Raw genomic sequence first — 57671 nt, 5'->3', positions numbered from 1 at the left:
TGAATTGAACAAAAATTAAAAATTTGTTTTCTCGCAAAAAGGCTCGATTGCTTGAGACGCAGGAAGTTTCATCGAACGGCTGATAGGGACCAGTCTTATAGCGTCGAATTTAGGGCGTTGCCGACGCCCCTGTTTCTCCCAAAGAGAAACCACCAAAAAGTAAAAGGCCGAAACATACTTCGATCAAGCCGCCTGTAAGCGTAGTGACCAACGAGTGCGTGTTGGAGGCAAATAAGCTATAAGCCGACACGCCTAACAGACCCCCTAATACCCAGAATAGCTTGTTGCCATACAGGGTGCGAAACGTTAAGTAGCGGCCGCCGATAATCAATAACATGCCTTGAAAAAACCATTCTGGTCGTAGTAAAGACAGGCCATACGCCAGCGGGATACTCATCAGCATAAAAACGGTTCCCTCCATGGCCAGGCCAGTCAACGGGTTGTCTTGATTGGTCGCCGCTTTCAGGCCCATCAGTTTATTGATTAGGGTGCTGACAGGGTGGATGAGGGCACCCCCAATGAGGAGCGCCCAGATCGCCTGTTTAGTTGAAAAGTTGTAGAGGACACCGGCAGTTATGAGCCACACGACTCCTGAGATGAATACGCCTGTGGCACCATTTCGGTAATTGGTTCTTAAGTCGGTTTGCGCGGCTGCTAACGAATCAATTGGGGTGTTGTTTTGCATGGCCAAAAGTAGATTCAAGAGTACGGGAGGCTAAAGCAATTCAAGTGTTACCCATTGTACAACCGAAACAGGCTTAGCGGTAGAGAGGGGTTATGAGAGGTGATTTATTGGATTAACTAGGTGATGCTAGTGGCGGATACTATAGAACGGTCGGTACCCGTTTTACATAAATTCTCTCAAAACGCTCCCCAACATAAGGCGATAGAATCTTCATCTATCTGCTGCTCAAATGGAGTGTTTTTTTAAGATATGTCCGGCAATAAACTATACGCTTAGGTCTGTAGCTGTAGTTTCCCCGCTAGACATTGATGCTGCCTATCAATTTGTTCAGCAAACTGTGTAACTGCTGAGCATCCTCTTTGGTAAGACCAATATTGTCGGCTAGGCGCTTGACGACGCGGGGCGCTTCGGATTGGATTTGTTTCCCTTTCGACGTTAGTGAAATGATGACACTGCGTTCGTCTTGCTGAGAGCGTACCCGATTAATCAAACCCGTCTCCTGCATTCTTTTGAGCAACGGAGTCAGCGTGTTCGACTCTAAGTGAAGCTTTTCAGAAAGTAGCTTGACATTGACCGAGTCGGTCTCCCACAAGATGAGCAGAACCAGGTACTGAGGATACGTTAGTCCCAACTCAGCCAAAGCAGGCTGGTAACATTGAGTTACCAGCCGGGAGGCTGCATACAAAGGGAAACACAATTGATTCTCTAATTTGATCAATTCAGGGGTAGTCATAGCCATACCTTCAAACTTATCTTAACTAGCTACTGGCAAGTTAATCTGATTTTTAGTAAAAGCACCTCTACTTCACAGAGGTGCTTGCCATCAGTTAGACAACTTGTAACTGGACATCGACATTGCCACGGGTGGCATTCGAATACGGACAAACCGTGTGTGTCTTTTCGACTAATTGTTGAGCTTGTTCCTGGCTAACACCCGGAATGGTAACGGCCAGAGCCACCTCTAATCCATACCCTCCCTGACCATTTTGCTTTAAGCCAACGGTCGCTTTAACTATCGAAGGTGCTGAAGGCTTTACTTTAACCTGGCTCATCACCAGATTCAGGGCACTATCAAAGCAGGCTGCATAACCAGCCGCAAATAACTGTTCGGGATTAGTATGACCGCCTACTCCCCCTAGTTCTTTTGGGGTACGGACTTCCAGTTCCAGGATGCCATCTTCGCTTTTTATTTTTCCATTCCGTCCACCACTCACTTCCACGGTTGTTTCATACAGGGTGCTCATATTTGTATCGTTTAAGATTGTATCGTTTACGATACAAATGTAGGCTTGGTTTGATGAGAATCCAAATCAGTTGAAAAAATTATAGAGATTGGCAGCTGTTGGTCATCTTATAACAACGCTCCTAACTGAGACAAAGGATTCTTTCCTATGTCTGCTAGACAAAGGTGAGGTTCGGCTAGAAGGACAATTGACTTCTATAAAGTAATTCGGTAAGCATAAATAAAAAAGAGAAGCCTGATTTTGCCAGACAAATCAGGCTTTCTCATGCCGGTTAGACCATCCTTAACCTCCCGTAGATTCTTCTACCTCCTTCAGGCATTAATCAGGATAGGTGACGTTTTTGAAGTTGTAGCCTGATGGCTTTTCGTTTCTTGCTGTAGTCGGCGAAAGCAGGGATTAGTGCCCAACTACTAGCGGCCACCAAATACGAGCTGAGGACAAATGCCATCCCGACAGATAAGACGAGTAACAGGGCCATGAAGTACCCTATTCGTTGGATGCTAGCTTGTTTGGCCAACACCTCATGGTCAGCTAGCTGATCTAAACTATGTTGATCAACGAAGCAGGCGGAGAAAAAAGAAGTCATCGTAAAATTGATTAATTGATGGCTAAAAATACCGTTCCGTTTCGTCTGAAATTGTTTAAAAGGAGAAAGGGAATAAAGATCGGATAATCGGCGACAACTTCCTGCTGTTTAGGCTGAGCCGCTATGGCTGTTATTAAAGGACGAAAAGTGTAGGCTCACCTAGTTTTCAAAAAATCTGTATCTCACTAATACGCTCGTGGCTGTTTCACAACTAATACAACACTTCTTACGCTGGTTCCGGCTCGAATCAGCTCATTCCAAATTTTCTTTTTTAATTTTTTTTAGGTTTTGCCCCAGTCCGGGTAATGTCCTTCGAAAATGCGTTAAAACGACCCTCTGGTCTACAGCACCTTGGTTTCTCTACGGTTAATCCACTTTGGCAATTTCAGCACATGTCCGCTTTCACCTTCACCCTACTTTTGAACGAACTATCAACGCATTCAAGTAATGAAATCCATCTCGCCAACCATCTTCGTTAATGACTTACAAGTAACCATCACCTTTTACACCAAACTCGGCTTCATAATAACTGATGAAGTGACTACTCCCGAAGGCGAAAAGGTATTTGCCCTGATGACGAACGGAAGTGTATCCTTCATGTTTCAGAGCTTTGCCAGCATTGAAGGCAAGTATCCGATGGTGAGTCGCGCCGATGGAGGATCGCTTTTGTTGTACATCAGTGTGGATAACATCCGTCAGTATTATGCCTATATCAACGAACGCGTAACCGTGCTCACCGGCCTGGAGAAAACGTTTTATGGGGCTACCGAATTTTCGCTCTGCGACAACAATAATTACCTGCTAACTTTTGCAGAACATGACTAAGGAGCAATTCAATCCACTGGCAGTAACCCCTGCAGAAGTAAAAAAGCTGCGCGCGCTGAAAATCAAAAAGAGTGAACTGCACCTGCACAAAATAGAGGTATTGCAGAAGTTGCTTGATACGTCAAGGATCAGGGCGATGGAGCTGTTTGCGCTATCTGAGTTTCAATGTCTTCCCTCAGTCGGCATACGCTTTGCGCATGACCTGATCTGGATGGGATATTATTCCCTAGACGAGTTGAAAGGACCCCGCACAGCTCACTGATCAATACGAATTGGAAAAAGGGGTATGGACAGATTCCTGTGTTGAAGATCAGTTTCGGCTTGTTATACATTTTGCCAACCACCCAAATAGTAAACTCAATTGGTGGGACTTCACGCCGGAGCGCAAAGCCTTCCGCGAAAAAAACGGCTATCCTTCCACGCGGCCAAAGAAGCCTTGGTTTGAGTTAGCTCAGTATCAAACGGACAAACGAATACCGGCCACGCATGAGGCCACCCAAAAAGACCTGCATAAAAAACTGAAACTCGCCTTGGCCTACATGACCAACCATCCAGCAGAAAAAATCACCATCGCTCAACTGGCTGATTTAGCCCACCTCTCCCCCTATCATTTCATTCGCCTTTTCCGCAGCGCCTATGAATTGACACCCCTACAATACCTCATCCGACTACGACTAAAGAAAGCATCTTTATTATTAAAAAAATCAGATGCCACCCTAGGCAACATCGTTCCCCAATGTGGCTTTGAGAACGAGAGCGCTTTTATTCGCTTATTCAGAAAAGAATTCAGAATGACACCAATAGCTTACCGTAAGCAGTTTGGGCAGAAGAAGTAATCCTGCATTCAAGTCTGGGCACCTTCATTCTCCTTACTGTGAAGATTCTTTTTGATCAAATTGCATTCAATATCGCAAAAAAGACTTTTTTCAAGATTGGGGCTAAGACAATTCATTTCTTAAAAAAACGCTCCTCAGTGAGACGAAGGGAATTGCTGTCACCTTGGCTACTTCGACCACAGGCGGGGATCAATTACCAGAGGCTTCTCGTCAATTACTCGTACAGAGCCATAGCCACTATGGGCCGGATGCAGTAAGTAATTGATCCCGGATGGCATCACCGAGGAGGGCACACCCAAGGCTAACACATCCGGCTTGGCTAGCCATTCGGCGAGAAGATGCTGACTCCGGTTGTAGGCGTTCTCCTGCCAGTAAGGCGGTAGGTCAGTCGCGTCCACTACCCGCTGGCTGTTCTGAGGTAACTCCAAACTGAATAATCGGTAGGCGGGTAACTCATCGAAGGGTACTTGCGGCATGTGTACTAGGATCTCTACTAAAGCCAAAGCGGGATGCTCAGCGGTGGTATAGAGGATGCCAACACCCGGTGGATTCCAACGGCCTCCATTGAGCCACGTACCGGTAACATCTAGGGGACGGTCAGCATACTTCTGCCGCACTACGCGATAAACGATGGCCATAGCTTATCCAAAGATGCCATAATCAATGCGGCCCAGCACCCGGTCAACTAATGTAAAGCCTGTGACAGTGTCCAGGGCCTGTAAGGGAGTTTGGTAATCCAACTCCCGTAAGGGGGAGTGTAGCCAGCCTAAGACGGTTTTGCTTCGTTCCTCGAAGGTATCCAAAGCGTGCAGAAGGAGATTCTCCAGCAGTAGCAGCCGCTCGGAGGCATCTTGACTAATGCGCTGATCAATCTTCAGCCGGTGCAGGTAAGAAGCAGATAAGCCCAGGGCAGCTGCCAATTCCTTGTCGGTTAAGCCGACCAAACCGGCCACGCGGTCGGCCTCGGCGCGTAGCACCCCTTGTCGACTACGGGTGATGATTTCCTGCTCGGTCAAGAGTCGCGGCTGCAAGGATGGGTTGGAGGCAATGAGCGGCAATGCTAGGGCCATGTCGATGAAGTTTTAGACTAAGGTAACTACAAAAGTTCACTCCATCAAGTTCCTCATTCTTGTTTAAGTGGTCTATTGGTTTAGCCTACTACGGAAAGCTAACTGAGTGCAGTGGAATATGTCTTTATTAGAATGATATAAGCATGTGGATCTGTGCCACAAAAAGGGCGTTGAAAGAGACGGTAAAACAGTATGAATTTAGCGTGGAAATTGCTAACTGCATTTCTGTAACTGGTGTGATCCTCCCAAATTGAAAAAGGCCCCATGCTTTGCTTCCTGTCACCAACTGTCCAAATTTGGACAGTTGACAGTCCGAAAACGGACGAGAATAGCGATGACGAAAGCTTAAAATAACCTTTTTGAGGGTATGGAGCGAATTAGTCCTATTGGCCCTTTATTTGCTATGCAAAAGGGAAAGATACTTTTTATTCGTTTCTGTAACCCATTACTATATGAAAGGGACTCAACTGGGTGAGTTCGAAGAGATCGTTCTGCTAACGGTCGCGCTACTTTACGATGACGCCTATGGGGTAGCGGTCCTGGAGGAACTAAGCAGCCGTTTGGAGCGGCCCATGAGCTTAGGCGTTGTTCATCGGACGCTGCAACGATTAGAGGAAAAAGGATTGGTTCATTCCCGGTTTAGTGAGCCAATGGCCGAACGAGGAGGTCGAAGCAAACGCCTGTTTACCATTACCCTGGCCGGTGAAAAAGCCCTACAGGAAGCACGACGCATCCGGAACGAATTATGGAATGGTATTCCCAAAACCGCTTTTGATCACTTAACATGAATCGGAGAAATAAAAACCAGCTACAAAGCCATTCGAAGCAGTCAGGGATCCAGCCACCACGCTGGGCTGAGCAGCTACTTATTCGTATTACGGCTCCTTATATACGGGACGAAATACTGGGCGATTTGCATGAATTGTTTCAAAAGCGAGTCCATCGGTACGGGGTTACGAAAGCCCAACTGCTGTACATGCTGGAAATGCTATTGCTGCTGCATCCCCGGCTTTGGCGTAAGCCGGGTCAATCCATCCACATAGACACAAAACAAACTGATTATTCCGATCCAAACCCAATGACTATGGTAAGCAATTATGCTAAAATCGCGTTCAGAAAACTGAATCGGCACAAATCCTATACGCTGATCAACGTATTGAGTCTGAGTCTGGGCATTGCCGGGGCCATTCTGACCTTTACGTTGGTCAAATACCATCTCAGTTTTGATACCTTCCATGCAGATTATAATCGGATCTATCGCATTACGACAGAGCTTCGTACCGAAAAGGTGACTTATAGTACGGGCGTTCCCAATCCGATGGGCGAAGCCTTCAAAAGTGACTACGATGTTGCCGAAAAAGTGGGGCGAATTGGTTTTTTGAAAGAGCGCGTGGTGTCTGTTTCGCCCCAGAAAAAATTTAAGGAAGACGTGGCCTTCGCTGATGCAGATCTGCTACACATTTTCAATTTTCCACTGTTGGAAGGTGATCCGCAAACAGCCTTGCAGGAGCGTAATACCGCGCTCATCACGGAGCGAATTGCCAAAAAATACTTTGGGGATATTGACCCTATCGGTCAGCTGTTGCGCATTGATAGTTCCCTGGTCGTAACCATTACGGGTGTTCTTGAGAACCTGCCGGCTACGACCGATTTTCATACGGAAATCTATCTTCCTTACAGCAATTTGCAGGACCATAGTCCCTGGCTGGTTGAAAAAGACTGGTGGGTAGGTTTTAATAAGGAGATGCAGTGCTTCATCAAGCTCAAATCAGGGGTGTCGGCAGCGATGGTCGATTCCAATATTCTTCCGGCCATTAGTGCTAAATACTATGACAAAGAGAATGCCAGGATCTTTCAGTTTAAGTTACAGCCACTTTCCGGTGTTCACTTTAACCCCAAGCTGCGGGGATATATGGAGAAAAAAAATCTCTGGACGTTTGCCCTGATCGGCTTTTTCCTGGTGGTTACGGCCTGCGTCAATTTTATTAACTTGGCAACAGCGCAGGCACTGGATCGCTCCAGGGAAATCGGTGTTCGGAAAGCATTGGGCAGCCAACGAGGAGCGCTTTTCTGGCAATTTATCACTGAAACGGCGCTCATCGCTGGCGTAGCCCTGATTATCGCTTTAGGACTGGCGTATCTGGTCGTACCGACTGTCAATCAATGGTTTGATATTGAGTTAGTCATCAATCCCTTGACGGATACATACCTATTTACGTTTTTGGTCGGTCTGCTATTGATCGTGACGTTCTGTTCAGGCGCTTATCCCGGTTTGATTCTGGCTCGTTTTCAGCCCGTGCTGGCACTGAAAGGGAAGCTCTCTCAACAATCGGCAGGGGGCTTCTCCCTACGAAGAGGGCTGGTTGTCACGCAGTTTGCCATCTCGCAACTGCTCATTATCGGCACGCTGATCATTACCAACCAGGTACGCTATTCAGAGCAGGCCAACATGGGTTTTCAGAAAGATGCCATTGTCATTCTACCCATACCTGATCATCAAAAGTCAAAAATAACTACTTTAGGTACCCAGCTTTCGGCAATGGCTGGCGTGCAAAACGTGACGTTTTTTGATAGTCCTCCTGCAACCGAATTTCTGGCCAGCACCGGCATTCGCTATGCCTCGCGCTTGAAAGCTGAAAGCTTCAACATAGCCTATAAAACCGGGGACGATCAGTTCGTGCCCACGTTTAAAATACCCATTCTGGCCGGTCGCAATCTGGCTTCGTCCGATACAGTCCGGGAGTACTTACTAAACGAAGCCGCCGTGAAAGCCCTTGGGTTAGCCTTCATACAGGATGTAATCGGCAAAACGGCAACGATCAATGGTCAATCGGGGACCATCGTAGGGGTGATGAAAAACTTCCATTTTAAGTCGTTTCGTACCGCGATTGAGCCGCTTTGCCTGACAACCCGTCGTGAGATGTATACTAGTTGTGGGATAAAAGTGAACCCGACGAATCTGAAGGCTACACTAGCCGGATTTGAAAAAGTCTGGACGGCCCTGTATCCGTCATCGGTTTACATGTACCGTTTTCTGGATGAAGACATTGACCGGCTCTATAAGCTCGATCGTATGCTGCTCAGACTCATTGAAGGGTTTGCGGGTATCGCCATTTTTGTTGGTTGCCTGGGCCTGTACGGGTTGGTGTCATTCATGGCGGATCAAAAAAAGAAGGAAATTGGCGTGCGCAAGGTATTAGGAGCGAGCACGTCTGGTATTCTTTGGCTGTTTGGGAAAGAGTTTTCTCGTCTGCTGCTGCTGTCATTTGTACTGGCGGCCCCGCTGGGATGGTGGTCAATGAATAAGTGGCTGGCCAGTTTTGTGTATCGTATTGAAATTGGGCCAGGTATTTTTATGCTGGCCATTCTGATCACGTTCCTGGTTGCTTTATTGAGCGTTAGTCTACGAAGCGTGAAAGCCGCTCTGGTGAACCCAATAAAGACTTTACGAGCGGAATAGATTTTTAAAGAGATGGCTTGTTCAATCATCGTTCGCATACAATAATTGGATGAGCCATCTGCTTTCATTTATCAGTTATAAAACCAAATGTCATTTATTGTAAGTAAACACTCCTTTTAGCATTTTGGGGCATTACCCTATTTCGCTTGTCCCCTCATTAAACCACTGGTGGAATAAACCAGCGCACATTTGACCGGTTGGCTACTTTTGGTAAATCCCGGCTAGACCTAACCCAAAGCCGACCAACGATGCCCCCCTTTTCAAGACGCACATTTATGGCCCAAATGGGACGGGCAGTGGGAGCCTCCCTGACTTTACCCCCCCTATCGGCCATGGCTCAGCAACGGGCCAACAACGTTGATAAGCGAAAAGTAAACATTGCGCTCTGCGGATTAGGCCGCTATGCCAACGTACTCAAAGCAGGTATTGCGGCCTCAAACTATTGCCACCTGGCGGGTATCATTACGGGAACACCCGCTAAAGCGACTCAATGGATGACCGAGTTTAATATTCCCCACAAGAATAGCTATACCTACCAGACGTTCGATCAGATCATCCATAATCCGGCGATTGACCTGGTGTATATCACCCTGCCCAATGGCTTGCACAAAGAATTCACCCTGCGAGCCGCCAAAGCGGGCAAGCATGTTATCGTCGAAAAACCGATGGCCTTTACCCCCCAAGACTGTCAGCAAATGATTGATGCTTGCCAGCAGGCAGGTGTCCAGCTGGCGGTGGGGTACCGATTGCACTACGACCCGCATCACATCGAACTAAAACGATTGGGTCAACACAAAGTCTTCGGTCAGGTACGGCTGATTGAGGCTTCGCTAGGCTATCGGTTAGCGGGGATACCTCCCGATGATTGGCATTTAAAGAAAGCGCTGGCGGGCGGAGGTCCCCTGATGAATCTGGGTGTTTACTGCGTTCAGAGTGCCCGGTATGTATTGGGAGAAGAACCCCTGGCCGTTACGGCTCAATTTGGCCCGGTAACCATGCCTGATCTGTTCCGGGAGGTCGAAGAAAACATAACCTGGCAACTCTATTTCCCCAGTGGGGCCATTTGCACCTCATCCTGCACCTCAAACTGCAGTATCGATCGCTTCTATGCCTCGGCCGATGAAGGCTACTTTGAACTGGAACCCGCTCTGAGCTATGGCCCCTTTAAAGGTCGCAGCAGTCAAGGCGCCTTTGATTTTCCGGTGGTCAATCAGCAAGCGGCTCAACTGGATGACATCGCCCAACACATCCTATCGAAGAAAGCCTTACCCAGCCATATAGCCGGCGAAGAAGGTCGTCGGGATATGCGGGTTATTGAAGGGATTTACCGGGCAGCAACAACTGGGCAAAAAGTAAACCTGGTGTAATGTCCGAATCCAGAGCTCCAACAATGTGGATTTGCCAGACTGGACACTACTTCTGTTTACTAGCCGGTACAGCTATTATTGGAGGGGGTTAGCTGAAGCGACAAACGTTAAGGCGTGAGCCGCTTTAGGAGCTGACCAACCGTTTCTCTCCATTGATGAGTTTAAATGGGTATGTAATGCTGTTGTACAATCATCAACCTATAGGGTAGCCAATTGATCATATTGATGAATTCTCAGAATACCCTGGTCTGGGTGACCGATCTAAAACAACTGACCCCTTATCTAAGTCAATCGAGTAAGGAATAGAATTTAGAAGGTAGCTATGTATGTAGGAATAGATGGATGCCGGGCGGGCGGGCTGGTTGCCAGTATCGACCAAGAAGCTAGGCTGCAGCATGGCATTATACAAAGCTTAGATGAGCTACCAGCTATCCCCGCCAAGCTAGCCTTAATCGACATACCGCTCCACTTTGCTGATACCAGCTATCGTAGTTGTGAAGTCGAGGCTCAAGCATTGCTTGGCCCAAAAAAGAGAGCCTCCATTTTTTTTACCCCACACCGGGCAGCCGTATACGCAGCCACCTACGCAGAGGCAAACCGGCTTAATCGGCTCCACACGGGCAAAGGCGTGTCCAAACAAACCTGGAATATAGGCGGAAAAATAAAGGAAGCGAATCGGTTTCTGGGGGATCATCCAGGCTATCCCTTGCGGGAAGCCCATCCAGAGCTTAGCTTTTACTATCTCAACCAGCGGCAAGCCTTGCTGTCGAACAAATCAACGCCTGAAGGGGCAACAGAGAGGCTGGCAATGATTGCCAGGCATGCCCAGAGCTACCTGCAGGTGATTGCCAACACCCTAAAGATGACGAAACGGAAAGATGTGCAACCAGATGATGTCATCGACGCGACGATTCTGGCGATACGAGCTGGGGCGACTACGCTGCAAAGTGTGCCAGAAAATAGACCGTTTGGTAAGCAGGATGGTATTCTTTACTAACGTAAGATCACGTTTTTATACCCTAGTGAACGTCCGTTTGCCTGTGTAGAGAATAAAAAAGCGGTAGTATTCATGCCTGATTGGTTAGCATCACATGACAAAATCTCACAAAAAGCTCCCACCTGAGACAAAGAAACGTTCATATATACGCCCCCATCTTAGACGACAAAGTATTCATCTATCTGCTCATTAATTCGGGCGTTTTATGCGCCGGATTGCAGATTTATGACTATCCTTTGGCATTCTTTCCTATATTTAACAGTCTTAAGCTCACTCGGTTAACCAGTCAAGGCATGAAAGCCTACACCACAGTTTGGTTGTTGCTTACTGCTATTAGTATGGGCCTTGCACAATTGGTTGGCTTTCTCGCTATTGAAGACCCGCAATTTGATGCCCAGTTTGCCCAACGGGCAATACCCCAACTCACCGATGGAGAAGGAAAAGCTATTTAACTTAATTAAGGAAGGGAGTGAAGCCTGGAATAGATGGAAGTCAGAGCATCCTAATCTAAAAGTAGACCTCAGCGAGTTAGATTTTAGATCGTTCTATCCCCTGTGGCAGTACGACTTACAGGGTATAGATTTTTCTCGAACTGATCTAAGTTTCGCTAATTTTGCAGGGGTAAATCTTTCTGGGGCTAATCTGAAGTGGGTTAATCTTGAGCGAACTCAATTTTATGGAGCAAACCTCACTGAAGCTGATCTTTCTTATGCCAATCTTAGATATGCCAGCCTTACTGAAGCTATCCTTAAAAAAGCTAAGTTCGAAGGAGCTTCTCTCGATGATGCTAACTTGGATGATACTGACCTTACAGAAGCATTCCTTCCTCGCGCAAGTCTTTTTCAAGCAAACCTATCTTCTGCTAACCTAACTAAAGCTTACATGCCAAATTAACATTTGGCATGTAAGCTTTAGTGTGCTAACTTATATGAGACAGACCTTTATAGTGCAAACCTTAGTGAAGCTATTCTTTACAAAGCTAATCTTACAAAGACCAATCTTCAATACGCGACCTTAGTAAAGACCGACTTTGAAGATGCTATACTAAATAACCTAAGTTGTGTGATTAAAAGTAGAACAGGATATTGTGAGCCATAATGAAACCTATCGCTTTGAGCAAAAACCCCTTGGCCGTCACCGCGTGAATCCGACGAGGCCAGCGGCTGACTAACTAGCTAATATCCGTTTCGATGTGATGGCGAGCCTGCTGGCGTAGCCAGTTGATGCAATAGGTATTGTCAGCATGACGTGAGTTGCTACGCCGGATCGGCTGAAAGGCAATCCCTGCCGCCTGAGCCAGCAAAGCTTCCTGGGCGTAATGATTATAAACTTTGTCGGCATAGACCGCGCTGGCAACCGGTAAGTCAAAACTCAACAGCTCAAAACCAACTTGGTCATGGATGCTGCCGGGAGTAAACCGCGACGGCGGACCGTTCGAACTCTACAATACGTCCATCAGCCGCCGTGATGAAGTGCACTTTGTAGCCATAAAAATATTCCCGCTTGCTGGCGTTATACCCTCGGTAAGCCTCCCCCTCGACTAACTGGCACCGGCTGATGCGAATGTTTTTACAAACCGGCAAAGGGCACAAATCAATGGCAAACTGGGTATTCTCGGCCTTCGCCCAACTACTGAGTAAGGCTAACAACTCCTGTAAACGGTCCTGCAAGGCATGGACTCGTCGATTGAACTGGGAGCGACTGAGCTTGTGAGAAATGTTATGAGCGCGTTTCATGGCGCGCATGGCTTGCTGGCAGTTGCCCCCGTAATCAAGACAAGCTATCATGAACACAAACAAGACTTCGGTATCGGTCAGTTTGGGTAGTTGACCGGTAGCGGAAGCTCTCGTGGAGGGAGAGTAGTTGCAAGTTTTGAGATAGTCGTCTATCATTGCGTACACGAACACATCGCGCAAGTCGTCGGTGTCGAAGTGGAGCATGGTCAATGGTTTAGGTTTGGCGACTCAAAACTATTCAAACCATGCTTTTTTAGTCAGGCCATCTTATACCGCACAACTTAGGTTAAATAATTGTTCTATTTATGGCATCTCCGTTTGGGATTTAACAGGTAAACCCAGCCAGCAATCCAGCCTCATTATCACTCAAACTGGCGATCCGGAAGTAATTGTAGATGACTTAGAATGTGTTGGGGAATTATCTTTTGTAATCAGGTTCGATTCGTTGAAGCATTAGTTGGATGTTAGCCAAATACAGCCAGTTGACCGAAGATAATAACGTATACTCGTAATCTTTGACGATGCGACGGAAGTAATTGGTCCAGCTAATGGTTCGCTCAACGACCCAACGTTTGGCAACAGGTACAAACCCTTGGGCCGATTCAGGCCGCGAAGCTTTCTCAAACCGGGTCGCCGGAGCGATCAATCGACCACTCCGCAAGGCGTTGGCAAAAACACCATTATACGATTGGTCACCATACACTTTTTCTAGCCGTTCGCCCACCCGCCACAGTATATCGTCAATTAGCGAAACAGCAGCGGGACCATCCGCTTGATTGGCAGCATGAACAGTCGCCAGCCAGAGTCGGCCTTGGGTGTCGACAACAAGTTGCCGTTTGCGACCATTGACCCGTTTGTTGGCATCTGTACCCCGATATTCATAGATCATAGAATTCAACTTAACACTTTGTGAATCAATACATAATACAGAAGGGTAATCTTGTTTTTCGACTCGTTTACGATCCAACTGATTCAACGCCCAATTGATTCGCTCGAAGGTGCCATCCTGCTTCCACTGGTCAAAGTAATAGTAAACGGCCTGCCAGTTGGGCCATTCCTTGGGTAGATTTCGCCACTGACAACCGGTTCGCAGAAGCCACAGAATAATGTTGATCATCTGACGTGGATTGTGTTTACGCTTACGTTTGAGATCGAAAAAAGGCGAACCGGGTCGCCGGAGCGATTGCGGCCCATTGAGGGTCGGTCAGTGGCTGCCACTGTTTGGTCATGACTTTGTAGTTTGGCGACCACAAAGTTGGCACGACTCTCAACCTTTCTCAATCCCCAACATGCTCTAAAGGTTGGTAGTTGTAGCTCTTCCTAAATATCTCTCACATAAGGCTCCCGTATAAGACGAATAGGCTTTCATCTATTTGCTCCGTAAATAGGGCGTTTACCGAGATATGATGGCATGAATCAACCTAGAAATACCTCAAATCTTATCCCGCCAAGGCTCTAGTTTGGCCAGGATCGCTTCGGTAGCCGAGCTAAATTTAAAGTTGATCTGGTTGGGAAACTCCTTGTAGAGCTGCATATAAACCCGGCAGAAATCAAGGGGGCTTTGGTTGATCAACGTCGCTAAAACGGCCTTCCCTTTGTGGGTTTCAATCTCTTTGGCCATTCGGTAGCCGGTGTAATAAGCCGTTTGGTCAAAAACGGTCGTGAACCCGACATTGTACAATTGTTCCTCACTGGCCGTCGAATCATAATACGCGGAAAAAAGTAAGCTTTCAAACAACACAAAATTCTGCCGCATGCGCTGGCGGTTTTGTTGGTACTCGCTCTGTCGCTGCATGAACGAGGTAGGCTTTCCGCTCGTCGTGACATCGCCGACCAACTGAGCGGTCCCCTCGGACCATAAATTAGTCAGCAACATCGACGTAGTGGCTACGGGCTTCGGCAGATTCCCGGCCAGCGGCCCTTTTTTTCGGGCACGTTGGCCCACCTGCTGAACGGTGTGGTAGAGCTCATGAGTGACTAACGACACCAAGCCTTCATAATCGGTACCGATCTTGTGAAGGGCGACGTTAAACGTATCATCATCCCCAATGGTAAAGCCCAGTGCGCCCCCCCCGACTAAAAAGCAGGCGCGAGCGGTTATCGGACTGGTGGTCGGCGGGCAATAGGGAATTAGACAACGCTTCACATCGTCCAGAAAGGGGCCTTTAGTTTCCAGTTCACCAATCATGTGCTGAACGGCCCCTAGACTAGTTTTGACTACTTTCCACTCAAAGGGGTCTTTTCCGTTAACTGTCCCGGTTTCGATCAGCTCGCGTAGAGTTTGCTTAGAGACCGCTTCTGTCCCGGTCTGATCATAACTGCTCACTTTAGCAATCAACTGCTGATTGCCATACAGTTTGGCCACTTGGTTTAATTCTGCATCGGTTACCTGAGTTTTGGTCAACAACCCAATGATGGCTTTAGCACTCTCAAAATCAAGTTGTATCGTTATTTTCGCTTCAGGAGCGGCCAACGATTGGCTGCGCGACAGGTGTCCAATGGCTAGAAGCCAGACCAAGAATAGTAGGGTTATTTTCATAGCAAACGCCAGTAATAGGCCTCAACAGGGTTCTTCTTTGAAGACGAGTTCGCAAACGCCTATTCGATTATCATTTGGTACTTTTCGCATTACCCGGTTTTGACCCCTCGCCGGGTGGGGCGTAAAACGCGTTAAGCGAATGGGTATAGAGATCGTTCTTTATGGGATAAACCTGCTGAAAAACCCTCGGCGCTTTGGCCCCAACCGGCCCTAAAATGAGGGCCTCCGAATGGCGTGCATACACCAGTTTGCCAGGACCGAAACGGCCATCTATCTTGGTATCAAAATAGAATAAATAAGGCAAAATCCACCTGAAATAGCCACTTGGTTCTACACCCGAAAAACTATCTACGCCTACATTAGGACTCTTGCTTACTAGAGCCCGCTGAAGTTCCACGGCATTGAGGGGCTTGCCGTAGAGCACCGGGGTGACATCCCATTGGCCGTCAATCATCACCCATTTTTTTAAGTCGGCTAAATAGGCTTCCGCCACCACATGACCCGCCCCCGTCTGGCGCGTCTCCACATCGTCCATCATTAAGCCCAGCACGCGGGCTGGAATTCCGACTGAGTTCTATGCGCCACTCAGGACAATCGAATATTCCACGCACCGAAATTGTTTACCCGTGGCGGCTTCTTCCAGGATGGCCATGGGTTCTTCTCGCTGAGGCTCATTACTGCCGTTGTGCTCCCACTGGGTTCGTACCCACTTGCTCATCAGACGTACCCGTTCATAGTCCGATTGGCTCTTGGCCAGCAGCTGGTTGAGCTGGTATTTGGTGCGTAGCTGGATCAGATAGGGCTCATCCGTCGAACTGCGGAGGAAGGCATAGCTTGGCCCAGCCGCCGTATCGGCAAAGTGTAAAGGAACACCAGCGAGTTGAGCTTGCGTATACAGTGGACTCATTAACAGAGCGGTGGCTATAGCCATTATTGGGGAGTAACCCATCATATAATTTGCTTTCAGGTGTTGAAGGTGTTTACCTTTTCTACTTCTGGTTAATTTTTGGTAGTAATAAGCTTACCTAGTTGTAGCCAGGCCAATCCTATACTTTTGCAAAGAGTGTAAAAATGATTACTGCGTTGCATGATCAGTTGATTTATACTTGAGCAATTGTTCTCAAAAAATGCTCCTGCTTGAGATTATATGTATCCGATGATTGGATTGATTATACCAAAACGCACATTGGTTACGAGATCAATTTTGTAACGTGCTTCTAGGCGCATCTAAAGCTTAAGTTGAGCGGAAACTGCCCAAGCTGATTGAATATCTTAAGGGCAACATCTACAGATGCACTCAAGCGCAGCGAATATAATATATATAGAAAATGCCCTTTTCTATATATATTGCACACCATGTGCATAGAAAAACCCACTTTTTATGCATAAGTACTCAGTGCCTTATCATTGCTACTGTTCTTATGGCATTCGTTTTAACGCCTTTACCACCCAAGGTTGATCTGGAAACCCGCCTGGTGCTACGCAAAGTAGCGGCCGCACATCGGTATCTGGCAGAGCTCAAAGGCGTGGCGGCTACGATTCCCAATGAATCGATCCTGATCAATACCCTAGCCCTACAGGAAGCCAAAGATTCCTCGGCGGTTGAAAATATTATCACTACGCATGACGATCTGTTTAGAGCCGAACTCTTTACCGATACCGCTGCCAGTCCGGCAACCAAAGAAGTACAACGCTACGCCAGTGCCCTAAAAAAAGGATTTGCCTTAGTGCGCCAACAAAAGCTTCTTACCCTACGACACATTATCGCTATTCAGCAAGAATTAGAGCAGAATAATGCTGGCTTTCGACGTTTACCTGGCACTACGCTCCGCAATGGACAAACTGGAGAGGTGGTGTATACGCCCCCGCAGGAAGCTGGTCAGATTGAAAGCCTGATGGCAAACCTCGAACGGTTTATCAACGACGATGCGGTGCTTGATGCCGACCCCCTGGTAAAAATGGCTGTCGTGCATTACCAGTTTGAAAGCATCCATCCCTTCTACGACGGCAACGGGCGTACTGGTCGGATCATTAACCTGCTGTATTTAGTACAGCAAGAGTTGCTTCATTTGCCAATCCTCTACATGAGTCGCTACATTATTCAGCATAAGAGCGGCTACTACGAGCGACTACAGGCCGTCCGCGAGCAACAGGACTGGGAAGGCTGGGTACTGTATATGCTGGATGGGGTGGAACAAACGGCCCGGCAAACGATTGTGCTGGTAGAGGCTATTCGTGACCTGATGCAACAGTATAAGCATATGCTGCGGCAACGACTGCCCAAGCTCTATAGTCAGGACTTGCTCAACAACTTGTTTCGACACCCGTACACCAAGATTGATTTTGTGATGGACGATTTGCACGTAACGCGCCTGACAGCCACCCGCTATCTGGACTTATTGACCGAGCAGGGCTTTGTGCATAAACAGAAAATCGGGCGTAGTAATTATTACGTCAATCAACCCCTGATGAAGCTGTTTGTTGAAGTAGGCAATCCCCTACCCATTGCGTCTATTCCATTGATTCGCACAAGCTCATAGTCGTAACGAATCAAGGTTTACCACTACTTAACTTGGCAAGAGGGAAAGAACGGCTGATTTATAGAAAACTAGTGTACCCTAAAAGGGGCGATTAAAGAGACGGGATAGTCGCTCGATCCGAGCGGGGAAAACCAGCCCTAAATGCAAGGCAGCGGGCAGGGTTAGCTTCCCACCAGACGGCGCTGCCCGGTAAGTCAATCGATTTTGCCCTTCCTAGCTGATGACCAAAAAACCTTAAGACGGATGTTGAGCGCTTTGCGTTTGCAGTTGGTCAAATCAGCATCATATGGGACGGGCTTCAGCATCCCTACTGGCATAATGAAATATAGATCGACTTAAACGATATAAATTCTGCTACTCATGTATATAGTGCACGAACCAAATTATATGTTTTTATTACCTTAGTAATTAAATATAACCCTTTGATAATTAATATCAACTAAGTGCTCAATATTTTGCCAGATCGAATACATTCTGTTCTAAAAAAAATAAATAAGTATGAAAAAAAGTGTACTCATAGTCCTTTTCTTATTCGTTTTCCTAGGGGCTAATCGTAGCATAGGCCAGGTGGGCATTGGCACGAGCTCCCCTAAAGCCTTTTTCAACGTGGCCCGGAGCCAGACGGTGCTGTTTGGGGAGGACACCAGCCAGGTGGGTAGTGCCAACAAGCTCATCTGGTACGCCAGTCAGGGGGCCTTCCGGGCAGGCTATGTTGACAATGATGCCTGGAGTCGCTCCTCAGCTAGCGACAACACCAACATAGGCCGGTATTCGTTTGGATCAGGTTATAATTCCAGAGCCAGTGGTAGTTATTCGACGGCCCTGGGCAACAATTCCTATGCCGGTGGTAATGCATCGACGGCCATGGGCAGCCAAACTAACGCCAGTGGTGGTGCATCGACGGCCATGGGCTACAAAACCAGAGCCAGTGGTGCTTTTTCGACGGCCCTGGGCACTTACGTAAGCACCAATCAGCAGCAAGGTAGCTTTATCCTAGGCGATTTCAATATTAATTCTACCGCCACCAATAACGATGCCGCTAACCAGATGATGATGCGCTTTGCGGGAGGATACAAACTCTTCACTAATTTCGAGGCAACCCTAGGCGTCTCCCTCAGCAGCGGAGGCAACGCCTGGCAGACGCTCTCCGACTCGACCCGCAAGGAAAACTTCCGCTCCGTGGATGGGGCTGGCTTTCTGGAGAAGATTGCCCAGTTAAAACTGGGCTCCTGGAACTACAAAGGCCAGGACGCCAAACAGTACCGCCACTATGGTCCGATGGCGCAGGACTGCTTTGCCGCCTTTGGCCACGATACACTTGGTAACATCGGTGAGGATAAGAGCATCAATCAGGCTGACTTTGACGGGGTGAATCTGATTGCCATTCAGGCACTGATTCGGAAAGTAGAAAAACTGGAAGCCCAGAACAAGATTTTACGAGAGGAAAACGCAGCTCTGAAAAGCGACACCCAGGCCCGTCTGGATAAGATTGAAGCGGCCCTGCAAGGACAACCGATTAGCCAGACGCTCACCCTTAAACCCTAAACGGAACACTCTATCCCTTTGCCCTGTACATTCCAAAAAAACGCTCCTAAGTGAGACGGTTGCAAGCACTGCTTGAGGCAAACGACGAAAAAAGTACTTTTCTGCAGAACTACCCACTTCTTTACAATCGCCCTCGGTAACATTCCTTCGCCGGACTGAGTTAACGTATACTAATGAAGATCCTTCCCAGGTGCTTGACGATCACAGACAAGGTGTATTCACCGCTTAATTTACCAACTTACGGTTGCAACTACAAAAGCGTGCCAGATTTCAAATAGCCCGCGTTGAGTCAACCGAAAAGGTGTAAATCAGCGTCAAAATGGTCTTTTGAACAACTGAAACCATACGTTTTCATTTGACTATAGGACAAATCAAAATGAACGTTTATACTTGTCAATCAGTGTATTAAATCCCTACTTGATATTTGGCCCCGATTGGTAGTTGCAACCTCTTATTGGAGAGATTTTTAGCCGAAAAGGTAGCCTTACAAACAAGTGCCTCAACCCTGGATACTTACCGCTTTAAGCCCCGGCCCGTCAGCAGCGATCCGGCCAGAACAACCTTAGTTATATAAAAGTCCTAAGCGAGTTTGAGAAAAGGAAGTCGAGCGTTATTTTATTGCTGGAGCTATTGAGCCATGAACTAATATTTTTGGCTCAATAGCTCCAATTTACCAAAAGTGCAATTAACTATTGATCCTTACTCGACTTAACCTGTTCTAAAACGACCTTGTAGTCACGCTGGATATCATCATGCTGCTTGTTCATAGCGTTCATACGACTCTGAACATCTTCCAATGCTGATGATGCAGTTGTAATATCTTGTCCATTTTTTTTGCAGATAGATAACCAATCCTCGGTATTTTTATAATTGCTGCTGATATTTTTTTGCAATGTCTCAATCCTAACTAACTCCTTTTCAAAGAAGTCCTTTTTAAGCAAGACGTCTGCAGTTATTGATTGGGTTTGTGGAGAAATGGCAGCATTCGGATGGGCAGCCAGACAGGCTGCTAACGCGTTCGAGGCGGCTAGTCTCGTACTTCGTGCTTGATTTGTTGCCTGTATAGCTTGGTTGTACAGACTTTGTTGCAGATCCAGGGCATCTTTTGCATTCTGAGTATTAAAATGCGCAGCTACAACTGCAGCTGCAAGTAAAGCGCAACCCAACGGCGTGGTAGCAAGACATCCACTCAGGGCAAGAATTGCCAAATCTTCTAAACCCATGGCAATATTGTATGCATCATTTGCAATATCTCTTGCTCTCTTCGCATTAGTCTCCGCTTGTTCTGCATTAGCCACTGCCGTTTGGGCGGCAGCAAGGGCTGCTGCTTCAGCAGCACAGGGATGATCCATCATTGTGCATGAATAAGGCGATAGCATTAATAGCGCAATTAAAGCCCATATATACGACTTAAACAGTAATGTTTTAGTGTTCATACTAATAGGAAATTGAAGGTGAAGTGATAGGAAACTATCAGAAAATACGTTGCCCTACTTTTAGCAGGTCAAAGTGGAATTAGGCTTGCTAGTAGAGCCTAAGACGCCGAAGCAGCAAGATTCAATTCGCCTATGATGGCGCTAACTTACTTTCTAGAATCGGTAAGGAGGGTGTGTTGATTAATGTAAATTTGCAAGATAAAATGTAAATATTATTATAATATTTGTACAATTTATTATACGGTAATAAGGGGCCTTCATTAGAAGCCGAAGTTGGTAGAGATTACACTAAAAGTGACCCCAATTTAGAGCTTATTAAAATCGCCTTGGTAGATTGCCCCAAGCCATCTCACGACCTAAGTAAAGTTTAGGTTGAAAAGGGAGGAAAAATACAAGTTTGTTTGTCTCACAAAATGCTCCCTAATGAGACGAGGAAACCTTCATGAATAAGCGCCCGCCTGATACGACGAAATATTTACTCATTGGCTCATTAATTCGGGCGCTAAATTGGATAGCTTGTTTTAATATCCGTCGCATTCGTGCACTTGTATAAGTGCAATTATAGTACGTTTGAACGGGTTTGAAAAACACTCAAAAAAGGCAGTTCTTCAGCTGTGATTTGAGCCACCAGTGGGGATAAGTCCGAGCAATTATTAGCCAAACCTGTTTAACATGTTTTGACTCCCACTGGTGAATTTAAAGCCTGGACAGTTCAATTGGTGAAAAACCGCGTATGCTATGCTAGGGTCTAAAATTCATGGCGTCATTTCCCAGTTATATCTTTCTTTTTCCCCTTTGTAATCTCTCTTTTCTATGAAAACTTACATTGGTATTGACCGGGGCCGCCCGTGCGGTCTCTAAAGATAGCCTTTCAGTGGCTATTCCAAAACTAACGGCGGGCTGGAAAGTGAGTTCCTACGCCAATTCGCCCGACGGCATTCATTCGCTAATAAATCAACTTCCCGAGCAGGCCCATTGCGTGCTAGAAGCTACTGGTTCCTATTCCGTTTTAGTAACTTATATGCTTTCTCAAGCCAAGGTGATAATATCAGTTATTAATCCCAAGCAGAGTCATCACTTCGCCAAAATGCATTTATCGATCACTAAGACCGATCCGAGTGATGCGGTCTTATTATCAGAATACGGGAGGTCTATTCAACCACTTGTTTATCAGATGAGTAACAAGAGTCTGATGCTTCTTAGACAGAAACGAACTTTGCTTAGACAATACCAAAAACAGCGGGTAGTGCTGCTTAACCTATTTGAATCGTTCCAGCCATTACCCCTGAAAGATGCTACTGTTCAGCATAGTTTGCAACAGATGATTGCTCATTTCCAGGCGGCCATCGCTCAATTAAAGGCTGAAATTAACCAGGTATGCCAAGCTGATTTTACCGAGCAGTACAAGCGGTTACGGTCCATAAAAGGAATTTCTGACGCCGTCGCCACCGCCTTAATTGAGACCACGAATCGGTGCGCCGAAGCGTGGCTTTCGCGACTTTGGATCGGCCAAGGCCTTGGCTAAGTTTATCGGCGTTGCTCCAATCATCTACCAGTCGGGAAAAGTAGGCATAACGAAGGGAATCAACCGCTCTGGTGATGCTCACCTGAGAGGCCAATTATATATGGCTAGTTTGTCAGCAATTCGCTATAATAAACCGTGTCGAGAGTGCTATCAACGCTTAAAAGCGGCAGGTAAAGTAACTAATGTGGCGTTAATGGCTGTCGTCAACAAACTACTTCGCCAGGCGTATGCGGTGGTTAAATTCAATCAAGACTATGATCCGAATTATCAGCCTATTTTACGCTCGATGGCTTGACTTTTAACACAGTTCATGTTAGGTAGACACTGACTACTACTGGTTCTTAAGCTTTAAAAAACGAGCCGCGTTGTTATAGAACAGGTCAGCTTTATCTTCTTGACTTAGGAAGGGTAAACTTTTTAAGTAATCAACCGATTTTCCAATGCCCCCCGGCCAGCGCATCTGGTCGCTGCCAAACATGACCCGCTTGAGGTAACCCCCTTCTTTGGCTAGTTTTAAAAACTCACTAGCATAGTGTTTCGTCAAAGGCTCTACCCATAATAGTGCCCCTAGATCGGAATAGAGTTGGGGATAGAAGGCCATTAAACGGAGAGCGTGTTCATACCATACCTCACCTGAATGCATCATATAGATTCGTAGCTTCGGATAGCGAACCAATACATCTTCAATCAGAAAGGGATCGCTTAGTTGTAATCTGGCTTTAGGCGCCCAAGAATAGGTGGATTGGGGGGGACCACCGCCCAAATGAATCGCCACAGGAATGTCATAGCGTTGACAAATGCGTAAATAGGGTTGCCAACCGGGGTGATTGAGGGTGCTGCCCCCATAGTAGGCACCAATTTCGCCGAAGACAAGAATCTTCTTGTCTTTGACCAATTGTTCGAAACGAACGCTATCCATGCCATAATCAGTCGGCTCATCCATCGCAATGCCTGCAATGAACTTGTGTTCTTTGTCTTGAGTAAGCCAATTGTCCACGCTGGTAGGAGAACCGCTGACGACTGCCTTGACGATACTATACGTGGTGAAAGCTTGATAAGTCTCTTGAAAATGGGCACTAGCCGTTTTGGCTGCTCGCACGCCAGCTACCTCAATAATGGGTCTAAGAAAAGCGCCTTGGTCATAAGAGTGGATGTGCATATCAATAATCTGCGATTGGGCTTGGATTATGCCAACCGAGCAAAATCAAATGCTAAAGAGCAGGGAGAGCTTATGCATAATGAGGGGAATTTATCGACTAGTGACTATATAACTGCTCAAATTAATGTTTTATAATCTCTTATAGGTTAGCTAAAGTACTAAAAGCTCTAGTTTAATCAGTATTGATCGTCCGTCTCTTTAATCACTCTTTTAATTAATCCATGCGGTCGCTAAACCCGCCCGTTAGCTCTTTTCAAGACCACTTCGCCCATCACGCCACCCGACAGTATTCATATAGTTGTCCTATAACACAAATTTACAGCCACCTCAGTTACCTAAGCTGTACACAATGAATCTGTCACTATGCTCATCAATTACTTTGCTCAATTTACATGGGGCATTTTTTGGCTTGGCTGGGCCATCTGGGGATATACAACACGCCGACGAGTGCAGGTGCAACAGCAAATCAACACGAGTTGGTATCGACGAATCCATGTGGGACTCGTCGTGCTGTCCTTCATCCTGCTTCTAAATCCACTACCCATGGCGTTCAATAAACCTTTTTTAGGTTTGCCCCACTGGGTTCACTTAGTAGGCATGATTTTGATGCTGATAGGCATGCTGTTGGGGGCCTGGGCCCGCCAGGTGCTGGCGGATAACTGGAGTGGTGCCATCCAGCAAGTCGAAAACCAGACCTTAGTGACTAACGGTCCCTATCGTTACGTTCGTAATCCGATGTATACGGGTTTCCTCTCGGCCGCGTTCGGGACGACCTTGTATCAGCCCAGCCCGTCAAGCTTGATAGGCTTACTGATCTTGTGTGGAACCTATGTGGTGAAAATAAGCCGGGAAGAGCATTTTTTACGGCAAGTACTTCCTGGCTACGCTGCCTATAGTGAGCATACTTGGCGTCTGCTTCCGTTCCTCTACTGAGTTTGGAATCGGCGAGGGGTACAGGGATTGCCACCACTGAATTCCCCGATTGGAGACATCTACCAAGAATTTTTTGAGCGGATTGGCTAATTTTTGTACAGATCAACGATAACTCTGTGGAAAGCACACCATCTCATTAATCGCTCCCAAGTGAGACGATAGAACGTTCATACCTTTTCCAACACGATCCATAGCATACGATCCAGCTGCCGAAGCATTATTTAAATTTGCTCAATTACATATACTAGATCGGGCTACACCAATCAGGATTTCTTTAGTCAAACAACCTTGCCATCCAGCTTTCGCCAATAAACTGTACATTGACAGACCAGCCAGTTATTCACGCTAATCAATGACCTCAAAGTCGTTTTGACCTTCACAGTCAAAAAGTTGATCCGTACAGCAAAGTCTGAACGACTATTTCACTATAGTTTTGTCCTATTAATCAGTGGTTTATCAACCCGCCTGCTATATGACTAATGTGTATGATTTCCTGAAATATCAGCCCGAAACCTACCGGCAGCTCGTTAGCAAAGACCTGCTCATGGCGTATTATGATTGCCCACAGTCTCGTCAGCGCGATGAGATATTTACGCACCACAGCTACCTAACGTTTTCGGTCAGTGGCAGTAAATGGATTCATCGGCAAGGAAAAACCTGGTTGTTTTCCACGGGCAATCTGGAGTTTTGTAAGAAAGGAGGATTTATACAGGAAGTTTTTTTGGGTAAAGGCTATCGGGCAGTAACGTTTTATGTGCCGGATGTATACCTCAAACAACTGATTCAGAATTTCCGACACTTTTATAGAGGTCAGCCTACCGCCAATCAGACAACAGAACCAATTATTAAACTGGCCATGAATGAAACTTCAACAGGTTTTATTCAGACGTTACTAAACTTCTTTGAGCAGGAGCTGTCACCAACGGAGACTATGTTGGAAGAGCGGTTCCGGGAGTTTTTTTATTCACTATTAATTAATCCCGACAATCACACGTTTGTTGCCTATCTCAACAGCCTGACTGACCGCCCCCATACCTCTCTTTACGAGGTTATGGAAAGCAATTACATGTATAATCTGTCGCTGGAGGAATATGCCCGGATTGCGAATCGGAGTTTAGCTACATTTAAGCGGGAATTCAAAAAACTGTTTGTGACAACGCCTGCCCAGTGGCTGATGCAGAAACGACTAGACTACGCACTGGCCTTACTCAACACGACCCAGAAAAGCATCAGTGATATTGTTTTTGAAAGTGGTTTTGAGAATAGCTCACATTTTAGCCGGGTGTTTAAAGACAAGTTTGGTGCCTCACCTTTACATTATCGGAAACAAAAACCGCTTCAGACAGAAGCCGGACGGCCATGATTAATGTCTATGAGTTTCTGCGCTACCAGCCACAGATTTACAAACAGTTTACCTGTAAAGACCTGCTGTTTGTATATTACTACTGTCCACAGGTTGTCCGAAAAGTAGATGTCTTTACACATTACAACATTCTCTCCTTTGTGATTGAAGGCCGAAAGCTGATGCATCGGCCCGACGAAACCTTGTTACTGGAAGAAGGACATTGCTATTTTCTCAAGACAGGCGCTTTTAATCAGGAGCTGTATCTGGATGAAGGCTGGTGTTCCATGAATCTGTATATTCCAGACAGTTATCTGCAACAGCTTAGCAGCCATTACCAGCCTGGAAGTGATCAAAAGGGCTTGCCAGAACTGGCATTTAGACAGCTTAATGAACTGGAATTCAATCCGCTCACCAGGGAGTTATCGGAACAGCTACTGGCTTCATTTGCTGAAGAGCCTGCTCCGGCTGAAGCTGTTCTTGAACAGCGTTTTCTGAATTTATTTCTATCTATTCTGGCTGAACCCCGTAATCAGGCATTGGTAGCTTACCTAAGTAAGCTGACTAAAAATACCCGCTCAGATTTATATACCGTCATGGAGACGAATTACATGTATAATCTGTCGCTTACGGAATTTGCTCAACTGGCTCACCAGAGTTTACCCACATTTAAGCGCGAGTTCAAACGTATATTCCATACGACACCTGCTCAATGGCTGATGCAGAAACGACTGAGTCATACCGAAGTATTGCTGAAAACCACCGAAAAAAGCATCAGCGACATTGCGCGGGAAAGCGGTTTCGAAAGCAACTCCCATTTCAGTCGAGTCTTTAAAAGCCAGTTTGGCGAGTCACCACTCCAGTACCGAAAGCAGTTGCTTGCTGAATAGACTAATCGTTTAGCTTCTTAATCCTTAATCCTCTTATACGATGGACACATTCCATATTACTGAACTGCAAACGCGTGTGCGGGGGCGACTGATTGATCCTCAACATCCAGACTACCCTACTGCCCGGAAGGTTTATAACGGCATGATTGACAAATGCCCATCGGTGATTGCTCAGTGCACCTGTGTAGAAGATGTGGTTACGATGGTCAATTATGCGCGTGAGCACAACCTACTGGTGGCCGTGCGAGGTGGAGGACACAATGGTGCTGGACTGGGTATCTGCGATGATGGGTTAGTTGTTGATCTGTCGGGGATGAAATACATTGACGTAGATCCCCATAAACAAACCGTTTTAGTAGAAGGTGGCTGCTTGTTGAACGAACTGGATGCGGCCACACACCCTTATGGCTTAGCTGTACCAACGGGTATCAATGGAACAACGGGCGTAGCGGGGCTGACTCTTGGTGGGGGGCTGGGCTACCTGACTCGGCACTGCGGCTTAACCATTGATAATCTGCTGGAAGCCAACATGGTATTGGCGGATGGAAGCGTAGCGAAAGCGTCTGCCAGCGAAAACGAGGATTTGTTCTGGGCGATTCGGGGTGGGGGAGGGAATTTTGGTATTGTCACGTCTTTCTTATTCCAGGCACATCCAATCAGCACCGTTGTCGCCGGACCGATGCTGTGGCACATGGACGATGCCCGTGACATCCTACGTTGGTACCGAACGTTTATTAAAGAAGCCGCTGACTCGCTCAATGGCTGGTTTGCTTTTCTGACGGTACCACCCGGTCCACCTTTCCCGGAGGAACTTCATCTGAAAAAGATGTGCGGTATTGTCTGGTGCTACAGTGGCCCAATCGAAAATGCTGATTCTGTTTTTGAGCCAATACGTCAGTTCAGGAAGCCCGTCTTTGACATGATTGGTCCGATGCCTGTACCCGTGATGCAGGGTATGTTTGATCCGCTGTATCCACCAGGACTGCAATGGTACTGGAAAGGCGACTACATGAACGAACTAAGCGATGAAGCGATCGAGCAGCACCTTACCTATGGCGAAGCCCTGCCCTCGATGCTATCGACTATGCACCTCTATCCCATCGACGGAGCAGCCTCGCGGGTGAGCAACGAGGCCACGGCCTGGGGATACCGCCAGGCCACCTGGGCGATGGTCATTGCCGGGGTCGACCCAGATCCGGCCAACAAAGATGTGGTCACCAACTGGGCACGCGACTACTGGCAGTCCTTGCATCCGTTTAGCGCGGGTGGGTCATACATCAATTTTATGATGGAAGAAGGCGAAGACCGCGTGAAAGCTACCTATGGGGCGAACTACGACCGGCTGGTGGCCATCAAAACCAACTATGACCCTACTAATCTGTTCCGCGTAAATCAGAATATCAAACCAGCCTAAACAACTCCATAACCGTACTGACCGTGTTTACAATGGGCCGATTTGCCCTGTCTGGCGGAGCTATGTCCAATTTTCACACCATGTAAACCAACGATGTACCATGAAATACTATCTGATTCCGCTATGGTTGCTGCTCACTGTCGATGGGTGGGCGCAGGAAAAAACGCCTTACATAATGCCTCGTTTTGAAGGGCCATTCCGACTGGATGGCATCCTCGACGAGCCGGGCTGGAAAACGATTCCCTCGTTCCCAGTAACCATGCACATTCCGACTGTAGGTGCTGAGCCAACCGAGCGCACGGAGTTTCGGGTAGCCTACGATGACAACTTCCTCTATGTAGCAGGCTGGCTCTACGATAGCCATTCAAAGGGCATTCAGGAACTCACGTTTAAGCGGGACGACTTTGGGTCCGCCGATTGGTTCGGGATCGCCCTTGATACGTTTGCCGATAAAGAAAATGCACTGGCGTTTTACACCACCCCAAGTGGAAACCGGATAGACGCGACGAATAAGAACGACGCGCAGGGCGACGACTGGCTGAATTTAAGCTGGAATACGTTCTGGTATTGTGCCACGAGCCGAAATGACAACGGCTGGTTTGCTGAGTTCAAAATTCCCCTGTCGAGTCTGCGCTATCAGGATAAAAATGGCCGTGTCACGATGGGCATGCACCTGAACCGCCGAATTGCCCGTAAAAACGAGTACATTACCTATCCACTCATTTCGAATCAATGGGGATTTACCAGCCAGTTTAAAGCTTCGCAGATGCAACCCATTGTGTTCGAGCATCTGCGGCCCCGAACACCCGTGTATATAACGCCTTATGTACTTGGTGGGCTAAGTTCCGTCCCTCAACTTAATGCTGATCAAACCGCTTACCAACTTCAGCATACAGCGACCTGGAATGCCGGGCTGGATATGAAAATTGGCATCACCAGCAACCTCACTGCCGACCTAACCATCAACACAGACTTTGCCCAGGTTGAAGCGGATGACCAGCAGGTAAATCTGACCCGCTTCAACCTGTTCTTTCCCGAAAAACGACTGTTTTTTCAGGAACGGGCCAGCATTTTCACTTTTAGTTTTGGGGGCGTTAACCAGTTATTTTACAGTCGACAAATTGGGTTGAACAGCGGGCAACGCGTGCCTATTCTGGCTGGTGGGCGCATGGTTGGGCGTATTGGCCGGTGGGATGTGGGCATACTGGATATGCAAACGAAAGCAACGGGCAGCCTATCCTCCGAAAACATGAGCGTAGTGCGGCTTCGTCGGCGGGTGTTCAATCAAAACTCCTACATTGGCCTTATGACCACTGCACGGTTAGGCACCGACGGGCACGCAAACGTAACGTACGGGGTGGATGGCATCTTCCGGGTATACGACCAAAACTTCCTGAGCGTTAACTGGGCGCAAACCTTTGACCGGTTGACAACTGAACAGACACAGCGCAACGGACGGATGCCGACTCGTCGGTTCTTCGATCCGGCTCGCTGGCAGGTGCGCTACGAAAAACGTATTCTGAAAGGATTTGGCTATGATCTAAGTCTTTCACAAGCGGGCCGAAACTATAATCCCGGTTTAGGATTTGAATCGCGGAAAGATTACATGCGCTTTGGTGATCGCCTATTTTGGGGCTGGCTGCCTGGTAAAAACTCGGTATTGTTGAATCATCAGGTCAGCCTGTATGGGTACGCATTTTTACGAAACAGCAACGGAACCGCCGAATCGGTTGAGGTGTCGCCTGGCTGGGATGCTTTGTTCAAGAAAGGGCATCGGGCGCAGGTAAAAGTCCGAAATTCGTATGAGAGCGTGGTGGATACGTTGACATTGTTCGGTATCGCCCGAATTCCGGGTGGTCAATACCGCTTCCAGAGTTTGTATGGGTTACTGGCTACGCCGGGCAATAAGCCATTGAATGCAACGCTGGAAACAGAAATCGGCCGTTTCTACGACGGGTCGCGGGTATCGCTTAGTGTTCGCCCAACCTGGGCTATATCGCGTTATCTGGAACTGAGCAGCTATCTGCAATGGAATCGGATTCGATTTCCGAACCGGGCTCAGCAATACGATGTCACGCTGGCTCAGATTCGTATGAAGGTTTCCCTGAACGTGAACGTATCAACAGAAGCCCTGATTCAGTACAACAGTGTAGCGAAGTTAGTATCCTCAAATATTCGGTTTCGGTATAATCCCCGCGAAGGCAACGACCTCTACATCGTATTTAACCAGGGGACTAGTTTGGAGACTAACCCATTCGATTCGGTAGGTCGACCCACTCAACCCGCTCTTACGGATCGGTCAATGATTGTAAAGTACACCTATACATTTGTAAAGTAATCAGTTGGCTCCTTCTGAATGTTGCTGAAACTAGCATAAACCAGGAAGAATACGTTTCTTGATGATTTAGTAGGATACAGGCAAACCGGGGTGGGGACGCTACTGTGCCACCGGAGCGAAAAACTCGGGTTTTACCTGGAAAATCACGGTCTATTTATGCTTTTATCGGATTTTAGCTGTAAAGGAATCTGTAGAAATACGTTACGAACTCTTTAAAATTGCCAAGACCGTGAAACCCTACTTGCTTATACTTATCTGTGTGTTACCCACAACCCGTTCGCTTGGGCAGGAATATAAGTTTTGGGCAGATTTAAAGCCCGGAAAGTATAAGGTGGGTTTTCAGGATACCTTGATCCTGAAAACCGATGAGCCTTACGCTTACAAAGCGTACAGAGGAGTTAAACCCTTTTTTATTAGTATTTGGTTTCCCACAAAGCAAAAGACTAAACGGCCTGAGATGATCTATCAGGATTACTACCAGTATGCTTCTCAAAAAGAGCTGAATTCAGTACGAAATGCCCTAATTCGGGTTGATACGTCGGTCTTTATCCACAGTGGAATCCTGGCCAACATGGATACCTGGGGAACGATAAAATTTAGCCAGAATGAGCAGAAATTATGGCAGGCTATACTTAACACAAAAGTAAATGCCCATCGGTCAAGCCATTTTCCGACCACTACCTATCCCACGATTATCTATAACCATGGTGGTGGAGGAACAGCGAATGAGAACGCGGTACTGTTTGAATTTCTGGCCAGCCACGGGTTTGTGGTTATTTCATGTAATTATAAGTATCCTGCTGATAATGAGCAAGGGTTTGAGTATTATTTTGCATCCAAAAAGTTTACTTATTGTACCGATATTGAGTTTGTGATTCAATATAGCAAGCAATTACCGTTTACCGATCCCAATCGATTCTATTATATAGGACATAGTTTTGGCGCTCAACAAGGGCTTAAATTAAACCAAAAAGGCAACCGTGATATTAAACGATATATTCTCCTGGATACAACTTTGGAAGATTATTCATTGGAAGCTGTAACCCAGATGTGGCCTGAATTAGATACCTTGATTCAGCGGCATGCAAAGGAGTTTAAAACGAGTACTTACATCATTACGGCGCCCAGGGCCTATTATGAGAACGGGAATTATCTTCAGCAGCCTTATCCCGAATTTAAAATTTATAAATTTTTATCAGCAGAACGCGTTACGCTGGTTAACTCAAAACAACCGATGAACCATAATTCATTTCTAAGCCTGGGAATTATCAAAAAGTTTTACGCCCATGAATATCCCCAGATCGACAACCGAACCGCTACAGGTCAAGTAGCGGCTTATTTTGATGTAGTTCGTCTAGTGTTATCTATCTTAACGGATAAAAAACTCAATCGGGATAAGTTTATTATCGTTAAATAGGGTGCGTATGCTACTAACTGAAGTTGACATTTATTAAAAAAATAATTGTCTCAAAATAACGCTCCCAACTGAGACGATTGGGTGTCAATAATTCGGGCGTTTAATTGGACGGTTTATTTTAATAACAGGCAAACTGAGTTAGTGGCATACGCTTGGGTTAAAAAAAGACCTTCTTTACTAAACTTACAAGCTTCTCAATGATAAACCCTAAAATAAGCCCGCCAACTCCGCAGGCCAAGGCCTTGGCAAACCAGGCCACTACCGGCATTGAGGACAAGCCCTGTTCTAAATCATGCAACAAATGAGCGGTAAACGGTAGGCCATGCGCAATGATTTCGGCACCTACCCAAAGCATGGCAGCTGTACCTACGTATCCCAGCCAACTCAAGAAATGTGGCATAAATTTTACAACGCTACGGCCTACTCTTTGAGCAACAGGAGGATAGTTACCACCAGCCAGGTGCAACCCTATATCATCGGCTTTGACAAGTAAGCCAACAAACCCATAAACGGCCACCGTGATAAAAACGGCCACTGCCACCATTACGACAATTTGGTTCACAATCGCCTGGCCGGTTACCTGGCTATAGGCAATGGCCATAATTTCGGCTGACAAAATAATATCCGTGCGAACGGCACTCCCCACTCGTTCCTTCTCCAGTTCTTCGGGAGTTATCTCTTTTAGCTGCTCCCGTTCCGTGTCCCCACCGTGGTGGCTAACTAGGGAATGGACCTTTTCGTAGCCCTCAAAACATAAATAAGCACCGCCTACCATTAAAATAGGCGTAATAGCCCAAGGAGCAAAGTAGCCAAGCAACAAGGCGGCTGGAGTTAACAGTAGGAGTTTATTGATCAGCGATTTTTTAGCAATCTGAAAAATAATCGCCAGCTCCCGGGATGGGTCAAGCCCCACCACATATTTGGGGGTAACGGCCGTATCATCAATGACGATGCCCGACACTTTTCCGGTCGTTTTGGCTACTTGAGCAGGCACATCATCTAAACTGGCGGCGCTTGCTTTGACCAAGGCCGAGATATCATCGAATAAAGCAAAGAGTCCTGAAGGCATCGTCAAATCGTCAACAAGTTGGCTATTTTTACTGTCACTGGAGAGGGTGCATTTGTAAATCCCTACTGTTTTTTGAGGCCTGTTTCTCGAATGGTGCCGGTAGGAGCCATCCCCGTTAGTCGTCAGATCGCTGCGCTTATTTAGCACAAAAATGCTGTACCTACTTCTTTAGGGTAGTCTTTACACTAGTTTAACCGATTTACCGAGTGAAAGTTGGCAACCGATTGATAATTCCTATCGGTTGCCAACCCCCTATTTATCATTCTTTAAATTTGTTTGCCTAGCTTATGCGTAGAAGACTTATTGAGTTTGTCAATGTATCGCAAAATCACTCCAATGTGAGATGATAAAATTTTCATACATTTATTCTTTTAATGGGGGCGTTTAGTAAGCCCTCGCAGGAAGTTATCCGCCCAACGCAGGCAACGTTGTAAAGGACGAACGCACCTGTGTTTGCTTTATCTAGTGTCCACCATAAGTTTTGCGGCTGTTGGGTGGGCAAGGGAATGGGGTGAGAAGGTAGTGGGCGACAGGATCAAGGCCTGTTAGTTCAGGCAATTAGCCCAACTCAGGTAGGTGTAAAGGCTAAAGATACGTTCGAATAAAATCAGGATAAGGCACGGTTCAATTCTATTATTCCGTCTATGTAACTATAAACTTGGTCAGCGTTTGGATGAACTGCTGAACGGCCTGATTGACTTCTTTATGCCGTTCCACTAAACCCTGGTGACCGCCAGGGGACACCATGACCAGTTTGGCTTGAGGCATCGTCCGGCTTATGTGCGCACTGGCCACGGGCTTGGTTAATCGATCCTGATTGGCCCCGATTACTAGGGTCGGCTCCTGAATAGAAGAAAGTGCCTCACTGACATCATACTCAAACATACCCAGTACCCCTCGGGCCGTCACCGCCAGTGGGGAGAGGGTGGACAGTAAGGTTACAAAGTTCAACTGCTGGAAGCTCTGCGTTCCCGTGAAGGTCAACAGCCGGGTCATCAGATGAGCCGTGCCGTTGAAATAACTCATCCAGCGCGAGACCCACAACAGTGGTGACAAGCCGATCAGCAGCCAGCATAAGGGAACCAGTACCGGTTCTTGAATGGCCGTCAGCAGCCGGGAAAAAAGAATCGTACGAACAGGATTAGTATAGGTGGTATGCTCAAGGATAACGCCTTTTATCCGCCCCAGATTACTTGACCTTATGTTAGCTAACAGAGTCAGTATGGTCATGCCACCAATACTGTGTCCCCACAGAATAGGGTTAGTAGCCCCGGTATGCTCTATTACCGCCTGTAAGTCAGCAGCCATCTTAGACAGGGAGTAGTCTTTGTTAGTAGGTCGGGTCGACTTGCCGAGTCCGGGCAAATCCATCAGAATCAGCCGATAATTTGTCTCAAAGTACTTGCGCTGATAGTACCAACTGGTGCGGTTGGCGTTCCAGCCATGGACGAAAATGATGGGTTGAGCGGTTTTAGGTCCATAGAAATCGATGTGAATGAAAGAGCCATCAGGCCGCTTGAGCCTATCGTGCTCTGGACTATCTACCCGCTGTGGTTGATCTTCCCCAGGTCGGCTTTTGCTTACAAGCCGACCCACTAAAAACCTACCCAGCAGGGTAAAGAGGCCAAGAGCTAAAGCCCCGTAGAGGCATCGCTGCCCATATTCATCCTGGATAGTAAATCGGTAGACATGCCATTCGTGCCATAGGTAATAGCCCAAAAAGAGGTAGCCAATCGACAGTAGATCAACCAGTAAGAAAGCTACCAGAAGTATGGGCATAGTACAACAAGATAAAAAAATAGGGAATGGGGGCAATCACTACAGGTGCTTACTAATACGACTTTCCGCCTAATACGTTAACGTGAGTGTAGTCATGGACTTCATTTGGCGGAATGATAGCTTGCTTGACATCTCCCGCTACACCAGCAACTAGTTCGGTCGGGACAAGAGCCAACTTAATCTGGATGGACTGATCATACCTGGTTACAGACAATCTTCCGTCATCATTGATGGAATCCTATAGCCGTTCGATTGACAAGGTATTAGAGGCTGTCCTCGACGGAATGACTTTCCCAGGCCCAGTTCTTGATTTCGGGCATATCTTCTCCGTTGCTAAAAATGTACTGCTTGTGTTCGATGAGTTTGTCTTTCATCAATTGCTTCAAATAAGACCCGGTATTGCCCAACTGGGGCAAACGATCCAGTACGTCCATGACCAGGTGAAAACGGTCCAACTCGTTAAGGACCGTCATATCAAAGGCCGTCGTGATCGTTCCTTCTTCCTTGTAGCCACGCACATGCATGTTGCTGTTGTTAGCGCGGTTGTAGGTTAACCGATGCACCAGCCAGGGGTAGCCGTGAAAAGCAAAAATAACGGGCTTGTTGCGGGTAAAAATGGCGTCGTAATCCGCATCGGTCAGGCCGTGCGAATGCTCGGTATGCCGCTCCAGTTTCAGTAGATCCACGATGTTGACTACCCGGATTTTTAGGTCCGGCAAATGCGCGCGCAGAATCGAAACGGCTGCCAGTGTTTCGAGCGTCGGAACGTCGCCACAGCACGTCATCACCGCGTCGGGCTCCATTGCCTGATCATTACTGGCCCAGGGCCAGATCCCAATGCCTTCCGTACAATGCTTCGTGGCCGCGTCCATACTCAGCCATTGTGGAGCGGGATGCTTGCCTGCCACAATCACATTAACGTAGTGACGCGAGCGCAGGCAGTGGTCCATCACCGAAAGCAAACAGTTGGCATCCGGCGGTAAATATACCCGCACGATTTCGGCTTTTTTGTTGATCACGTGATCGATAAAGCCGGGGTCTTGGTGTGTGAAGCCGTTGTGATCCTGTCGCCAGACGGTGGACGTCAGCAAATAATTGAGCGAGGCAATGGGCCGTCGCCACGGTATTTCCCGCGTCGTTTTCAGCCACTTAGCGTGTTGGTTGAACATTGAATCGACGATATGAATGAAGGCTTCGTAGCTATTGAATAGCCCATGACGACCCGTGAGCAGATAGCCTTCCAGCCACCCTTCGCACTGGTGTTCACTGAGCATTTCCATGACGCTACCCGTTGGTGCCAGAAATTGGTCGTTTTCGGCCGTCTCGGTATCCCACTGACGGTTTGTTACCTCAAAAACGGCTTCCAGCTTGTTGGATAGGGTTTCGTCGGGACCAAAGATTCTGAAGTTGTGAGGCTTCTGATTTAGCTTGATAACGTCCCGCAGAAATCGGCCAACCGTCTGCGTATCACTGGCCAGGGTGACGCCGGGCAGGGGTACGGCAACGGCGTATTCCTGAAAGTCAGGCATGTGCAGATCCTTCAACAATAGACCGCCGTTGGCATGTGGGTTGGCACCCATACGCCGGTCGCCCTGCGGAGCCAGTTCGGCCAGTTCGGGCAATAGTCGCCCCTGTTCATCGAAAAGCTCGTCGGGTTTATAGCTGCGTAGCCAGCTTTCCAGTTGCGCCAGGTGCTCAGGGGGCGTCGTGGCCGACACCGAAAGCGGAACCTGGTGCGCACGAAAGGTGCCTTCGTTGGGTAGCCCATCAATCACGTCGGGTCCCGTCCAGCCTTTTGGCGATTTCAGCACGATCACTGGCCAGCGCGGTCGGGTTGTATTACCTGCTTCACGGGCTTCCTGCTGAATCTGTTTGATTTGCCCAATAGCGGTATCCAACGTAGTGGCCATCGCCTGATGCATTTGTTCGGGATCATGGCCCTCTACAAAATAGGGTGTCCAGCCGTACCCCCGTAGTAACTGGTCTAACTCCTCGTGGCTGATGCGGGCCAGCACGGCCGGGTTAGAAATTTTATAGCCATTCAGATGCAGAATGGGTAGCACCACCCCATCGGAGACTGGGTTAAGAAATTTATTGGAATGCCAGGCCGTGGCCAGCGGGCCAGTTTCGGCTTCGCCATCGCCAATCACGCACGCAACAATTAGATCCGGGTTATCGAATACCGCGCCAAAAGCATGACTAAGCGAGTAGCCCAATTCACCCCCTTCGTGAATCGAACCGGGCGTTTGGGGGGATACATGGCTCGAAATGCCGCCGGGGAAGGAGAATTGTTTGAAGAGTTTTTTCAGCCCGGCCTCGTCTAGACTAATCCTTGGGTAAACTTCACTGTAGCTGCCTTCCAGATACGTATTGGCCACTACCGCCGGACCACCGTGGCCCGGTCCTGACATATAAACCATGTTGAGATCATTGGTTTTGATCACCCGGTTCAAATGCGCGTAGATGAAATTCTGACCCGGCGTGGTGCCCCAGTGTCCCAGCAGCATACGTTTAATGTGGGCCAGGGTTAACGGCTCTCGGAGCAATGGGTTATCCAGCAGGTACATCTGCCCAACCGACAGGTAATTTGCGGCCCGCCAGTAAGCATGGATCAACTGAAGCTCAGTCGGTGATAAGCTCGTATTCGTTTGCGGTTCTTGAGTCAGTGTTTCCATGAGTTCAGTATGTAGGGTAAGAATAGGTTGTGACACCACGGTTCAGTTTAAATTCAGAAGCCGACCCACCGTTTTGGCAATCATCTTTTCTTCGTCCGTTGGTATTACGCGGACGGTGACCTGGCTGGAATCAGTTGAAATCACGGGTGCGTTGAGTCCGTTACGGTGCTCATCCAGCTCGATACCTAAATAGCCAAGGCCATGACAAACGCGGGTTCTGATTTCAGGCGCTTCTTCGCCGATTCCGCCGGAAAAGACCAGCGTTTCCAGCCCGCCAAGTACGGCTGAAAAGGCTCCTACCCATTTGCGGGTTTGATAACAAAACAACGCCACGGCTTCAGCCGCCCGAATATCAACCGATTGTCGGTCAAGTAAATCGCGCATATCCGAACTGGTCTCCGATACTCCCAGCAAACCCGATTCGTGGTTGATTAGGTTATTGAATTGGGTTGGGGCCAACGACTCCGACTGCATCAGGTACCAGGCCACTCCAGGATCAAGGTCGCCCGGTCGGGTGCCCATGGGCAGCCCGGCGGTGGGCGTGAATCCCATACTCGTGTCTACACTCCTGCCCTCCCGGATAGCGGCCAAACTCGCCCCGCTACCCAGGTGCGCCAGGACTATCTTGCCTTGCGCCACCTCCTCTCCGGCGATTCGGCCAAGTTCTTCCAGCAGGTACGCGTAGGAAATACCGTGAAACCCGTACCGTCGAATTCCGTTGGCGTCGAATCGCCGGGGAATGGGCAAGAGTTGGGCAACGCGCGGCATCGTCCGGTGAAACGCCGTATCGAAACAAGCGATCTGGATGAGGCTGGGATGGCGACTTCGGAAGGCGTTTATTAGCTCGATTTCGCCAGGCAGATGGTCGGGATCAACGGCGCTGATGCGTTGCAGTTCATCCAGTAACTCGGGCGTAATCCGTTCTGGTTCGCTGTGTTCCATACCGTGCACAATTCGGTGCCCTACTGCCCTGATTGAGCTAAAAACCGGCTGTTTTTCTAGCCAGCCAGCCAGGAATTTCACCGCCGATGAATAATTATCTCCAACCACCGGGCAACTCGCCTGCTGATTTGTGACAGAATCAGTAAACGTCAGCGTTGTATTCGCCAAGCCGATCCGGTCAATCTTACCGTGCAGCCCTCGTTCCATCGTATCTCCAGGGGTATACACCGCAAACTTGATACTTGACGATCCGCCGTTTAGGATTAAAATGTGTTCGTTGGATGCCCTCATGTTAATCAAAGGGTATCTTCTACCGCCGATGGATCGGCCACTAATTCGGGTAAGTCATTGCTGCCGTCGTCGTAAAGCGTCAGGAGTGGTACTAAAGGTGTATAAGCCTGCGTGTGTGAATGACTATCCCCCGACAGTGCGTTGGCTATACTCTTGTAGTGGGGGATCGTTACCAATAGATCGACCGGATGTTCCGCCAGGTAAGCATCGATACCTTCTTTTGGACTGGGAGCCTGTAAGTGGGCGACGATTGGCTTTATTGGGTTCAAAAACTGCCGTATGTGAATTTCCTGCTCCGGGTGAATGACGCTGTTGTCGGGCGTTTCGATGGTCAGCAGGGTGAGTAGTGCCGCTCTGCGCGTCACGAATTCCTTCAGTGGGCTGAGCAGGTTATTGTTCTTCAGATTGGCAAAATCGATGGCCAGCACCACCTGATACATGGGTCGAAGGGACGCATTGATTGGCACCACGAGCACATTCGCTTTAAGCTCGTGAACCAGGCCAATGGCACTATTGCCAAACAGCCCATAGGTATCGTTCTGTTGGGGACCAATGACCACAAAATCGTAAGCCTCTGCCTGCACGAGCTGTTTTACTACCTCTAGTGGCTTGCCGGGCAGGGCTGATGACCGGAAGGTGTGTTTCTTATGGATAGCCTGTTGGCGCAACTCAGTCACCATATGCTGTAATTGATTGGCACTGGTAGTGGCTAACTGGGCGGATTCGGCGTTATGTTTGAGACCATCAAATCCTCCCGTTTGCGCCGGATAGATGTACAGCAGGTGAAAATCAGTAGGGGTATCCTGGAAGAATGCGCGGGCGAAATCAAAGGCATTGTGGGAGGCTTCCGACAAATCGGTCAGCATAAGAATCTTTTTCATACGTAGTTGAGTAATTAAAAACGGGTACTAGACAAATCAGACAGCTGCCAGCACAGGAATTGTGGTTAAACGGGCCACTTCCTGCGTGTCGGATTCGAGGAGAAATGTACTTAGCCAATGGTGGTGTTTAGGCAGGAGCATAATCAGGTCCGTTTGATGGGTTAGGGCGTACGCACTCAATACCTCACTAAGGTCGTTGCCCGGCAGAAAGCCAATGGTATGTGGCTGGTCAGTCAATAAAATGGAGATGCTGTCACTCGCTTTATGGAGTTGTTCATCCGGCTCGTTCGCCATGCAAATCACCTCCAGTCTGACGGATAGCAGTTGAGCAAATCGTTTGGCACTGGCAAGGGACTGGGTGTCGACGGGGTTTGACAGGCCGATACCCAAGACCAATGTTTGCGGTTTTTTGTACATGGCACCAGGTGGCACTAGTAACATGGGCACTTGAGTATGGGGAATCATGTCAATAGCCAGACTCCCTACTTGCCGGGCTTTTAGGGGCTCATTACCAACTACCCCCATGACCAGCAGATCTGCTTTCTGACTAACGGCTTCCTGGGCGAGTTTCTCAACGGGTAAGCCGGGTCGGGCTACCACCGATATGTCCACCGGGTAATTGGTGGATTCGAGCATCTGAATCCGTAGATTAGTAAGTTGTTGTAAGGCGTGTTCATGCTGTTCCGCCGTAGCTATTGTTGTCAGCACCGGCCGCATTGTCCAGGTGGAGAAGGGATTGAAAATGTGGACCAGCACTAACCGGACACGCAGTTGACGGGCCAGCGCGAGGGCGTAATCGGTTGCCCAATGGGAATTAGCAGACAAATCGGTAGCGACTACAATCGTGGTCATCGTATGCGTTCGTTAAAAGTTAAAGTTCCTGATTTTGCTCCGATCTAAACCAGATCCTTAGCCCGCATGGCGTAGACCCGAGAGAATTGTTTTATCCAACGACAACGGCATCGGCGGGCAAGAGCTCCTGTTCCAGGTACGTCAGGTTGTTGAGCGTTGTGTAGGCGATTTGCTCCATGGCTTCCTGGGTAAAAAAGCCCTGGTGCGCCGTCACCAGCACATTCGGCAAGTGCGTCAGCGTGTTCAAATTGGCATCGGGCAGGTCTTTGTCCGACCAGTCGGCGAAAAAGTAATCGTCTTCCAGTTCGTACACATCAATGCTCAACGCGCCCAAGTGGCCCCGTTGCAGGGAATCCAGCACGGCGGATGTATCGAGCAGGCCACCCCGGCTGGTGTTAATCAGGTACGAACCGGGTTTCATTCGGCTCAGCGCCGAAGCGTCGATAATATGATGCGTCTCGGGCGTGAGGGGGCAATGGAGCGAGAGCACATCGGCCTTTTCCAGTACGTCTTCCAGGGGTAAATACTCCACGCCCAGCTGCTGCAAAACAGCCGAGGGCATTTTGTCGTGAGCCAGTACGTGGCAGCCAAACCCCAGCATCATTCTGGCAAAAGCTGCGCCGATCTTGCCCGTACCGATCACACCCACCCGTTTGCCGTAGAGGTCAAATCCCATCAGGCCGTCGAGCGTAAAATTGTTTTCTTTGGTCCGCTGGTAAGCCAGGTAGGTTTTCCGGTTTAACGACAGTAGCAGCGCAACCGTGTGTTCGGCAACCGAGTGGGGCGAGTAGGAGGGCACGCGTAAAATGCGGATGCCCAGTTGCCCAGCCGTTGTGATATCCACCTGATTATAGCCCGTACAGCGCAGCGCCACCAACCGGATGCCCAGGGCGGCCAGCGCCTGGAGGGTGGGACGTGTCAGCTGGTCATTGACAAACACGCAGATCGCCTGGTGACCAGCCGCCAGGTGAACGGTTTCGGGGGTTAAGGACTGGGATAGAAACGTCAACTCATGCCGGTGATTGTGGTTGGCTGCTTCCAGAAAAGGCTGCTCGTAGGCCTGGCAACTAAAAAAAGCGATGTTCATGGTATTCAGGAGTTTAGTAAAACAATACGTATCAGACAACCGCCAACAGGGGAATGTCGGTCAGCCGGGCCATACGTTGGGTTTCCCCTTCGGCAAACAGTTTCCAGAGCCAGTTTCGCATCTGCGGCAACATCATAATCAGATCGGCTTTGTTGGCGTGGGCAAAGTCGAGGAGGGTGTCGTAAATCTTCTCTCCGCTCTCAATGGTCAGCGTATGGGGCTGCGGATTCAACAAATGCCGAATGTGTTCCCCTTTATGCTTCGTTGCGGCCTCGTCGGGGGTATCGCTGATGCACAGCACGTTAATCACGCTGTTGAATAATCGGGCGAAACGCAGGGCCGTGTCTAGGGCAACCGCGTTAGGGGGCGTTGACAGATCGATTCCCAGCACGACATTTTTCACGCCGACGTACGTACTGCCGGGAGGAATTAAGAGCAAAGGGACTTGGGTTTCGGCTACCATTTCGGTCGCCACGCTGCCCATAAGCCGCGTACTTTGCGGAGCCGTACCCACGGTGGACATAATCAGCAGATCGGCCTGCTCTGTTTTTGTGACGCTGCGTATGGCGTTCAGGGTGTGTCCTTCCTGGGCAATGCAACGGATCACGACGTCTGTGCCAAGCTCTTCGTGCAGTTCTACGGCCAGTCGGTTTAATGATTTTTCACTGCTTTCACGCTCCGCCTTCATCGACAGGAGAAAGTCACCCGTTTTGGCCGGATTATCGGGCCAGACATGAAACGCGTGCAGTAAAATCAGTATCGCTTTCTGGTCTTTAGCCAGTTGCCCCGCAAAGCGGGCCGCGTGGTTGGCATGAGTCGAAAAATCGGTAGCCAGAATGATTGTTTTCATGAGTCAAAAGAAGTATAGATGAGACAGACCGTCTGGTCTATCTAGCCAGGTACCCCCCATCAACCGGGTAATATGATCCGGTCACAAACGAGGCTTTATCCGAACTGAGCCAGATGACTAATTCGGCGACCTCATCGGCCTTTCCCAGACGACCAATAGGATGCAGATCAATTAGTTGTTGTTTAACTTCCGGGGATAGTTGGCTGAGCAAGGGGGTGTCGATGTAGCCGGGTCCGACAGCATTGATGCGGATGCCCTTCGGCGCGTATTCAATCGCGGCTGTTTGCGTTAAGCCGACCATACCGTGCTTGGCCGTCACGTAGCCGGGCGAACCGGACGTGCCAACCTGCCCCAAGATGGAAGCCATGTTGACAATCGCTCCCTTGCCTTGTTTGAGCATTACGTCCAGCTCATACTTCAGGCAAAAGAAAACGCTATTAAGGTTTATGGTCATGATCTGCTGCCAGCCTTCCAGACTGTATTCGGCCGTCAGGTTCATCTCACCTCCAATGCCCGCATTGTTGCAGGCAATGTCGAGTGAGCCAAACGCTGAGACGGTTTCCTGTACCAACTGTTGACATTGGACTGGGTCGCCGACATCAGCCTTGACGAACCGGGCATTTCCCCCGAGAGCGTTTAGTTGGTCAGCCACTTCTCGTCCCTGCGTTTCGTCGACGTCAGACACCATGACGTTCGCCCCGTGCTGACTATAGAGTAGAGCGATCGCTTTACCAATTCCCGAAGCAGCACCGGTTACCAGTGCCGTTTTCCCTTGTAAGTCGTTGTTCATAAAACAGAGAACGGTGAGTAAATAAAAAATGTCGTTTTCCAGGGCTTGGATACGTTACGCAATCGGCCAGCGGTGCAACCGTTGTTCAATTCCGGCTGTAACGGCATTGGCAGAGAGCCCGTAGCCATTGACCAACACCCCTTTACTACCGTATTTTACCGATGAAAGCGCGTACAGAATAGATCGCACCGCTTCGGCGGTGCGACGGCGACCCGGTCGTCGTCGGGATTAGTTGGTCCCGCTACGGCGGACCGTTTCAAATCGGTATACATTGTCAATGGTATAGGCATCCGGGTCGAGCCAGAGCGGGTTATCTTCGTGCTGATTCAGATCCTTGGTGTAGCCCTGCTGGCGAAGCTGATTAATAACCTGAGAAAGGGTGTCGGGTGATTCCATGGGGCAGTATGTATGGTTGGTGATAGATCTTTTATAGGTCAATTGTCGCTGTTGACAACTCGTTAACCGGTCTGGGTTGATCATTGCTGTTATCATCGTAGAGCGTTAGCAACGGTACGGCTGGCGAAAAGGCTTGTAAGCGGGTAACCCGGCTACTCGTTAGCGTCTGGGTTCGGTCGTTGTATTTAGGGATCGTCACTAAAAGATCGACCTGATGTGAAGCTAAGTAAGCATTGATCCCCTGCCTGGCGAAGTCAGCCCTTATTCGATCAGTGGCTGGCTCAAAAGGCATTAAAAACTGCCGGATGTGGGTCTCCCGCTCCGAATCAATGGCGGTCTTGTTGGGCGTGTCGATTGTCAGTAAGGTAAGCGTTGCCCCTTTTAGGGTCACTAATTCTTTAAGGGGGCTGAGCAGTTTGGCGTTCTTCAGCAGGGAGAAATCAGCCGCCAGCACAACCTGGTGAACCGGGTGCTCGACAGCCGTCTGGTGGGGCACCACCAGAATATTCGCTTTAAGCTCATGTACCAGGGCAATGGCACTATTGCCAAACAGCGTAGTGGTCTCCTCCGGTTGAGGGCCAATAACCACAAAATCATACGGCTCGGCAGCGAGCAACTGTTCGACCACGTCGATCAATTGACCAGGACAGGCCAATGAACAGAACGTATGCCAGTCGTTGGTAGCCTCCCGGCGCAACTGGTCTACCACCTTGGTAAGCTCCTCACTCTGAACGGATGGGGGCGTTTTAAAAGCAAAAAGGGGATTATGATGACTTCTGGACGCTATCGGGTGGACACAGAGCAGGTGAAAGTCGGCCACAGTATCCCGAAAGAACGAGCGGGCGTACGCCAGTGCATGGCGGGAGGCTTCCGATAGGTCGGTCAGCAGGAGAATCTTTTTCATAAACGTTTGAGCAGTAAAACAGGTGATGAGGGTTTAAACTGCGGCCAGCACGGGTATCGTGGCTAAACGGGCTACTTCTTGTGTATTGGATTCGAGCAGCCACGTGCGAAGCCGACTGTGGGGCTTGGGCAGCAGAATAATAATGTCGGCTTTGTGATGAGCTAAATAGTCCTCCAGGGCCAGGGCCACATCGTAGCCAGGCAAAAAACTGAATGTGTGCGGCTGATTTCGAAGTAAGTTCCGAATATGGCGGGCGGCATTCTGCTGCAACTCGCCGGGCTTATCGTCAAGGCAAACAACGTCCAGGGATACGTGGAGACGTTGAGCGAAACCCAGGGCCATGTCGATGGATACGGCATCGATAGGGCTAGACAAATCAATGGCCAATACCATATTCTGGGGCTTTTGAAAAACCGCACCGGGGGGTACCAGGAGCATGGGCACCTGGGTATTGGGAATCATGTCGGTCGCTAAACTACCTACTTGACGAGCCTTTATGGGCTCATCGCCCACCAGTCCCATCACCAGCAAATCAGCTCGCTGGTTGGCCGCTTCGTCAATCAGAATGGCGGCTGGCGCGCCCGGCCGGGCTATGATTACTATGTCCACCAAGTGATTGGTTGTTCCCAGCATCTGGTTTCGCAGCTGACTTAACTGGCCCCATGCCTGCTCATACTCACCATTATCCGTCGGGCTCATTCGGTCGGGTGAGTCGCCTGACGCCACCTCGTAGGCATAAATCACGATTAAACGGAGCCGTAACTGACAAGCTAGTTCCAGGGCATAATCAGTTGCCCAGTGGGCACTCGCCGATAAATCAGTAGCGACTATAATCGTTTTCATGCGAAGAAATTGTTAAGTGTGAGAGCGTACCAGATTCTGCGCCATTATAAAGACGGGTCGATCCGATCGACTGCCTGTTGCCGTGCCAAATTTGTAACCTCAACAACACTCGATAAGGAGGCTAGTACGATACCGGTATCGCGAGATGCGTATGGGTGGTAGCGGCTGGCTTAGTCGTCAAGTCGGAAATTGAGGCAAGCCGTAGCGGTAGGCTCACTTATTCCAATTCCCCAATAAGCATTCGCCTTCACCAGAAGGAGGGCTGTCAATTTGCTGACGTTAATCGTCAACTAAAAGGCTCGCTGATAGTATTGATTAGGGCGTTTACTTTAGCAGGAACACCCAGTAAGGCTGCCTTCAGTAGGGTTGCCGTTTGATCGCATTCTTCACGCCTTTTTGAAAGACTTCATTTGTTTTCATAGGCGTTGATCCTTGGGTTGTTTACTACTACACAAAGCTACCCTTCTCCTCTTCAGTATAACCTGATGCAGATCAGTCGCTCGTATGATTCGGCTCAATCGTCGACCTAACGCGGCTCAGTGGATACACCAGTATCCGGGCTGACCTTTGTGGCCAGGTCAACCAGTCCGTTGCCGGTATCGAACGTAACCAACGAAAATCCTATGAAGATCAAGACTACGCTGCTCATTCTGTCAGGGGTCGTCGTTCCGGTTGCTGCGTTGTTGGCAGGTCGGTGGTTAGTGGCCCGGCAGTTACGCCGTGACGTGGACAATTTGTTTGCGCTAGCCAGTACCAAGCCGGTTAACGCCTACGACCCTGCTCAACTAACCAGCCTGCCCCCGCCCGTTCAACGCTACTTCAGGCACGTACTAAAACCCGGCCAACCGTATTTGCGAACCGCCCGGCTTCGGCACGATGGACAGTTTAAAACCGATCTCAAAAAAGACTGGATTTCGATTACCGGCGACGAGTATTTCCTGGCCGATAGCCCAAATTATATGTGGATCGGCACGACAACCTGGTTCAGTGCCTGCGATCAGTACAAGACCGCGCGGGGAAGCCTGACCATTCGGCTATTGAGTGTGTTTACCATTCAGCGCGGAAGTGGACCCAGCTATGATCAGGGCGAATTATTACGCTGGCTGGCCGAAACAGCCTGGTTTCCGACCAGCTTACTACCCAGCGGACCAGCCGTTTGGTCGCCGATAGACGAGAATTCAGCTATGCTTACGATCACGGACAATGGCCTTACTGTATCGTGCCGCATGGATTTTAACGAGATTGGTGAAATTGTGCGGTGTCAGGCGCAGCGATATAGCGACGAGACCCATATCCAAACCTGGGTGTGCCATTTTTCAGACTATCGCGAGATACACCGTCTGCGCGTACCAACCCGAGCTGGAGCCGCCTGGGTGATCGACGGCGAAGAAAAACCGTATGCCCGTTTCACGGTGCGTGAAATGGAGTATGATCAACCCCGTGCCTACTGATTACTAACTCCGGTGGATCAGTCTGTATCCCACCAGAATCAGTCCAGCTATGTACAGCGACGTAAATATCAGCTTATTGTAACGTGCCAGCCAGTTAGGCAGAAAGATGTCAAAGTTGTCCCGGTCTGAGTTGGAGTAGTTCCGGGCGATGAGCGTGAGGGGGCAACGACCGCCAAAGACAAGCAACACCAACCCCTCCAGGATGACTAACCCGGCGGCAATCCAGGTATACTGGCTTATGTCATTGGCTACGCCACAATAAAGTATATACCCGATGGCCGTGACAAAGAAGGCCCATATGGCCGTATGAAGCAGTTTCGTCGAGACCAATTTGAATGCGGTAGTCATGCTATTTTTTGATGCAATCTACAAAGATCAGTCCCGAATGGCCCTGACGTGAATCATACGGCTGCGTGACACAAGTCAGGGTAGGTCAGTTACCAGGGGGCTAGCTTTGCTTCTCTACAAAAGAGGCAAACGACATCAAAAAATGAATAAGCTCACGGCCACTTTATGAAAATAACCCGAACGATCCTGCTGATTTTGCTGGCATTTCTTGGCTTGGGGGCTATTGGGGGCGGTGGGGTATTCATCATTTCTCCCAGCGGTGCTTTATTTGGTATGCCTCTATCCATGTTAGCGCACTCACCGTTTACCAACTTTTTGATACCTGGAATTATTCTGTTCATTGTACTCGGACTTGTTCCCTGTGGGTTGGTAGTTGCGCTGTTGAGAAAATCGAAGAGTGAATTGGCTGAGCGATTCAATTTTTACCCTGACATGCACTGGGCATGGACGGGCAGTATTTATGTGGGGTTTGCGCTCATCATCTGGATACAGGTCGAAATGGTTTTTCTACAGGCTGTGAATTGGCTACACACGGTCTATATGTTTCTGGCCATAGCCATCCTGTTTGTCGCTTTGCTACCAACCGTTAGAAGCCTGTACAAGAAATAATTGAGCCGCTTCGACTTGCTGTTAGTAGCAGATTCCTGCTGGCTGATTCCCCGAAAATATAAAAATGAATAACACCGAGATAGATCAGCTTTTGTCTGATGAGAATGAGCACCTGGAAAAGTTACATACCATTGTAAAAGACACGCTTGCTGACGAGGAACTCATTATTCAGAACCTTGTGAATCCCCCGGCAGAAATATTAACCGTAGGGCAAGATCTCTCCGACAAAGTCGCCCGCTTTGGCGGAAGCTGGCGGTTCATTATCCTGTTCGGCATCATTTTGACAGCCTGGATCATTTTCAACTCGGTGGCGATTGGAATTTACAAGTTTGATCCTTATCCGTTCATTTTGATGAACCTGATTTTATCCTGCATTGCGGCTCTGCAAGCGCCAATCATCATGATGAGCCAGAACCGACAGGAGGAAAAAGACCGGATGCGCAGCGAAAATGATTACATGATAAATCTGAAAGCGGAAATGCAAATCCGCCGGTTGAACCAGAAAGTTGATGTTCTGCTGGAGGAGCAAATCAAAACGCTGTTCGAGACTCAGGAAAAGCAGTTCATTTTGCTACAGGAGATAAATACCAGACTCAAAAACAGTATGGTCAAATCGTAAGCTGTGAACACAAAAGAAGCAGGCCTAAATTCGCGCAAGTAGATGACAAACCATTGATCCTACTAGCTGCTATATGACCGACTTTCGCGACTGCTGCCACGCTTTCACCGCTAGCGCACCGATTACCAGGGTGACTACGCCAATGAAAATGTATTCGATATACTGACCTAAGCCCGGAAACAGTTGTCCAAGTCAGTAACCCGCCATGACCAAAACCGTAATATAGGCTACGCAGCCAGTAGCGGTTAACAACAGAAAGCGTGGCCAGGACATACCGCTGCTGGCCGCTAGAAGGGGATTAAACGTTCGGATGATGGGTAGAAAACGTCCGGCCAGCAGCGCCCATCGGGGGTGCTTCCGGTAAAAATTTTCGGATTGCTCCCAGTAGCGTCGCTTAAAGAGAAACGTATCGGGTTGTTGCCGCAGCCGACTACCTATCTTACCTCCGATCCAGAACCCGGTCATGTCACCCGCAATGGCGGCCACGATGAGCAGCCCGATCAATAGCTCGACCGGGAGCGGGAACGTATTGATTCCGCAAAGTAGGCCCGCCGTAAACAATAGGGTTTCTCCGCCGGGAACGATCAAACCCAGCAAAAGACCTGTTTCCACAAATACCATCGCGGCAATAAGAGTCGTTCCTCCCCATTCTAACCAGGCGATATTCAACAAAAGAACGAAACTCAGGAAATTTTCCATAACGTAATACGATACCGAAAGGGCTAGTTGGCAACCGGTATGGCAACTGCCGATTTTTCGTGGCCTGGCTCCCGTCCTGTGTCTCGATGGCGTAGTACCAGTTTCTGAATTTCTACGGCCCAGAATACCAGGCTCGATACGGCTACCGTGATGCCCAGCTCACCCCAACTCAGCGGTTGTGTGTTGAAGAGGTCATTGAAAAAAGGAACGTAAACAACCATCCCTTGCAGGGCAACCGTCAGCAGAATGGCTCCCAGCATAGGTTTATTCGCCAGCAGTTTCATGCTGAACACCGACTCCCGGTGCGAGCGGATAGCAATGGCGTTACCCAACTGAGCGAAACACAACACAGTAAAGGTCATCGTTTGCCAGTGCGCCAGCCCGCGTTGAATGGCCCAGGCCTGAATACCGATGGTGACGGCCCCAATGAGTAACCCAACCCAGAGAATGAACCAGCCCAGTCCATCGGCAAAGATCGTCTGTTTGGGATCAATCGGCGGACGCTTCATGGTATCGGCTTCGGCGGGTTCATAGGCTAAGGCCAGGCCCGGTAGCCCATCGGTGATCAGGTTGATCCACAGAATATGAATCGCCAGCAGGGGGATAGGTAACCCAAAAAATGGAGCCAGAAAAATAGCCCAGATTTCCCCCGCATTGCCCGAGAGGATATAGCGGATAAACTTGAGAATATTATCGAAGATGCGTCGCCCATGTTTCACCGCTTTTACGATGGTGGCGAAATTGTCGTCCAGCAAAATCATATGCGCGGCTTCTTTGGCGACCTCGGTGCCCGTAATGCCCATCGCCACGCCGATGTTCGCGTTTTTGAGGGCAGGCGCGTCATTAACGCCGTCACCGGTCATGGCCACAAATTGGTGGCGGGCCTGCAACGCGCTGATAATGCGTAGTTTCTGGGCCGGATCAACGCGGGCATACACGCGTACTTTTTCTACGATGGCATCAAACGCATTGTCATCCAGCTTGCTTAATTCGGGACCCGTCAGTACTTTGTCTTCGTCCGAAGTAACGATACCAAGGCTTTCGGCGATGGCTTTGGCGGTCAGCTTATGGTCGCCCGTGATCATGACCGTGATAATCCCGGCTTCCCGGCATTCAGCTACGGCTTGCCGGGCTTCGTGGCGGGGCGGGTCCATCAGGCCCACAAATCCGATGAAACCCAGACCGGTTTCGATGGTGGCGGGGTCAATTATTTTGGGCAGTTCGGGCAGCAGTTTGCCCGCGTAACCCATCGTGCGGAAGCCTCGTTCAGCCAGCGCATCCACGCGCGACCGAAGCGCCGGAACGCTGGGTTGCTGACCTGCATCCAGTTGGTTGAACAAGGCACCAACGGCCCCTTTGGTGATAACCAGTATGCCTTTGTCAGTCTGGTGTAAGGTCGTCATGCACTTACGATCCGAATCGAAGGGTAACTCGGCAATGCGTGGAAACCGGCTTTCGAGCTTTATTCGGTCGTAATCCCGCTCGGCGGCATACTGCACTAGTCCCACCTCCGTCGAATCACCCAGCCAGGCATCGTGTTCGATTTTGGTTACGTCGTTATTGAGGGCCATCGCGGTCAGTAGCGCGTCGCCGTTAGCCAGCACCGGCAACGAAAATTCCGGCGAGGCCTCCGTTTCATCCACCGTCATTTTATTGATGGTCAGCGTTCCCGTCTTGTCGGTGCAGATGTAGGTGACCGAACCAAGTGTTTCGACCGCCGAGAGTTTTCGGACCAGAGCCTGACTTTTTACTAATCGTTTCGCGCCGAGGGCCAGCGCAACGGTCACCACGGCGGGCAACGCTTCGGGGATGGCGGCAACGGCCAGTGAGATCGACACCAGCAGGAGATTCAGCCAGGGTTCGCCCCGCAGCCAGCCCACGACGAAGAAAATCAGGCAGATAACCAGGGCCGCTACCGCTAATTGCTTGCCGAACGTACCCAGCCGCTTTTGCAGGGGCGTGTCCGCTTCGTCGGTCTGAACGAGCTTAGCGATCCTGCCCAGTTCGGTGCTCATTCCCGTAGCGACCACGTAAGCCGTTGCCCGTCCGTTGGTCACAAACGTGCCTTTGTAGCCGATATTGAGCCGGTCACCCAGTGGGTAGTCCCCAGCGGGCAGTACGTCAGCGTTCTTCTCCACATTGTCTGACTCGCCCGTCAGCGACGATTCATCCACTTTCAGGGCGTGCGTTTCGATAAACCGGACATCGGCCGGGATGATATTACCCGCTTCAAGCAACGTCACGTCGCCCGGTATCAGATCAGCCGCGTCAATGTCAATGGTCTGCCCGTTTCGCAGCACTCGCGCCTGATTTGCGGCCATCTTTTTAAGGGCTTCGACCGCTTTTGATGCCTGGTATTCCTGCACAAACCCGATCAGAGCATTCAACACGACAATGGCCAGAATGACGTAGGTCGAGTTTAGCTCGCCTACCAGCCCCGATATGATGGCCGCCACGATCAGCACCAGGATCATGACATCCGTAAACTGATGGAACAGCATCAGCCAGACGGTTTTCTGTTTCGCGTCGGCAATCTGGTTTTTACCTGATTTGGCCAGCCGCTCCTGGGCGGTGGCACTCGTTAGCCCCGCAGGCGTTGTGTTGAGCGAGCTGGCGACGTCGGCAATCGGGGTGATGTGATAATCCATTTGGGTCATTTGAGCTTGGCTCAGGCTTTGCTGAATACCAGCAGCGGCACGGTGGTTAGAAACGAGTAGTCAACGGCGTTACTTGACAGAAGCAGGCGGTCAAAAAAGCCCTCCCGCTGGGTGGTGAACATGATCAGCAGGGACGGTTTTTGGGCCTTGATAACCCGTTCAATATCCGCAATCAGTGTCGTCTCCACATCGCGGGGTTTCAGATGCACCGTCACGGGATAGTCGGTATATTTTTGCACGGCCATGCGGATAATTTCGGGATCTGTAACGAACTCGGATTGGGTACTCAAATGCAGTAACTCAACGCTCGCTCCGAGGGGTTTGGCCAACTCAACCACGCGGGTTAACTCCGGTTCGAGATTCCCTAAATCACTGGTATACAGTAATGCTGTTAGTTTAGTGGCCCGGTACGCACCCGGCACCGCAATCACCGGTACCGGCGACTGACCGACGAGGTTGGCGGTGCTGGTGCCGAGCAGTTTTTCCATCATCCCGGCTCCCCGTGCACTGATGCAAATAAAGTCAACGTGATGCCCGCTCGCGTAGCGCATGATGGTGCTATCGACAAAGGGCGAATTTTCGATGACACACAGCTGATTCGTTGGCGTAATTTTTAGTGATTTATACACCGATCCGACAAATCGCTCCAGCGTTTTACGAGCTTTAGCGATTTCTTCTTTCTCGTAAGCTGCGTAGGTGGCCTCGGTCCAGCTTGTCAGGCGCTGGATATGTTGGACGTGAAGGAACGTAACAGCAACATCGCCTTGTGAAGCGAATTGTATCGCGAAACGCATAGCCGCCTTCGAGTTGGCGGAGAAATCCGTAGTGACCAGTATTTTTTTCATATAACAGCGAGATCGGGGTTAGTTGATGTCGAGAACAACGCGGCCGTTGATGTGTCCGGCTTGCATAGCGGTCAGGACCTGATTGATATTTTCCAGCGGTTCACGGTGGTAATGAACCTTCACGCGGCCTTCAGCGGCAAACGACAGGCTCTCGGACAAATCGAGCCGGGTGCCGACGATGGACCCCCGAACGGTTTTTCGGCTCAGCACCACGTCGAAAATGTTCAACCCGAACTCACCCGGTGGTAGCCCAACCAACGACAACGTTCCGCCCCGGCGTAACATCCCAACCCCCTGCGCAAACGCCGGTTGTGATGGCGCCGTGACCAATACACCCTGCGCCCCGCCAATGGCTTTCTGAATGGCGGCAATTGGATCATCAATGGCCGCGTTGACCACCAGATCGGCCCCGACCGATTGAGCCAGCGTGAGTTTGTCCGGGCTGATATCCACGGCAGCTACATGCATCCCCATGGCTTTCGCGTATTGTACGGCCAGATGCCCCAGTCCTCCAATGCCCGAAATAACGACCCATTCACCGGGCCGGACTTCGGTTTCCTTTAGTCCCTTGTAGACCGTCACCCCGGCGCATATAATCGGCGCGGCTTCGTGAAACGACAGGTTGTCAGGGAGCACGCCAATGTAATTGGGATCGGCCAGCACATATTCGGCAAAGCTACCGGGCACTGAATAGCCGGTGTTTTGCTGGGCTTCGCACAGCGTTTCCCAGCCCGAAAGACAGTACTGGCAGTGGCCGCAGGCCGTGAACAGCCAGGGAACGCCTACCCGGTCCCCTTCTTTAACATGCTGGACACCGGCCCCAACCGATACCACCGTACCGACGCCTTCGTGCCCTGGAATCAGGGGAAGCATGGCTTTCACGGGCCAGTCGCCGTTGATGGCGTGGAGGTCGGTATGACAAACCCCACAGGCCACTACGTTCACCAGAATCCGGCCTGGTACCACCTTCGGCACGGGTACTTGTTCAATTGATAACGGCTGCCCATATACGCGGGCAACGGCGGCTTTCATGGTCGTTTTCATAACGTGTGAATTTATTGAGTTGATGGGCTAAATCGATAGCCTGCACCGACAAAGCGGCTTTCTCAGCAAGCCACTTTGCGGCCGACTCCATCCGCTAGAGACGCAGTCGGCTAGGCTGTTTGGGAAACACCTTCACCTGGTCTGCCTGGTGATCCTGCAAAGGTGAGGGTATCCTTTCGGCGCTGGTATGACGCAGGTCAGCCGTTGGGTTGATTTGTACCCGTCCTGAACGAACTAGTCAGGCATGTCAACGAACATGTTACCGTGACAAACGAGCAGACGGGTATCAGGACAATCGACAACGGGCACAACGCCAGGGTAGTTAGCCGACTTAGCTGTTTGTTAGCCCGGAAGTTGATTTCTTATTAGTTATACCGAAAGGAGCCGACGGATCAGGTCAACCAGCGTCCTCTCGTCGGCCAGTCCCTGCTGTCGCCATAGTTCGATTCCCCGCTGAACCAGCACAAAGGCAGGCATCAGGGTGATGGCAAAACTCTGCACCACGTCAGGGTGGTCAGCTTCATCGATGCGTAACACACGTACCAGGGACCCCAACTGGGCCTGAAGCGAATCGGCTAAGGCCGTGAGCAAGGCACGCTGGGGGAGATTGATCGAATCTGATGGCATAAAAAAGATCAGCAGTACGGCTGACTGGGCCGACAGTAGCACCGGATGGGGATCGTCGGGTTTCATAACGTTACGTTTTGAACAAATGTAGAGTGGTTCTTCCCAGGATACCCTGATGCTCGTCAGGTACTCACCTGATTAAGGCCCCGTGCCCTTTTTCTCAGATTGTCAGCAATTTAGCGTGCGATCATGGCCGATTCTGATCTTACGTTGTTTATAGGCTATATGCTCAGCGAACTGCTCTCCAATCCCCTCTCCGACCTGTTGTTTGAACAAAGCGATGAGTTTATGGGCATCTATGACCTGGAAAAAGAGCAGTTTGTGCGGGTCAATTCAGCGGGGGTGCGCCTGCTTGGTTTTGCCTCGGAAGTGGCCCTGCTGGATGATCCCGGCCGGTTGCGCTCCCTGCGAATTCCACCCCTGACCATTGACCATCGCGCAGCCCTGATCGGGCAACTTAATCGAGCCGGGCGATACGAAGAGACTGTGCAGATCGGGCGGGTCAATGGACCGGCGTTTTGGGGCAGGCTCATCATATCCACTCTCTTGGGCGGTGCTGATGGGTACGCCCTTGTCCGGCTGATTGACCAACGACAGCTGCACCAAACTGAGCGCGACCTGGATCACAGCGTCCGGCGGTACGAAGCCGTTTTTTCTTACGCATCCATCGGTATCGTCGTGTGTGACCAGCAAGGCCGCATCACGTCGGCCAATCATTTAGCGAATGAATTATTTGGCTACCAAACCGGTGAATTGATCAGCCTCACTATTGAGCAGCTGGTTCCCACGGAGGTAAGCCACTTCCACCAGACGCTCCGACAGTTTTTTAACCAGCAACCGCCGGTGCCGGAGATGGCCCGTAACCGCGATTTACAGGCCCGCCGGAAAGACGGTTCGGTATTTCCCGTCGAGATCAGCCTAAGTTATTTTCAACTCGAAGAGGAACACTATGCCGTCGCGTACATCATCGACACCAGCGTCAAGAAAGCGGCCCAAAGCCAACTTCTTGCCCAGCGCGATGCTATTCAGCGCCTGAATGGTGACCTGGAGCAGAAAGTGGCTGACCGCACCAACGCCCTGCTAAATACCCTCGGTCAGTTGGTACAGGCTAAAGATGAACTCACTAAGGCATTAACTGCCGAGCAACAATTGGGCGAGTTGAAATCTCGTTTCGTCTCGATAGCGTCCCACGAATTTCGCACCCCACTGACCGTCGTGCAGACTTCGGCGACGCTGATCGAAAAATATTTAGCGCTTAATCAGCCGGATAACTGTCAAACCCACCTGGACCATATTCGGGCCTCAACCCGTCACCTCAACGATATTCTCGAAGAATTTCTCTCCGTCGGGCAGATCGAGGCCGGTAAAATCGAAGCCCATCCCGTGTCGGTGGATGTGGCGAAACTTTTGGGCGTAACGGTGGCCGATATGCAGGGGATTTTGAAACGGGATCAGCGGGTAGAAATGACGCTGTCCGGCTCAGAAACAGCCAGGCCGGACCACGTTTGGCCGGGCCACGCTTGGCTCGATCCCTCCCTGTTCCGAAAAATCATCCTCAACTTGCTGACCAATGCCATTAAATATTCCGGACCAGGGTCGGTGGTGAGTATCCAGGGAACGACTACTGACCGGCTGTTAACGTTGATCGTACAGGATCAGGGTGTGGGTATTCCGCCTGACGATCAGCCCCATTTGTTCGAGCGTTTTTTTCGGGCCAGCAATGTCACCAACATGGCCGGTACGGGACTTGGGCTACACATTGTCGGTCAGTACGTAGCATTGATGGGGGGCCAGATCTCCCTGCAAAGTGTGTTGGATCAGGGTACCACGGTTACGCTAACACTTCCCAGCCATGACGACCATTCTGCTGATTGAAGACAACGATGTCATCCGCAACAATACCGCTGAGATTCTGACCCTAACCGGCTACGCGGTGCTGACGGCTGAAAATGGCCGGGTCGGGATCGAAACAGCCCTTGAAAACCGGCCCGATCTGGTTATCTGCGACATTATGATGCCCGTGCTGGATGGCTACGCGGTGCTACATATCTTCAACAAAAAACCGCAGCTCTCGGGCATCCCCTTTATTTTTCTGAGTGCCAAAAACGAGCCTGGCGATTTTCGCAAAGGCATGGATCTGGGGGCCGATGACTATTTAACCAAGCCCTTTGAGGTATCGGATTTGCTCAATGCCATTGAGGGGCGGTTAAACCGATTCCGGCACATCGACCTACCCGAAATGGAAACAATTGCCCAGGTCGATAGCCGCCCAAAATCTGATTATGATCTGCGGCAGGATGGGCTGGGTCAGTTTCTGGACGATGCCTTGCGGCTGGGTAACAAGTTGATCCTGTCGGCTGATCGGAAGACGCATGTCCTTCGTAAGAAGCAGTACATCTATTCGGAAGGCGATTTACCAACTCGTCTCTATTTTCTGAAAGCGGGTAAAGTCAAGACTATTCGGACCACTTCGGATGGCAAAGAACTCATTACTGGGTTGTACAATCCCGGTGATTTTTTTGGCTACTTTGCGCTGTTGCAACAGAGCGACCAGGCTGACTCAGCTGTAGTGCTTGACGATGCGGAATTGATTTACATTCCCCAGGATGATTTCATGCAGTTACTCCTGGCGAATCCAGTGGTGAGCAGCCAATTTATTCGGTTACTGGCTGGTCAGGTGGGTGACCGCGAAACGCAGTTGCTGGGCATGGCCTACGATACCCTCCGCCGACGGGTGGCCGATACGCTTCTACGCCTATACAGCCTACAGCCCCACGCCCTGATTCAACTCGCTCGGGATGATCTGGCCGCCATGATTGGCACCGCTACCGAGTCGTTGATCCGCACGCTGAGTGAATTCCGACGGGATGGACTGCTGGAGATGACCGAATCAGGAGGTATTCGGGTGATGGAGCCTGAAAATTTACGCCGGGCCACTCGATGAATCTTCCCAACAGATTTTCAGATCAGCCAACTTAATTAATTTTTCGGACACAAACGGTCACGCTCCGTCGTACAGTCCGTGGTAAACGACCCCGGCCGGGCCGCAGCCGGTCACCGAAACGGTCAAAAAATTTGCCGAAGCGTCGGCCCAGTGACAGAGGCCAGCCACCTCTTTATTTGGTTATGTCCAACAGTCTCACAAAACGCTCCAACATGAGACCAGTAGGAGTTTACGTATCAATAAATAGGGCGTTTCTGGAGACTGCATATTGAAGAGTGCTGTGAGTAGGACATCATAGTATAAGATTAGGGGGTAGTTCGTAAAATTTCGCCAATACTAGGTTGAGTGGACACAACAAGCCCTAAAAAATGGAGGTTTGCCGTCGTTCTGGCGACAGGTCGCCCGGCTCGATCAGGCAAGATGTTTTGTTCATTGGTCGGCTCCCGTTACCCGTTAACAGCCTAGCCACCCCCTAGTTGGAGCTTTGACAGCTCAGGCAAGCGTCATATTCGGCTACAACAAAGTCAAAACCGGCTACAACAGTTCTTGCCTTACTGGTGACTTTTGCATTAACAAAATCATCTT

Annotated in this window: 53 protein-coding genes and 3 pseudogenes; 25 read left to right on the top strand and 31 right to left on the bottom strand. The window is 49.4% G+C overall.

Annotated elements, in window-relative coordinates:
- Nucleotides 1–109: 109 nt before the first annotated feature.
- The 3 genes from IC230_RS27030 to IC230_RS27020 form a co-directional block, all read right to left on the bottom strand.
- Nucleotides 110–685, bottom strand: coding sequence for a DUF7010 family protein (locus IC230_RS27030; RefSeq protein WP_223860882.1), 576 nt, complete (start codon nt 683–685; stop codon nt 110–112).
- Nucleotides 686–983: 298 nt separating this feature from the next.
- Nucleotides 984–1424, bottom strand: a complete 441-nt coding sequence (locus IC230_RS27025; protein WP_317171852.1) for a MarR family winged helix-turn-helix transcriptional regulator — start codon at nt 1422–1424, stop codon at nt 984–986.
- Between the two features lie 88 nt (nt 1425–1512).
- Nucleotides 1513–1929, bottom strand: coding sequence for an organic hydroperoxide resistance protein (locus IC230_RS27020; RefSeq protein WP_191042190.1), 417 nt, complete (start codon nt 1927–1929; stop codon nt 1513–1515).
- A gap of 1033 nt (nt 1930–2962) precedes the next feature.
- Between IC230_RS27020 and IC230_RS27015 the strand changes: the two genes are divergently transcribed.
- The 3 genes and pseudogenes from IC230_RS27015 (at nt 2963) to IC230_RS34860 (ending at nt 4176) form a co-directional block, all read left to right on the top strand.
- Complete coding sequence (locus IC230_RS27015; protein ID WP_191042189.1) at nt 2963–3340, top strand: VOC family protein; 378 nt, start codon at nt 2963–2965, stop codon at nt 3338–3340.
- Nucleotides 3333–3672 (top strand): annotated as a pseudogene (locus tag IC230_RS34695) (helix-hairpin-helix domain-containing protein); the annotation flags it as partial. The gene IC230_RS27015 and the pseudogene IC230_RS34695, both read left to right, overlap by 8 nt.
- Nucleotides 3673–3879: 207 nt before the next feature.
- Complete coding sequence (locus IC230_RS34860) at nt 3880–4176, top strand: helix-turn-helix domain-containing protein (RefSeq protein WP_191042317.1); 297 nt, start codon at nt 3880–3882, stop codon at nt 4174–4176.
- A gap of 167 nt (nt 4177–4343) precedes the next feature.
- On the opposite strand, the gene IC230_RS27000 is transcribed toward IC230_RS34860, so the two are convergent.
- Complete coding sequence (locus tag IC230_RS27000) at nt 4344–4814, bottom strand: RES family NAD+ phosphorylase (RefSeq protein WP_191042188.1); 471 nt, start codon at nt 4812–4814, stop codon at nt 4344–4346.
- A 3-nt stretch (nt 4815–4817) separates the two neighbouring features.
- A complete protein-coding gene (locus IC230_RS26995) occupies nt 4818–5246 on the bottom strand; it encodes an antitoxin Xre/MbcA/ParS toxin-binding domain-containing protein (protein WP_191042187.1) in 429 nt (142 codons plus the stop codon).
- A 452-nt stretch (nt 5247–5698) separates the two neighbouring features.
- Between IC230_RS26995 and IC230_RS26990 the strand changes: the two genes are divergently transcribed.
- The 7 genes and pseudogenes from IC230_RS26990 to IC230_RS34855 all read left to right on the top strand — a co-directional run.
- Nucleotides 5699–6034 (top strand): PadR family transcriptional regulator, encoded by a 336-nt coding sequence (locus tag IC230_RS26990; RefSeq protein WP_191042186.1) that lies wholly within the window; start codon nt 5699–5701, stop codon nt 6032–6034.
- Nucleotides 6031–8706 carry an ABC transporter permease gene (locus tag IC230_RS26985; RefSeq protein WP_223860881.1) on the top strand — a complete coding sequence of 892 codons (2676 nt, stop codon included), beginning with the start codon at nt 6031–6033 and terminating at the stop codon, nt 8704–8706. Before IC230_RS26990 ends, IC230_RS26985 begins: the two co-directional genes overlap by 4 nt.
- Nucleotides 8707–8981: 275 nt before the next feature.
- A complete protein-coding gene (locus tag IC230_RS26980) occupies nt 8982–10073 on the top strand; it encodes a Gfo/Idh/MocA family protein (protein WP_223860880.1) in 1092 nt (363 codons plus the stop codon).
- 322 nt (nt 10074–10395) lie between these two features.
- Nucleotides 10396–11070, top strand: a complete 675-nt coding sequence (locus tag IC230_RS26975) for a DUF429 domain-containing protein (RefSeq protein ID WP_191042184.1) — start codon at nt 10396–10398, stop codon at nt 11068–11070.
- Between the two features lie 293 nt (nt 11071–11363).
- Nucleotides 11364–11522 (top strand): hypothetical protein, encoded by a 159-nt coding sequence (locus IC230_RS26970; RefSeq protein ID WP_191042183.1) that lies wholly within the window; start codon nt 11364–11366, stop codon nt 11520–11522.
- Nucleotides 11500–11964, top strand: coding sequence for a pentapeptide repeat-containing protein (locus IC230_RS26965; RefSeq protein WP_191042182.1), 465 nt, complete (start codon nt 11500–11502; stop codon nt 11962–11964). Before IC230_RS26970 ends, IC230_RS26965 begins: the two co-directional genes overlap by 23 nt.
- 54 nt (nt 11965–12018) lie before the next feature.
- Nucleotides 12019–12168: pseudogene (locus IC230_RS34855) on the top strand (pentapeptide repeat-containing protein); the annotation flags it as partial.
- On the opposite strand, the pseudogene IC230_RS34915 reads toward IC230_RS34855, so the two are convergent.
- The 5 genes and pseudogenes from IC230_RS34915 to IC230_RS26930 form a co-directional block, all read right to left on the bottom strand.
- Nucleotides 12137–13010 (bottom strand): annotated as a pseudogene (locus IC230_RS34915) (IS982 family transposase). The pseudogenes IC230_RS34855 and IC230_RS34915 sit on opposite strands and share 32 nt — an antisense overlap.
- Nucleotides 13011–13224: 214 nt before the next feature.
- Nucleotides 13225–13923 carry an IS5 family transposase gene (locus IC230_RS26945; protein WP_223860879.1) on the bottom strand — a complete coding sequence of 233 codons (699 nt, stop codon included), beginning with the start codon at nt 13921–13923 and terminating at the stop codon, nt 13225–13227.
- Between the two features lie 315 nt (nt 13924–14238).
- Entirely contained in the window at nt 14239–15345 is a 1107-nt protein-coding gene (locus IC230_RS26940) for a DUF5700 domain-containing putative Zn-dependent protease (protein WP_191042179.1), read from the bottom strand.
- Nucleotides 15346–15415: 70 nt separating this feature from the next.
- Nucleotides 15416–15871 carry a hypothetical protein gene (locus tag IC230_RS26935; RefSeq protein WP_191042178.1) on the bottom strand — a complete coding sequence of 152 codons (456 nt, stop codon included), beginning with the start codon at nt 15869–15871 and terminating at the stop codon, nt 15416–15418.
- 48 nt (nt 15872–15919) lie between these two features.
- Entirely contained in the window at nt 15920–16276 is a 357-nt protein-coding gene (locus IC230_RS26930) for a hypothetical protein (protein ID WP_191042177.1), read from the bottom strand.
- Nucleotides 16277–16766: 490 nt separating this feature from the next.
- Between IC230_RS26930 and IC230_RS26925 the strand changes: the two genes are divergently transcribed.
- Nucleotides 16767–17885: a Fic family protein gene (locus IC230_RS26925; RefSeq protein WP_191042176.1), complete on the top strand. Its 1119-nt coding sequence runs from the start codon at nt 16767–16769 to the stop codon at nt 17883–17885.
- Between the two features lie 498 nt (nt 17886–18383).
- Nucleotides 18384–19430, top strand: coding sequence for a tail fiber domain-containing protein (locus tag IC230_RS26920; RefSeq protein ID WP_191042175.1), 1047 nt, complete (start codon nt 18384–18386; stop codon nt 19428–19430).
- A 689-nt stretch (nt 19431–20119) separates the two neighbouring features.
- Here IC230_RS26920 and IC230_RS26915 read toward each other — a convergent pair.
- On the bottom strand, nt 20120–20866 hold the full coding sequence (locus tag IC230_RS26915) for a hypothetical protein (protein WP_191042174.1): 747 nt from the start codon (nt 20864–20866) through the stop codon (nt 20120–20122).
- Nucleotides 20867–21740: 874 nt separating this feature from the next.
- On the opposite strand from IC230_RS26915, the gene IC230_RS26910 reads away from it, so the two are divergent.
- On the top strand, nt 21741–22391 hold the full coding sequence (locus IC230_RS26910) for an IS110 family transposase (protein WP_317171848.1): 651 nt from the start codon (nt 21741–21743) through the stop codon (nt 22389–22391).
- Nucleotides 22384–22686 (top strand): transposase, encoded by a 303-nt coding sequence (locus IC230_RS34175; RefSeq protein ID WP_262893191.1) that lies wholly within the window; start codon nt 22384–22386, stop codon nt 22684–22686. The genes IC230_RS26910 and IC230_RS34175 overlap by 8 nt, the downstream gene beginning before the upstream one ends.
- Nucleotides 22687–22722: 36 nt before the next feature.
- Here IC230_RS34175 and IC230_RS26905 read toward each other — a convergent pair whose 3' ends face one another.
- Nucleotides 22723–23550: an amidohydrolase family protein gene (locus tag IC230_RS26905; RefSeq protein ID WP_191042173.1), complete on the bottom strand. Its 828-nt coding sequence runs from the start codon at nt 23548–23550 to the stop codon at nt 22723–22725.
- Between the two features lie 363 nt (nt 23551–23913).
- On the opposite strand from IC230_RS26905, the gene IC230_RS26900 reads away from it, so the two are divergent.
- The 6 genes from IC230_RS26900 to IC230_RS26875 all read left to right on the top strand — a co-directional run bounded on the left by IC230_RS26900 (nt 23914) and on the right by IC230_RS26875 (nt 31884).
- Complete coding sequence (locus IC230_RS26900; protein ID WP_191042172.1) at nt 23914–24483, top strand: methyltransferase family protein; 570 nt, start codon at nt 23914–23916, stop codon at nt 24481–24483.
- Nucleotides 24484–24955: 472 nt separating this feature from the next.
- A complete protein-coding gene (locus IC230_RS26895; protein WP_191042171.1) occupies nt 24956–25846 on the top strand; it encodes a helix-turn-helix domain-containing protein in 891 nt (296 codons plus the stop codon).
- Nucleotides 25843–26715, top strand: a complete 873-nt coding sequence (locus IC230_RS26890; RefSeq protein WP_191042170.1) for an AraC family transcriptional regulator — start codon at nt 25843–25845, stop codon at nt 26713–26715. Before IC230_RS26895 ends, IC230_RS26890 begins: the two co-directional genes overlap by 4 nt.
- Nucleotides 26716–26755: 40 nt before the next feature.
- A complete protein-coding gene (locus IC230_RS26885; RefSeq protein ID WP_191042169.1) occupies nt 26756–28129 on the top strand; it encodes an FAD-binding oxidoreductase in 1374 nt (457 codons plus the stop codon).
- A gap of 100 nt (nt 28130–28229) precedes the next feature.
- Nucleotides 28230–30467: a carbohydrate binding family 9 domain-containing protein gene (locus IC230_RS26880; RefSeq protein ID WP_191042168.1), complete on the top strand. Its 2238-nt coding sequence runs from the start codon at nt 28230–28232 to the stop codon at nt 30465–30467.
- A 571-nt stretch (nt 30468–31038) separates the two neighbouring features.
- The gene (locus IC230_RS26875; RefSeq protein WP_191042167.1) at nt 31039–31884 is read left to right on the top strand and encodes an alpha/beta hydrolase family protein; all 846 of its coding nucleotides are present in this window, start codon (nt 31039–31041) and stop codon (nt 31882–31884) included.
- A 157-nt stretch (nt 31885–32041) separates the two neighbouring features.
- Here IC230_RS26875 and IC230_RS26870 read toward each other — a convergent pair whose 3' ends face one another.
- The 13 genes from IC230_RS26870 to IC230_RS26815 form a co-directional block, all read right to left on the bottom strand.
- Nucleotides 32042–32953, bottom strand: coding sequence for a DUF808 domain-containing protein (locus IC230_RS26870; protein WP_191042314.1), 912 nt, complete (start codon nt 32951–32953; stop codon nt 32042–32044).
- A gap of 642 nt (nt 32954–33595) precedes the next feature.
- The gene (locus IC230_RS26865) at nt 33596–34732 is read right to left on the bottom strand and encodes an alpha/beta fold hydrolase (RefSeq protein ID WP_191042166.1); all 1137 of its coding nucleotides are present in this window, start codon (nt 34730–34732) and stop codon (nt 33596–33598) included.
- A gap of 263 nt (nt 34733–34995) precedes the next feature.
- Nucleotides 34996–37407 carry a phosphoketolase family protein gene (locus IC230_RS26860; protein ID WP_191042165.1) on the bottom strand — a complete coding sequence of 804 codons (2412 nt, stop codon included), beginning with the start codon at nt 37405–37407 and terminating at the stop codon, nt 34996–34998.
- A 42-nt stretch (nt 37408–37449) separates the two neighbouring features.
- Nucleotides 37450–38640: an acetate/propionate family kinase gene (locus IC230_RS26855; RefSeq protein ID WP_191042164.1), complete on the bottom strand. Its 1191-nt coding sequence runs from the start codon at nt 38638–38640 to the stop codon at nt 37450–37452.
- A gap of 5 nt (nt 38641–38645) precedes the next feature.
- Nucleotides 38646–39521, bottom strand: coding sequence for a universal stress protein (locus IC230_RS26850; protein ID WP_191042163.1), 876 nt, complete (start codon nt 39519–39521; stop codon nt 38646–38648).
- Between the two features lie 36 nt (nt 39522–39557).
- Nucleotides 39558–40373, bottom strand: coding sequence for a universal stress protein (locus IC230_RS26845; RefSeq protein WP_191042162.1), 816 nt, complete (start codon nt 40371–40373; stop codon nt 39558–39560).
- Nucleotides 40374–40464: 91 nt separating this feature from the next.
- Nucleotides 40465–41460 carry a 2-hydroxyacid dehydrogenase gene (locus IC230_RS26840; RefSeq protein ID WP_191042161.1) on the bottom strand — a complete coding sequence of 332 codons (996 nt, stop codon included), beginning with the start codon at nt 41458–41460 and terminating at the stop codon, nt 40465–40467.
- Nucleotides 41461–41491: 31 nt separating this feature from the next.
- On the bottom strand, nt 41492–42310 hold the full coding sequence (locus tag IC230_RS26835) for a universal stress protein (protein WP_191042160.1): 819 nt from the start codon (nt 42308–42310) through the stop codon (nt 41492–41494).
- A 37-nt stretch (nt 42311–42347) separates the two neighbouring features.
- Complete coding sequence (locus tag IC230_RS26830) at nt 42348–43100, bottom strand: SDR family NAD(P)-dependent oxidoreductase (RefSeq protein ID WP_191042159.1); 753 nt, start codon at nt 43098–43100, stop codon at nt 42348–42350.
- 54 nt (nt 43101–43154) lie between these two features.
- Nucleotides 43155–43289, bottom strand: a complete 135-nt coding sequence (locus IC230_RS34520) for a hypothetical protein (RefSeq protein ID WP_262893189.1) — start codon at nt 43287–43289, stop codon at nt 43155–43157.
- A gap of 39 nt (nt 43290–43328) precedes the next feature.
- On the bottom strand, nt 43329–43496 hold the full coding sequence (locus IC230_RS26825) for a hypothetical protein (RefSeq protein ID WP_191042158.1): 168 nt from the start codon (nt 43494–43496) through the stop codon (nt 43329–43331).
- Nucleotides 43497–43527: 31 nt separating this feature from the next.
- Complete coding sequence (locus tag IC230_RS26820) at nt 43528–44400, bottom strand: universal stress protein (protein WP_191042157.1); 873 nt, start codon at nt 44398–44400, stop codon at nt 43528–43530.
- A 33-nt stretch (nt 44401–44433) separates the two neighbouring features.
- The gene (locus tag IC230_RS26815) at nt 44434–45243 is read right to left on the bottom strand and encodes a universal stress protein (protein ID WP_191042156.1); all 810 of its coding nucleotides are present in this window, start codon (nt 45241–45243) and stop codon (nt 44434–44436) included.
- Between the two features lie 539 nt (nt 45244–45782).
- On the opposite strand from IC230_RS26815, the gene IC230_RS26810 reads away from it, so the two are divergent.
- On the top strand, nt 45783–46694 hold the full coding sequence (locus tag IC230_RS26810) for a DUF6544 family protein (RefSeq protein WP_191042155.1): 912 nt from the start codon (nt 45783–45785) through the stop codon (nt 46692–46694).
- A gap of 3 nt (nt 46695–46697) precedes the next feature.
- Here the strand turns inward: IC230_RS26810 and IC230_RS26805 are convergent, their stop codons facing one another.
- The gene (locus IC230_RS26805) at nt 46698–47042 is read right to left on the bottom strand and encodes a hypothetical protein (RefSeq protein ID WP_191042154.1); all 345 of its coding nucleotides are present in this window, start codon (nt 47040–47042) and stop codon (nt 46698–46700) included.
- 165 nt (nt 47043–47207) lie between these two features.
- On the opposite strand from IC230_RS26805, the gene IC230_RS26800 reads away from it, so the two are divergent.
- Both IC230_RS26800 and IC230_RS26795 read left to right on the top strand, forming a co-directional pair.
- On the top strand, nt 47208–47651 hold the full coding sequence (locus IC230_RS26800) for a hypothetical protein (protein ID WP_191042153.1): 444 nt from the start codon (nt 47208–47210) through the stop codon (nt 47649–47651).
- Between the two features lie 64 nt (nt 47652–47715).
- A complete protein-coding gene (locus IC230_RS26795; RefSeq protein ID WP_191042152.1) occupies nt 47716–48270 on the top strand; it encodes a DUF1003 domain-containing protein in 555 nt (184 codons plus the stop codon).
- Nucleotides 48271–48462: 192 nt separating this feature from the next.
- On the opposite strand, the gene IC230_RS26790 is transcribed toward IC230_RS26795, so the two are convergent.
- The 5 genes from IC230_RS26790 to IC230_RS26770 form a co-directional block, all read right to left on the bottom strand.
- Nucleotides 48463–48969: a DedA family protein gene (locus IC230_RS26790; RefSeq protein WP_191042151.1), complete on the bottom strand. Its 507-nt coding sequence runs from the start codon at nt 48967–48969 to the stop codon at nt 48463–48465.
- Nucleotides 48970–48992: 23 nt separating this feature from the next.
- Nucleotides 48993–51617, bottom strand: coding sequence for a cation-translocating P-type ATPase (locus tag IC230_RS26785; RefSeq protein WP_191042150.1), 2625 nt, complete (start codon nt 51615–51617; stop codon nt 48993–48995).
- Between the two features lie 20 nt (nt 51618–51637).
- Nucleotides 51638–52471 (bottom strand): universal stress protein, encoded by an 834-nt coding sequence (locus tag IC230_RS26780; protein ID WP_191042149.1) that lies wholly within the window; start codon nt 52469–52471, stop codon nt 51638–51640.
- A gap of 18 nt (nt 52472–52489) precedes the next feature.
- Nucleotides 52490–53515, bottom strand: a complete 1026-nt coding sequence (adhP, locus tag IC230_RS26775) for an alcohol dehydrogenase AdhP (protein ID WP_191042148.1) — start codon at nt 53513–53515, stop codon at nt 52490–52492.
- Between the two features lie 369 nt (nt 53516–53884).
- The gene (locus IC230_RS26770; protein WP_191042147.1) at nt 53885–54208 is read right to left on the bottom strand and encodes a thioredoxin family protein; all 324 of its coding nucleotides are present in this window, start codon (nt 54206–54208) and stop codon (nt 53885–53887) included.
- A gap of 123 nt (nt 54209–54331) precedes the next feature.
- Here IC230_RS26770 and IC230_RS26765 point away from each other — a divergent pair, with 123 nt between their 5' ends.
- Nucleotides 54332–56017: a sensor histidine kinase gene (locus IC230_RS26765; protein ID WP_223860876.1), complete on the top strand. Its 1686-nt coding sequence runs from the start codon at nt 54332–54334 to the stop codon at nt 56015–56017.
- The gene (locus IC230_RS26760) at nt 55995–57086 is read left to right on the top strand and encodes a response regulator (protein ID WP_191042146.1); all 1092 of its coding nucleotides are present in this window, start codon (nt 55995–55997) and stop codon (nt 57084–57086) included. The genes IC230_RS26765 and IC230_RS26760 overlap by 23 nt, the downstream gene beginning before the upstream one ends.
- Nucleotides 57087–57671: the final 585 nt, after the last annotated feature.

This window comes from Spirosoma validum (assembly GCF_014699035.1).
Taxonomy (GTDB): domain Bacteria; phylum Bacteroidota; class Bacteroidia; order Cytophagales; family Spirosomataceae; genus Spirosoma; species Spirosoma validum.
This window is presented reverse-complemented; position numbering and strand designations above follow the sequence as displayed.

Bases quoted from the DNA above. Each gene is read 5' to 3' on its own strand.
- IC230_RS26895 (WP_191042171.1), top strand. From the start codon at position 24,956: ATGACTAATGTGTATGATTTCCTGAAATATCAGCCCGAAACCTACCGG.
- IC230_RS26970 (WP_191042183.1), top strand. From the start codon at position 11,364: ATGAAAGCCTACACCACAGTTTGGTTGTTGCTTACTGCTATTAGTATG.
- IC230_RS27025 (WP_317171852.1), bottom strand. From the start codon at position 1,424: ATGGCTATGACTACCCCTGAATTGATCAAATTAGAGAATCAATTGTGT.
- IC230_RS26865 (WP_191042166.1), bottom strand. From the start codon at position 34,732: ATGCCCATACTTCTGGTAGCTTTCTTACTGGTTGATCTACTGTCGATT.
- IC230_RS26930 (WP_191042177.1), bottom strand. From the start codon at position 16,276: ATGGCTATAGCCACCGCTCTGTTAATGAGTCCACTGTATACGCAAGCT.
- IC230_RS26780 (WP_191042149.1), bottom strand. From the start codon at position 52,471: ATGAAAAAAATACTGGTCACTACGGATTTCTCCGCCAACTCGAAGGCG.
- IC230_RS26835 (WP_191042160.1), bottom strand. From the start codon at position 42,310: ATGAAAACAATCATTCTGGCTACCGATTTTTCGACTCATGCCAACCAC.
- IC230_RS27015 (WP_191042189.1), top strand. From the start codon at position 2,963: ATGAAATCCATCTCGCCAACCATCTTCGTTAATGACTTACAAGTAACC.
- IC230_RS34860 (WP_191042317.1), top strand. From the start codon at position 3,880: ATGACCAACCATCCAGCAGAAAAAATCACCATCGCTCAACTGGCTGAT.
- IC230_RS26860 (WP_191042165.1), bottom strand. From the start codon at position 37,407: ATGGAAACACTGACTCAAGAACCGCAAACGAATACGAGCTTATCACCG.
- IC230_RS26770 (WP_191042147.1), bottom strand. From the start codon at position 54,208: ATGAAACCCGACGATCCCCATCCGGTGCTACTGTCGGCCCAGTCAGCC.
- IC230_RS26880 (WP_191042168.1), top strand. From the start codon at position 28,230: ATGAAATACTATCTGATTCCGCTATGGTTGCTGCTCACTGTCGATGGG.
- IC230_RS27020 (WP_191042190.1), bottom strand. From the start codon at position 1,929: ATGAGCACCCTGTATGAAACAACCGTGGAAGTGAGTGGTGGACGGAAT.
- IC230_RS26920 (WP_191042175.1), top strand. From the start codon at position 18,384: ATGAAAAAAAGTGTACTCATAGTCCTTTTCTTATTCGTTTTCCTAGGG.
- IC230_RS26830 (WP_191042159.1), bottom strand. From the start codon at position 43,100: ATGAACAACGACTTACAAGGGAAAACGGCACTGGTAACCGGTGCTGCT.
- IC230_RS26965 (WP_191042182.1), top strand. From the start codon at position 11,500: ATGGAGAAGGAAAAGCTATTTAACTTAATTAAGGAAGGGAGTGAAGCC.
- IC230_RS26925 (WP_191042176.1), top strand. From the start codon at position 16,767: ATGGCATTCGTTTTAACGCCTTTACCACCCAAGGTTGATCTGGAAACC.
- IC230_RS26790 (WP_191042151.1), bottom strand. From the start codon at position 48,969: ATGGAAAATTTCCTGAGTTTCGTTCTTTTGTTGAATATCGCCTGGTTA.
- IC230_RS26805 (WP_191042154.1), bottom strand. From the start codon at position 47,042: ATGACTACCGCATTCAAATTGGTCTCGACGAAACTGCTTCATACGGCC.
- IC230_RS27030 (WP_223860882.1), bottom strand. From the start codon at position 685: ATGCAAAACAACACCCCAATTGATTCGTTAGCAGCCGCGCAAACCGAC.
- IC230_RS26995 (WP_191042187.1), bottom strand. From the start codon at position 5,246: ATGGCCCTAGCATTGCCGCTCATTGCCTCCAACCCATCCTTGCAGCCG.
- IC230_RS26980 (WP_223860880.1), top strand. From the start codon at position 8,982: ATGGCCCAAATGGGACGGGCAGTGGGAGCCTCCCTGACTTTACCCCCC.
- IC230_RS26795 (WP_191042152.1), top strand. From the start codon at position 47,716: ATGAATAACACCGAGATAGATCAGCTTTTGTCTGATGAGAATGAGCAC.
- IC230_RS26845 (WP_191042162.1), bottom strand. From the start codon at position 40,373: ATGACCACGATTGTAGTCGCTACCGATTTGTCTGCTAATTCCCATTGG.
- IC230_RS26990 (WP_191042186.1), top strand. From the start codon at position 5,699: ATGAAAGGGACTCAACTGGGTGAGTTCGAAGAGATCGTTCTGCTAACG.
- IC230_RS26985 (WP_223860881.1), top strand. From the start codon at position 6,031: ATGAATCGGAGAAATAAAAACCAGCTACAAAGCCATTCGAAGCAGTCA.
- IC230_RS26875 (WP_191042167.1), top strand. From the start codon at position 31,039: ATGGATACCTGGGGAACGATAAAATTTAGCCAGAATGAGCAGAAATTA.
- IC230_RS27000 (WP_191042188.1), bottom strand. From the start codon at position 4,814: ATGGCCATCGTTTATCGCGTAGTGCGGCAGAAGTATGCTGACCGTCCC.
- IC230_RS26760 (WP_191042146.1), top strand. From the start codon at position 55,995: ATGACGACCATTCTGCTGATTGAAGACAACGATGTCATCCGCAACAAT.
- adhP (WP_191042148.1), bottom strand. From the start codon at position 53,515: ATGAAAACGACCATGAAAGCCGCCGTTGCCCGCGTATATGGGCAGCCG.
- IC230_RS26840 (WP_191042161.1), bottom strand. From the start codon at position 41,460: ATGAACATCGCTTTTTTTAGTTGCCAGGCCTACGAGCAGCCTTTTCTG.
- IC230_RS26870 (WP_191042314.1), bottom strand. From the start codon at position 32,953: ATGCCTTCAGGACTCTTTGCTTTATTCGATGATATCTCGGCCTTGGTC.
- IC230_RS26850 (WP_191042163.1), bottom strand. From the start codon at position 39,521: ATGAAAAAGATTCTTATGCTGACCGATTTGTCGGAAGCCTCCCACAAT.
- IC230_RS26940 (WP_191042179.1), bottom strand. From the start codon at position 15,345: ATGAAAATAACCCTACTATTCTTGGTCTGGCTTCTAGCCATTGGACAC.
- IC230_RS26825 (WP_191042158.1), bottom strand. From the start codon at position 43,496: ATGGAATCACCCGACACCCTTTCTCAGGTTATTAATCAGCTTCGCCAG.
- IC230_RS26765 (WP_223860876.1), top strand. From the start codon at position 54,332: ATGGCCGATTCTGATCTTACGTTGTTTATAGGCTATATGCTCAGCGAA.
- IC230_RS26785 (WP_191042150.1), bottom strand. From the start codon at position 51,617: ATGGATTATCACATCACCCCGATTGCCGACGTCGCCAGCTCGCTCAAC.
- IC230_RS26815 (WP_191042156.1), bottom strand. From the start codon at position 45,243: ATGAAAACGATTATAGTCGCTACTGATTTATCGGCGAGTGCCCACTGG.
- IC230_RS26905 (WP_191042173.1), bottom strand. From the start codon at position 23,550: ATGCACATCCACTCTTATGACCAAGGCGCTTTTCTTAGACCCATTATT.
- IC230_RS26885 (WP_191042169.1), top strand. From the start codon at position 26,756: ATGGACACATTCCATATTACTGAACTGCAAACGCGTGTGCGGGGGCGA.
- IC230_RS26855 (WP_191042164.1), bottom strand. From the start codon at position 38,640: ATGAGGGCATCCAACGAACACATTTTAATCCTAAACGGCGGATCGTCA.
- IC230_RS26900 (WP_191042172.1), top strand. From the start codon at position 23,914: ATGCTCATCAATTACTTTGCTCAATTTACATGGGGCATTTTTTGGCTT.
- IC230_RS26890 (WP_191042170.1), top strand. From the start codon at position 25,843: ATGATTAATGTCTATGAGTTTCTGCGCTACCAGCCACAGATTTACAAA.
- IC230_RS26800 (WP_191042153.1), top strand. From the start codon at position 47,208: ATGAAAATAACCCGAACGATCCTGCTGATTTTGCTGGCATTTCTTGGC.
- IC230_RS26820 (WP_191042157.1), bottom strand. From the start codon at position 44,400: ATGAAAAAGATTCTCCTGCTGACCGACCTATCGGAAGCCTCCCGCCAT.
- IC230_RS26945 (WP_223860879.1), bottom strand. From the start codon at position 13,923: ATGATCAACATTATTCTGTGGCTTCTGCGAACCGGTTGTCAGTGGCGA.
- IC230_RS26975 (WP_191042184.1), top strand. From the start codon at position 10,396: ATGTATGTAGGAATAGATGGATGCCGGGCGGGCGGGCTGGTTGCCAGT.
- IC230_RS26915 (WP_191042174.1), bottom strand. From the start codon at position 20,866: ATGAACACTAAAACATTACTGTTTAAGTCGTATATATGGGCTTTAATT.